The 56,073-nt window shown below is 66.8% G+C and carries 53 protein-coding genes, 2 pseudogenes and 1 riboswitch; of the genes and pseudogenes, 10 read left to right on the plus strand and 45 right to left on the minus strand.

The window, feature by feature from the left end:
* Positions 1–97: pseudogene (locus QZM15_RS31205) on the plus strand (thiazole synthase); the annotation flags it as partial.
* Here QZM15_RS31205 and QZM15_RS31210 read toward each other — a convergent pair.
* The 8 genes and pseudogenes from QZM15_RS31210 to QZM15_RS31245 form a co-directional block, all read right to left on the minus strand.
* A pseudogene (locus QZM15_RS31210) lies at positions 95–871 on the minus strand (VacJ family lipoprotein); the annotation flags it as partial. The pseudogenes QZM15_RS31205 and QZM15_RS31210 sit on opposite strands and share 3 nt — an antisense overlap.
* 32 nt (positions 872–903) lie before the next feature.
* A complete protein-coding gene (gene mlaD, locus QZM15_RS31215) occupies positions 904–1,464 on the minus strand; it encodes an outer membrane lipid asymmetry maintenance protein MlaD (RefSeq protein ID WP_059577270.1) in 561 nt (186 codons plus the stop codon).
* 24 nt (positions 1,465–1,488) lie between these two features.
* Positions 1,489–2,256, minus strand: coding sequence for a lipid asymmetry maintenance ABC transporter permease subunit MlaE (gene mlaE, locus QZM15_RS31220; protein WP_050013133.1), 768 nt, complete (start codon positions 2,254–2,256; stop codon positions 1,489–1,491).
* Positions 2,253–3,074, minus strand: a complete 822-nt coding sequence (locus tag QZM15_RS31225; RefSeq protein WP_006477138.1) for an ABC transporter ATP-binding protein — start codon at positions 3,072–3,074, stop codon at positions 2,253–2,255. Before QZM15_RS31225 ends, mlaE begins: the two co-directional genes overlap by 4 nt.
* An 84-nt stretch (positions 3,075–3,158) precedes the next feature.
* Entirely contained in the window at positions 3,159–4,286 is a 1,128-nt protein-coding gene (gene thiE, locus QZM15_RS31230; RefSeq protein ID WP_302107867.1) for a thiamine phosphate synthase, read from the minus strand.
* Entirely contained in the window at positions 4,283–5,098 is an 816-nt protein-coding gene (locus QZM15_RS31235; RefSeq protein ID WP_059577272.1) for a thiazole synthase, read from the minus strand. Before QZM15_RS31235 ends, thiE begins: the two co-directional genes overlap by 4 nt.
* A 38-nt stretch (positions 5,099–5,136) precedes the next feature.
* Positions 5,137–5,334, minus strand: a complete 198-nt coding sequence (thiS, locus tag QZM15_RS31240; RefSeq protein WP_099316006.1) for a sulfur carrier protein ThiS — start codon at positions 5,332–5,334, stop codon at positions 5,137–5,139.
* A gap of 32 nt (positions 5,335–5,366) precedes the next feature.
* Positions 5,367–6,503 carry an FAD-dependent oxidoreductase gene (locus tag QZM15_RS31245; protein WP_302107868.1) on the minus strand — a complete coding sequence of 379 codons (1,137 nt, stop codon included), beginning with the start codon at positions 6,501–6,503 and terminating at the stop codon, positions 5,367–5,369.
* Between the two features lie 225 nt (positions 6,504–6,728).
* Positions 6,729–6,852: riboswitch (TPP riboswitch) on the minus strand.
* A gap of 270 nt (positions 6,853–7,122) precedes the next feature.
* Here QZM15_RS31245 and QZM15_RS31250 point away from each other — a divergent pair.
* The 4 genes from QZM15_RS31250 to QZM15_RS31265 all read left to right on the plus strand — a co-directional run bounded on the left by QZM15_RS31250 (position 7,123) and on the right by QZM15_RS31265 (position 12,363).
* Positions 7,123–8,892 (plus strand): ABC transporter ATP-binding protein/permease, encoded by a 1,770-nt coding sequence (locus QZM15_RS31250; protein ID WP_302107877.1) that lies wholly within the window; start codon positions 7,123–7,125, stop codon positions 8,890–8,892.
* On the plus strand, positions 8,889–9,665 hold the full coding sequence (locus tag QZM15_RS31255; RefSeq protein WP_302107869.1) for an SDR family NAD(P)-dependent oxidoreductase: 777 nt from the start codon (positions 8,889–8,891) through the stop codon (positions 9,663–9,665). The genes QZM15_RS31250 and QZM15_RS31255 overlap by 4 nt, the downstream gene beginning before the upstream one ends.
* A gap of 126 nt (positions 9,666–9,791) precedes the next feature.
* Positions 9,792–11,054 carry an MFS transporter gene (locus QZM15_RS31260; protein ID WP_054928291.1) on the plus strand — a complete coding sequence of 421 codons (1,263 nt, stop codon included), beginning with the start codon at positions 9,792–9,794 and terminating at the stop codon, positions 11,052–11,054.
* A gap of 25 nt (positions 11,055–11,079) precedes the next feature.
* Positions 11,080–12,363, plus strand: coding sequence for a D-amino acid dehydrogenase (locus tag QZM15_RS31265; protein ID WP_302107870.1), 1,284 nt, complete (start codon positions 11,080–11,082; stop codon positions 12,361–12,363).
* 78 nt (positions 12,364–12,441) lie between these two features.
* Here the strand turns inward: QZM15_RS31265 and thpR are convergent, their stop codons facing one another.
* From thpR to QZM15_RS31290, 5 genes are all read right to left on the minus strand, one after another.
* Positions 12,442–13,011, minus strand: coding sequence for an RNA 2',3'-cyclic phosphodiesterase (gene thpR, locus QZM15_RS31270; protein ID WP_302107871.1), 570 nt, complete (start codon positions 13,009–13,011; stop codon positions 12,442–12,444).
* Positions 13,008–14,498, minus strand: a complete 1,491-nt coding sequence (locus tag QZM15_RS31275; RefSeq protein WP_302107872.1) for a sodium:alanine symporter family protein — start codon at positions 14,496–14,498, stop codon at positions 13,008–13,010. The genes thpR and QZM15_RS31275 overlap by 4 nt, the downstream gene beginning before the upstream one ends.
* Before the next feature lie 307 nt (positions 14,499–14,805).
* Positions 14,806–16,272 carry a glutamate synthase subunit beta gene (locus QZM15_RS31280; protein WP_059640198.1) on the minus strand — a complete coding sequence of 489 codons (1,467 nt, stop codon included), beginning with the start codon at positions 16,270–16,272 and terminating at the stop codon, positions 14,806–14,808.
* A gap of 85 nt (positions 16,273–16,357) precedes the next feature.
* Positions 16,358–21,061: a glutamate synthase-related protein gene (locus QZM15_RS31285; RefSeq protein ID WP_060315519.1), complete on the minus strand. Its 4,704-nt coding sequence runs from the start codon at positions 21,059–21,061 to the stop codon at positions 16,358–16,360.
* 288 nt (positions 21,062–21,349) lie between these two features.
* Entirely contained in the window at positions 21,350–22,063 is a 714-nt protein-coding gene (locus QZM15_RS31290; RefSeq protein WP_027783329.1) for a transposase, read from the minus strand.
* A gap of 193 nt (positions 22,064–22,256) precedes the next feature.
* On the opposite strand from QZM15_RS31290, the gene QZM15_RS31295 reads away from it, so the two are divergent.
* Positions 22,257–22,988 carry an OmpW family protein gene (locus QZM15_RS31295; RefSeq protein WP_059577302.1) on the plus strand — a complete coding sequence of 244 codons (732 nt, stop codon included), beginning with the start codon at positions 22,257–22,259 and terminating at the stop codon, positions 22,986–22,988.
* A 176-nt stretch (positions 22,989–23,164) separates the two neighbouring features.
* On the opposite strand, the gene ugpQ is transcribed toward QZM15_RS31295, so the two are convergent.
* The 12 genes from ugpQ to QZM15_RS31355 form a co-directional block, all read right to left on the minus strand.
* Positions 23,165–23,935 (minus strand): glycerophosphodiester phosphodiesterase, encoded by a 771-nt coding sequence (gene ugpQ / locus QZM15_RS31300; protein WP_060315522.1) that lies wholly within the window; start codon positions 23,933–23,935, stop codon positions 23,165–23,167.
* A gap of 26 nt (positions 23,936–23,961) precedes the next feature.
* Positions 23,962–25,047, minus strand: a complete 1,086-nt coding sequence (locus QZM15_RS31305; protein ID WP_302107873.1) for a sn-glycerol-3-phosphate import ATP-binding protein UgpC — start codon at positions 25,045–25,047, stop codon at positions 23,962–23,964.
* Positions 25,048–25,079: 32 nt separating this feature from the next.
* Positions 25,080–25,925, minus strand: coding sequence for a sn-glycerol-3-phosphate ABC transporter permease UgpE (gene ugpE, locus QZM15_RS31310; RefSeq protein WP_059577311.1), 846 nt, complete (start codon positions 25,923–25,925; stop codon positions 25,080–25,082).
* Positions 25,922–26,806 (minus strand): sn-glycerol-3-phosphate ABC transporter permease UgpA, encoded by an 885-nt coding sequence (gene ugpA, locus QZM15_RS31315; RefSeq protein WP_302107874.1) that lies wholly within the window; start codon positions 26,804–26,806, stop codon positions 25,922–25,924. Before ugpA ends, ugpE begins: the two co-directional genes overlap by 4 nt.
* Before the next feature lie 96 nt (positions 26,807–26,902).
* Complete coding sequence (ugpB, locus tag QZM15_RS31320) at positions 26,903–28,237, minus strand: sn-glycerol-3-phosphate ABC transporter substrate-binding protein UgpB (protein ID WP_302107875.1); 1,335 nt, start codon at positions 28,235–28,237, stop codon at positions 26,903–26,905.
* 88 nt (positions 28,238–28,325) lie between these two features.
* The gene (locus tag QZM15_RS31325; RefSeq protein ID WP_226289916.1) at positions 28,326–29,510 is read right to left on the minus strand and encodes a deoxyguanosinetriphosphate triphosphohydrolase; all 1,185 of its coding nucleotides are present in this window, start codon (positions 29,508–29,510) and stop codon (positions 28,326–28,328) included.
* Positions 29,511–29,574: 64 nt separating this feature from the next.
* Positions 29,575–30,654 (minus strand): 3-dehydroquinate synthase, encoded by a 1,080-nt coding sequence (gene aroB / locus QZM15_RS31330; RefSeq protein ID WP_226225554.1) that lies wholly within the window; start codon positions 30,652–30,654, stop codon positions 29,575–29,577.
* Positions 30,651–31,205: a shikimate kinase AroK gene (gene aroK / locus QZM15_RS31335; RefSeq protein ID WP_059577324.1), complete on the minus strand. Its 555-nt coding sequence runs from the start codon at positions 31,203–31,205 to the stop codon at positions 30,651–30,653. The genes aroB and aroK overlap by 4 nt, the downstream gene beginning before the upstream one ends.
* Positions 31,206–31,245: 40 nt before the next feature.
* Positions 31,246–32,871 (minus strand): type IV pilus secretin PilQ, encoded by a 1,626-nt coding sequence (gene pilQ / locus QZM15_RS31340; protein ID WP_124658853.1) that lies wholly within the window; start codon positions 32,869–32,871, stop codon positions 31,246–31,248.
* Positions 32,868–33,734, minus strand: coding sequence for a pilus assembly protein (locus QZM15_RS31345; RefSeq protein ID WP_226225552.1), 867 nt, complete (start codon positions 33,732–33,734; stop codon positions 32,868–32,870). Before QZM15_RS31345 ends, pilQ begins: the two co-directional genes overlap by 4 nt.
* Entirely contained in the window at positions 33,731–34,384 is a 654-nt protein-coding gene (locus tag QZM15_RS31350) for a fimbrial protein (RefSeq protein ID WP_302107878.1), read from the minus strand. The genes QZM15_RS31345 and QZM15_RS31350 overlap by 4 nt, the downstream gene beginning before the upstream one ends.
* Entirely contained in the window at positions 34,384–35,307 is a 924-nt protein-coding gene (locus QZM15_RS31355; RefSeq protein WP_226225574.1) for a competence protein ComA, read from the minus strand. Before QZM15_RS31355 ends, QZM15_RS31350 begins: the two co-directional genes overlap by 1 nt.
* Positions 35,308–35,527: 220 nt before the next feature.
* Between QZM15_RS31355 and QZM15_RS31360 the strand changes: the two genes are divergently transcribed.
* Positions 35,528–37,921: a penicillin-binding protein 1A gene (locus QZM15_RS31360; RefSeq protein WP_060315544.1), complete on the plus strand. Its 2,394-nt coding sequence runs from the start codon at positions 35,528–35,530 to the stop codon at positions 37,919–37,921.
* An 80-nt stretch (positions 37,922–38,001) separates the two neighbouring features.
* Here the strand turns inward: QZM15_RS31360 and cyaY are convergent, their stop codons facing one another.
* A complete protein-coding gene (gene cyaY / locus QZM15_RS31365; RefSeq protein WP_059577339.1) occupies positions 38,002–38,328 on the minus strand; it encodes an iron donor protein CyaY in 327 nt (108 codons plus the stop codon).
* A 36-nt stretch (positions 38,329–38,364) separates the two neighbouring features.
* Between cyaY and QZM15_RS31370 the strand changes: the two genes are divergently transcribed.
* Positions 38,365–38,643 carry a lipoprotein gene (locus QZM15_RS31370; protein ID WP_081066463.1) on the plus strand — a complete coding sequence of 93 codons (279 nt, stop codon included), beginning with the start codon at positions 38,365–38,367 and terminating at the stop codon, positions 38,641–38,643.
* An 81-nt stretch (positions 38,644–38,724) separates the two neighbouring features.
* Here the strand turns inward: QZM15_RS31370 and msrQ are convergent, their stop codons facing one another.
* From msrQ to QZM15_RS31395, 5 genes are all read right to left on the minus strand, one after another.
* A complete protein-coding gene (gene msrQ / locus QZM15_RS31375; RefSeq protein WP_226289909.1) occupies positions 38,725–39,411 on the minus strand; it encodes a protein-methionine-sulfoxide reductase heme-binding subunit MsrQ in 687 nt (228 codons plus the stop codon).
* 20 nt (positions 39,412–39,431) lie between these two features.
* Positions 39,432–40,427 (minus strand): protein-methionine-sulfoxide reductase catalytic subunit MsrP, encoded by a 996-nt coding sequence (gene msrP / locus QZM15_RS31380; RefSeq protein WP_059577410.1) that lies wholly within the window; start codon positions 40,425–40,427, stop codon positions 39,432–39,434.
* 159 nt (positions 40,428–40,586) lie between these two features.
* Positions 40,587–41,777 carry a c-type cytochrome biogenesis protein CcsB gene (ccsB, locus tag QZM15_RS31385; protein ID WP_060315550.1) on the minus strand — a complete coding sequence of 397 codons (1,191 nt, stop codon included), beginning with the start codon at positions 41,775–41,777 and terminating at the stop codon, positions 40,587–40,589.
* Positions 41,778–41,781: 4 nt separating this feature from the next.
* Positions 41,782–43,995 carry a cytochrome c biogenesis protein ResB gene (locus QZM15_RS31390; RefSeq protein ID WP_226289911.1) on the minus strand — a complete coding sequence of 738 codons (2,214 nt, stop codon included), beginning with the start codon at positions 43,993–43,995 and terminating at the stop codon, positions 41,782–41,784.
* A gap of 218 nt (positions 43,996–44,213) precedes the next feature.
* Positions 44,214–44,867 carry a cytochrome c gene (locus QZM15_RS31395; protein ID WP_059640224.1) on the minus strand — a complete coding sequence of 218 codons (654 nt, stop codon included), beginning with the start codon at positions 44,865–44,867 and terminating at the stop codon, positions 44,214–44,216.
* A 214-nt stretch (positions 44,868–45,081) separates the two neighbouring features.
* Between QZM15_RS31395 and yihA the strand changes: the two genes are divergently transcribed.
* Positions 45,082–45,741: a ribosome biogenesis GTP-binding protein YihA/YsxC gene (gene yihA / locus QZM15_RS31400; RefSeq protein ID WP_059640226.1), complete on the plus strand. Its 660-nt coding sequence runs from the start codon at positions 45,082–45,084 to the stop codon at positions 45,739–45,741.
* A gap of 253 nt (positions 45,742–45,994) precedes the next feature.
* Positions 45,995–46,993 carry a porphobilinogen synthase gene (hemB, locus tag QZM15_RS31405; protein WP_059640228.1) on the plus strand — a complete coding sequence of 333 codons (999 nt, stop codon included), beginning with the start codon at positions 45,995–45,997 and terminating at the stop codon, positions 46,991–46,993.
* Positions 46,994–47,125: 132 nt separating this feature from the next.
* Here hemB and dsbD read toward each other — a convergent pair whose 3' ends face one another.
* The 14 genes from dsbD to rplR all read right to left on the minus strand — a co-directional run bounded on the left by dsbD (position 47,126) and on the right by rplR (position 56,065).
* Positions 47,126–48,973, minus strand: a complete 1,848-nt coding sequence (dsbD, locus tag QZM15_RS31410; RefSeq protein ID WP_302107876.1) for a protein-disulfide reductase DsbD — start codon at positions 48,971–48,973, stop codon at positions 47,126–47,128.
* Positions 48,966–49,292: a divalent-cation tolerance protein CutA gene (gene cutA, locus QZM15_RS31415; RefSeq protein ID WP_059640232.1), complete on the minus strand. Its 327-nt coding sequence runs from the start codon at positions 49,290–49,292 to the stop codon at positions 48,966–48,968. Before cutA ends, dsbD begins: the two co-directional genes overlap by 8 nt.
* Positions 49,293–49,493: 201 nt before the next feature.
* Positions 49,494–49,889 carry a 50S ribosomal protein L17 gene (gene rplQ, locus QZM15_RS31420; protein ID WP_006477175.1) on the minus strand — a complete coding sequence of 132 codons (396 nt, stop codon included), beginning with the start codon at positions 49,887–49,889 and terminating at the stop codon, positions 49,494–49,496.
* A 149-nt stretch (positions 49,890–50,038) separates the two neighbouring features.
* The gene (gene rpoA, locus QZM15_RS31425; RefSeq protein ID WP_006477176.1) at positions 50,039–51,016 is read right to left on the minus strand and encodes a DNA-directed RNA polymerase subunit alpha; all 978 of its coding nucleotides are present in this window, start codon (positions 51,014–51,016) and stop codon (positions 50,039–50,041) included.
* A 124-nt stretch (positions 51,017–51,140) separates the two neighbouring features.
* Positions 51,141–51,764, minus strand: a complete 624-nt coding sequence (gene rpsD / locus QZM15_RS31430) for a 30S ribosomal protein S4 (protein WP_059577365.1) — start codon at positions 51,762–51,764, stop codon at positions 51,141–51,143.
* Positions 51,765–51,918: 154 nt separating this feature from the next.
* Positions 51,919–52,320 carry a 30S ribosomal protein S11 gene (gene rpsK, locus QZM15_RS31435; RefSeq protein WP_004197937.1) on the minus strand — a complete coding sequence of 134 codons (402 nt, stop codon included), beginning with the start codon at positions 52,318–52,320 and terminating at the stop codon, positions 51,919–51,921.
* Between the two features lie 28 nt (positions 52,321–52,348).
* Complete coding sequence (rpsM, locus tag QZM15_RS31440) at positions 52,349–52,714, minus strand: 30S ribosomal protein S13 (protein WP_006400641.1); 366 nt, start codon at positions 52,712–52,714, stop codon at positions 52,349–52,351.
* A 38-nt stretch (positions 52,715–52,752) separates the two neighbouring features.
* Positions 52,753–52,869: a 50S ribosomal protein L36 gene (gene rpmJ / locus QZM15_RS31445; protein ID WP_004199844.1), complete on the minus strand. Its 117-nt coding sequence runs from the start codon at positions 52,867–52,869 to the stop codon at positions 52,753–52,755.
* Between the two features lie 20 nt (positions 52,870–52,889).
* Positions 52,890–53,108, minus strand: coding sequence for a translation initiation factor IF-1 (infA, locus tag QZM15_RS31450; protein WP_004521905.1), 219 nt, complete (start codon positions 53,106–53,108; stop codon positions 52,890–52,892).
* Between the two features lie 7 nt (positions 53,109–53,115).
* Complete coding sequence (gene secY, locus QZM15_RS31455) at positions 53,116–54,465, minus strand: preprotein translocase subunit SecY (RefSeq protein ID WP_006482915.1); 1,350 nt, start codon at positions 54,463–54,465, stop codon at positions 53,116–53,118.
* 42 nt (positions 54,466–54,507) lie between these two features.
* Positions 54,508–54,942, minus strand: coding sequence for a 50S ribosomal protein L15 (gene rplO, locus QZM15_RS31460; RefSeq protein WP_006482880.1), 435 nt, complete (start codon positions 54,940–54,942; stop codon positions 54,508–54,510).
* 26 nt (positions 54,943–54,968) lie between these two features.
* Complete coding sequence (rpmD, locus tag QZM15_RS31465; protein ID WP_006400644.1) at positions 54,969–55,151, minus strand: 50S ribosomal protein L30; 183 nt, start codon at positions 55,149–55,151, stop codon at positions 54,969–54,971.
* Between the two features lie 15 nt (positions 55,152–55,166).
* Positions 55,167–55,685: a 30S ribosomal protein S5 gene (rpsE, locus tag QZM15_RS31470; RefSeq protein ID WP_006482895.1), complete on the minus strand. Its 519-nt coding sequence runs from the start codon at positions 55,683–55,685 to the stop codon at positions 55,167–55,169.
* Positions 55,686–55,699: 14 nt separating this feature from the next.
* A complete protein-coding gene (gene rplR / locus QZM15_RS31475; protein ID WP_006477183.1) occupies positions 55,700–56,065 on the minus strand; it encodes a 50S ribosomal protein L18 in 366 nt (121 codons plus the stop codon).
* Positions 56,066–56,073: the final 8 nt, after the last annotated feature.

Consider the following 56,073-nt stretch of genomic DNA (forward strand, 5'->3'; position numbering starts at 1 on the left):
GATCGAAGCCGCGGCACAACTGGTCAAGGACGGCTTCAAGGTGCTGCCGTACTGCACCGAGGATCTCGTGATCGGCCGGCGCCTGCTCGACGTCGGCCGCGCCGGCTGCCGCCGGTGCCGCGCCGTCTTCCGGCAAGTCGTACTTCGGCAGCGCGTCGTTGCTCGACGTCGCGGCGGCCTCGCCGCGCGCGTTGCTGATCAGCATCTGGCGGCGCTGCAGATACGCATTGCGCACGAACGAATACTTGTCGAGCGCCGCGGCATCCAGCACGTCGCCCGCGCCGAGCAGGTTCGCGCGCGTGTTGACGAGGTTCACGCCGAACAGGCCCCAGCTCAGGCCGTCCGGCTTCACGTAGGTGAGCGGGTTGCCGACGTAGTCGACGCCGAGGCCGGCCGTGTCGCGCAGCGTGCTCGGGCCGAGCAGCGGCAGCACGAGGTACGGGCCCGACGGCATGCCGTAGCGGCCCATCGTGATCCCGAAGTCGGCCGTGTGCTTCGGCAGCTTCGCGATCGTCGCGACGTCGAACAGGCCGCCGACGCCGAACACCGTGTTGATCACGACGCGCATGATGTCGCCGACGCCGTCGGCGATCCGCAGCTGCACGATGTTGTTCGCCGCGATGTAGACGTCGCCGATGTTCGAGAAGAAGTTCGTCACGCTGTCACGCACCGGCTGCGGCACCACGTACTGGTAACCCTTCGCGACCGGCTTCAGCGCGTACGTGTCGACCGTGTCGTTGAACTTGTACATCGTCCGGTTGAAACCTTCGAGCGGATCGCCCTTGGTCGGCGTCTGCACGGTCGCGCAGCCGCTCAACGCGGCGACTGCCGCAACCGCCAGCGCGGCGTGCCTGATGCGGATCGTGTGCATGGTCATTACCCTCTTGTCTTTCTCTCGTGTGGTTATTGGGCTGCGGCGCCGGACACCGCGGACGCCGGCACCGCCACCGGCGCGGGCGCGGCGGGCGCCGCCGGTGCCCCGGCTGCCGGCTTCGCGCCGCCCGCGTCGGCGGCCTTGCTGTACAGGAACTGGCCGATCAGGTTCTCGAGCACGATCGCCGACTGCGTCATCGTGATGGTATCGCCGGCCTTCAGCATTTCGGTGTCGCCGCCCGGATCGAGGCCGATATATTGCTCGCCGAGCAGGCCGGACGTCAGGATCTTCGCCGACGAATCCTTCGGGAATTGATACTGACCGTCGACGTCGATCGTGACGACCGCCTGGTAGGTGTTGGTATCGAACCCGATCGACTTCACGCGGCCGACCACGACGCCCGCGCTTTTCACGGCCGCGCGCGGCTTCAGGCCGCCGATGTTGTCGAATTTCATTCTCACCGAGTAGGTCGGCTGAAACGACAGCGAGCTCATGTTGCCGACCTTCAGCGCCAGGAACAGCACCGCGAGGAAGCCCACCACCACGAACAGGCCGACCCAGAAGTCGAGAGCAGTCTTTTTCATCGTCATCCCAAAATTTGGCTTGGCTGAGGCTTAGCTGAACATCAGCGCGGTCAGCAGGAAATCGAGGCCGAGTACGGCGAGCGACGCGAACACGACCGTCTTGGTGGTCGCGCGCGACACGCCTTCGGGCGTGGGCTTCGCTTCATACCCTTGAAACAGTGCAATGAAGGTCACGGCGAACCCGAACACGATGCTCTTGATCACGCCGTTGCCGACGTCGGCCCACACCTGGACCCCGCCCTGCATCTGCGACCAGAACGCGCCCGGATCGACGCCGATCAGCACGACGCCGACGAAATAGCCGCCGAGCACGCCGACCGCGTTGAAGATCGCGGCCAGCAGCGGCATCGCGATGATGCCGGCCCACATGCGCGGCGCGATCACGTTCTTGATCGGGTCGACCGCCATCATCTCGAGCGCGGTAAGTTGCTCGCCGGCCTTCATCAGGCCGATCTCGGCCGTGAGCGACGTGCCCGCGCGGCCGGCGAACAGCAGCGCGGTGACGACCGGCCCGAGCTCGCGCACGAGCGACAGCGCGACCAGCAGGCCGAGCGCCTGCTCGGAACCGTAGCGGTTCAGCGTGTAATACCCCTGCAGGCCGAGCACGAAGCCGACGAACAGCCCCGACACGGCGATGATCACGAACGAATAGTTGCCGAGGAAGTGGATCTGCTTGGTGACGAGCCGCGGCCGGCGCAGCAGCGGGAAGAATTCCAGCACGAGGCGCACGAACAGGCGCGTGCCGTAGCCCGCCCGCTCGAGGCCGCCGATGACGTAACGTCCGATCGCGCTGATCATGCGCGCCCTCCGCCGAGCCCGAAATCCGCTGCCAGCGGCGGGCTCGTGTAATGAAATTTGAACGGGCCGTCCGGCGCGCCGTCGATGAACTGCCGCACGCTCGGATCGGTCGACGCGCGCAGCTCGTCGGGCGTGCCCTGCGCGAGCACGCCGCCATTGGCCAGAAAATACACGTAGTCGGCGATCGCGAACGATTCCGGCACGTCGTGCGTGACGAGGATCGACGTCGCGCCGAGCGCCTGGTTCAGCGTGCGGATCAGGTTCGCGGTGATGCCGAGCGAGATCGGATCGAGGCCCGCGAACGGCTCGTCGTACATGATGAGCTGCGGATCGAGCGCGATCGCGCGCGCCAGCGCGATGCGGCGCGCCATCCCGCCCGACACCTCGGACGGCATCAGGTCGCGCGCGCCGCGCAGCCCGACCGCGTTCAGCTTCATCAGCACGAGGTCGCGGATCAGGTCTTCGGGCAAATCGGTGTGCTCGCGCAGCGCGAACGCGACGTTCTCGAACACCGACATGTCGGTAAACAGCGCGCCGAACTGGAACAGCATGCCCATCTTGCGGCGCAGCGCGTACAGGCCGTCGCGCGTTTGCGCGCCGACGTCGGCGCCGTCGAACAGCACCTGGCCGCGGCGCGCACGCACGAGGCCGCCGATCAGGCGCAGCACGGTGGTCTTGCCGCAACCCGAGCCGCCCATGACCGCGACGACCTGCCCGCGCCCGAAGCGCAGGTTCAGGTTGGACAGGACGAGGCGGTCGCCGTAGCCGAAGTCGACGTCGCGAAGTTCCAGCAGGGTCTCGGTAGGAGTGGGGCTCACGGAGCTGACAGTCCTTTTACGCAGAACGCCGAATTATAGGGCCTGCATTGGAATGATGTCGTGACGCCGTTCCGGGCCCTGCGGTCAATGATTGTCAAATTGTCCGGCAAAGCACTGCTGCAGTGCAATAAGCGCCGTCCGATAATCGGCCGCGCCCGTGACCGCGCTGACCACCGCGACGCTGCCGACGCCCGTGCCCAGCACGGCCGGCAGCGTGTCGAGCCCCACCCCGCCGATCGCGACGAGCGGTGCCCGGGCGCGGGCGAAGCGCGCGTAGCGGGCAATCCGCGCGAGGCCCTGCGGCGGCGCGGCGACGGCCTTCGTCGCGGTCGCGTACACGGGGCCGAGCGCGAGATAACTCGGCCGCGCGTGCAGCGCGCGCAACATCTCGTAATAACCGTGGCTCGAAAGTCCGAGCCGCAAGCCCGCGCGCGCGATCGCGGCCAGGTCGGCCGTGTCGAGGTCCTCCTGGCCGAGATGGACGCCGTACGCGCCTTCTTCTACCGCGATCTGCCAGTGATCGTTGATGAACACGCGCGCATCGGGATAGCGGCGCCCCGCCGCGACCGCGCGCGCGATTTCCCGGCGCAGCGCGTCCGGCGCCGCATCCTTCACGCGCAATTGCACGGTTCGCGCGCCGCCGTCGAGCACGCGCTCGACCCATGCGGCGCTCGGCACGACCGGATAGAGGCCGAGCCGCGCGGGGCACGGCGCGAACGCCGGCTCCGGCGCAGGCGGCAGCCCGCCGACACGCGGGAATCGCGCGGCATCGACCGGCCATGCGTCGGCGGCGCGCGTCTCGTCGCCGTCACGCCACGCCAGCGCGAGCACCAGCGCGTCGACCGGCGCGAAGCCGCAATCGAGGAACGCGGCGAGCGCCGCGATCCAGTCGTCCGCGAGCGGATGCGCGGCGTCGAGCGCGTAGCGCACGCCGGCCGCATGCAGCACGGCGCCGCCCTCGTCGAATTCGATCGCCACCGCGTCCGGCGACGCAGGCCGCGACACGGCCGATGCACGGGCCTGCGCGGCACGGTCGCCCACCGACACGATCAGCACGTCGCCGTCGGCCGGCACGTCGGGCGCCGCCACGCAGAGCCGCCGCGGCGCCGCGCCACCCTCCGGCCAGTCGCCGAGCCGCGCGCGAATCCGCTCGGCCGCTTCGGCCAGTTCGTCGGCCGGCGGCCAGAACGCATCGGCGAAGCGCGCGCTCATGCGCCGCCCCCGTCCTGGTGCCAGAACGGCATCCCGACGACCGGCGTGCTCGCGTGCGCGGTCTCGCGCGCATCCATCGGGCCGGCCAGGTACGCGGCGCGGCCGGCCTCGACGCCCTGCGCGAACGCGCGCGCCATGATCTCCGGGTGCGTGGCCTGCGACACGGCCGTATTCAGCAGCACGCCGTCGAAGCCCCACTCCATCACCTGACACGCGTGCGACGGCACGCCGAGCCCCGCGTCGACGATCAGCGGCACGTCCGGCAGCCGTTCGCGCAGCACGCGCAGACCGTACGGATTCACGACGCCCTTGCCGGTGCCGATCGGCGCGCCCCACGGCATCAGCGCCTCGCAGCCGACGTCGAGCAGGCGCCGGCCGATCACGAGATCCTCGGTGCAGTACGGCAGCACCTTGAAGCCGTCCTTGACCAGTTGTGCCGCGGCTTCGATCAGCCCGACCGGGTCGGGCTGCAGCGTGTAGTCGTCGCCGATCAGTTCGAGCTTGATCCAGTCGGTGTCGAATACCTCGCGCGCCATGTGCGCGGTGGTCACCGCTTCGGCGACGGTCTGGCAGCCGGCCGTGTTCGGCAGCAGCGGCACCGCGTGGCGCTTGAGCAGGTCGAAGAAGCCGGCTTCGGCCGTGCCGCCCGTCATCTGGCGGCGCAGCGCGACCGTCACCATTCCGGGGCGCGACGCGGCGATCGAATCGGACAGCGACTGCAGCGACGGATAGCGCGACGTGCCGAGCAGCACGCGGCTTGCGAAGGTTACGCCGTACAGCGTGAGCGCGTCGGCGGAGGTGGGGGACGTCATGTCGTTTTCCTGGAAGAGCGGGGACGAACCGGCGGCGCTCAGCCGCCCGCGACGGGGTGCACGACGTCGAGCTTGTCGCCCGCCGCGAGCGGGCGCGCCGCATGCTGCGTGCGCGCGACGAAGTTGCCGTTCAGCGCGACCGCGTACGGCGGACGCGCGCCGTACGCGGCCAATGCGTCGGCCACCGTCGCGCCGTCGGGCAGCGTCAGGGTCTGTTGATTGATCTGGATATCCATGAGGCTCGGTCGGATTCGGTCGGCGGCGCGCGTCAGGCCGGCTGGCGCGCGTCGTTACGGTGATGAAGCAGGGTCGGCCAGCGGGCGGCGGCGCGCCACGCGGCGAACGCGTCGGGATCGCCGAGCGCGCCGCCGAGCGCGGCCTGCGCGAACGCGACGGCCGCCTGCGCGACTTCCGGCGCGATCATGAAGCCATGCCGGTACAGGCCGTTGACGGCGAGCGTCGACGCGCCGTCCCAGATCACGGCCGGGCGATGATCGGGCAGCGTCGGCCGGCATTGCGCGTTGAGTTCGAGGATGCGTGCCTCGCCGAACGCCGGATGCACGGAAAACGCCGCGCTCAGCAGTTCGAGCGCGGAACGCACGCTGACGGGCGACATGTCCTCGCCCTCCACCTCGGTCGCGCCGATCACATAGAGATCGTCCTGCTTCGGCGCGACGTACAGCGGATAGCGCGGATGCAGCAGCCGCACGGGCCGCGTGAGCCCGATGCCGGGCGCATGCACGCGCGCGACCTCGCCGCGGATGCCGCGCAGCGCCGGCAGCGCGGGTTTCGCGCCGAGCCCGCGGCAATCGATCGTGAAATGCGCGGCGGGCGGGTTCGTGTCGTCGACCGACGCGTGCCAGTGCGTTTCGACGCCGCGCTGCGCGAGGCCCGCCGCCAGCGCGCGCAGCGCCTGACGGTTGTCGAGCTGGCCTTCGCGCGGCAGCAGCAGCCCGCGTGCGAAGCGGCCCGCGAGCGCGGGTTCGGCCGCGTCGACCTGCGCACCGGCCAGCGTCACGAAGCCGCCGTCGAACAGCTCGGCCGGCGCGTTCGCACGCACGCGCCGCTCGAACAGCGGCGCCTCCGCGCGGTCGGCCTGATGCCAGACGACGAGCGTGCCGTGATGCTGGAAGAAGACGGGTTCGGGCAGTTCCGCTAGCCACCGCGGCCAGCGCGCGAGCGACGCGGCGCCGAGCTCGGTGATCAGCAGCTCCGCGCTCGCGGCTTCCGCGAGCGGCGCGAGCATCGCGGCCGCGACCCACGCGGCCGACTGCTCGCCGTCCGGCCCGCCGCGCTCGTAGAGCGCGACGCGATGGCCGTCGCCGGCGAGCCGCCATGCGATCAGGCGGCCGACGAGGCCGCCGCCCAGCACCGCGAAATCGGGCCGTGCGTCCCGGACGTTCATCGCCCGCCCTCCGCGCGCTCACGCGCGACGAACGTCGACGCGTGCGCGCCGCCGCATGCGAACGCACGCGACATCGGGCCGGGAACCGGGCAAAAGACTGAAGATTGTGCGGTCATCATTCCTTCCGTAACGCGCAATGCGCGTACCCAAAAGGACGAAACCGGCAGCAAAGGCCGGCCGGGCGGGACTCGGGCGCTGACCATGTGGGATGGCGGCCAGCGCGGCCCGGCGGGATCAGAAACTTCCCTCGCCGGTATTACCCGGATCGGGTGCGAAGGGTCTTTCTCAGCCTCGCCGCGCTGCCCGGAACATCCGCCGGCCGCGTCACGAAGCACCCCTGTTTCGTCGTCGGCCATTAGACCATAAAAGCGGAAAGCGCCGCAAACTGTCCCCGTTGCGGCAAATTCGCCGGCGTGTTGCGCCGCTCTGGCACAATGCCCGCAGGCCGGCCGCGCGAGCGGCCGGTTGCCGCGTCACCGCCGGTTTTTAAGTGCCGTTTAAGACGCACGGGCGACCATCCGGACGCCCACCGTCAGTCGGCGCCGCGCCCGGCATGCCGTATCGCGGCGCGCGCCCCGGTTTCGCCCGGCCCGCGCGCCGGCTCATCATCAGGAAGCACATGACCCAATCGATCGATCCCGTCCGCTCCGCCTCCAACGCGCCGCAGGACGAGCGCCCGGTATCCGCGTGGAGCCTCATCAAGCCCTACTGGGTGTCGTCCGAATGGAAAATCGCGTGGGGGCTGCTGGTCACGATCATCACAATGAACTTCGCGAGCGTATGGCTAAGCGTGCGCTTCAACGGATGGTACGGACGATTCACGAACACATTGCAGGCAAAGGATGCACAGCACTTTCCACATCTGATGCTGGAATTCTGTGCCATCGCGTTTGGCGCCATTATTCTGTTCGTGTTCCGCCGCTATCTGACCCAGATGCTTTCGTTCCGCTGGCGGCAATGGCTCACTAACCGATTCCTCGATGAATGGTTGAATGACCGTGCGTTCTATCGGATCGAGCGGGACCGATTGACCGACAACCCCGACCAGCGCATCACCGATGACCTTCAAGCGTTCGCAACCACTTCGCTCTCGCTGTCGCTTGATCTGTTGTCGACTGTTGCATCGCTTGCGTCATTCACCGTGATCCTGTGGACCCTGGCCGGTCCGCTGACCGTTCCGATCGGTGGTACGTCTATCGTCATTCCGGGCTACATGGTGTGGGTCGCTGCAATATATGCGCTAGTTGGCTCTTACCTGATGCATCGGGCCGGCCATCCGCTTGTGTCGATCAACTACCAGCAACAGCGTGTCGAAGCCGACTTTCGCTTCGGTATGATTCGCGTACGAGAAAACGCCGAACAGATCGCGTTCTATGACGGCGCCGATTTCGAAGGCAATAATGCGCGACAACTTTTCGGTCGAATCCGTGACAACTGGTGGCGACTGATGAAGTACACAATGCGGCTGAACTTCGTGTTGAATTTCTACAGCCAAGTCGCGAATATCTTTCCGTTGATCGCAGCGGCCCCCGCATACTTCGCAGGTGCCTTCTCGTTCGGAACACTGATGCAGATTTCGCAGGCCTTCGGTAGTGTCAGCGACTCGTTTTCGTGGTTCATCAATAGTTACGGCTCGCTCGTCGAATGGCGCGCCACCGTCAACCGTCTGCGCGAATTCAAGCGCGTGATGGGCACGTCGCACCTGAAGGAAAGCCTGTCGCCCGCGACCGAGCACGGCGGCATCAACCTGCACTACATCGACGCCGCGAAGCTGTCCACGTCGTCGCTCAAGCTCGCGCTGCCGAACGGCAACGCGCTCGCCAACATCGGCGACGTCACGATCGAGCCCGGCTCGCGCTGGCTCGTGGTCGGCAAGTCCGGTTCCGGCAAGAGCACGTTCATGCGCGCGCTCGCGGGCCTGTGGCCGTTCGGCGACGGCGCGATCGACGCGCCGGTCGGCGCACGGATGATGTTCGTGCCGCAAACGAGCTATTTGCCGATCGGCACGCTGAAAGCCGCGCTCACCTACCCGGCGACGCCCGACACGTTCAGCGACGAAGCGTGCCGCGACGCGCTGCGCGCGTGCCGCCTCGAGGATTACGTCGAGCGCCTCGACGAAACCGCGCACTGGACCCGCGTGCTGTCGCCGGGCGAGCAGCAGCGTCTGGCCGGCGCGCGCGTGCTGCTGCACAAGCCCGACTTCCTGTTCCTCGACGAAGCGACCAGCGCGCTCGACGCCGACAACGAGGCGCGCCTCTATCACCTGTTCGCCGAACGGCTGCCGAAGGCAGCGATCGTCAGCATCGCGCACCGCGAGTCGCTCGCCGCGTTCCACGTCGGCACGATCAACGTCGAGCGCGTGAACGACGACGACAAGGTCGCCGCGTGAGCGCACGCGCCGCGCACGTCGCACGGATCGCGCTGATCACCGGCGCAGGTTCGGGGATCGGCGCGGCGCTCGCGCGGCGGCTCGCGGCGCCCGGCGTCGCGCTGGCGCTGCATGCGCGCGGCGCGAACGATGCGGCACGCGCGCGGCTCGCCGACGTCGCCCATGCGTGCACGGCGGCCGGCGCGGAGTGCCTGACGCTGACCGGCGATCTCGGCGAGCCGGGTGTTGCCGCCGCGCTCGTCGACGCAGCCGCCCCCCGCTTCGGCGGGCTCGATCAACTCGTCGCGAACGCCGGTTTCGCCGCACGGCAATCCTTTTCCGATCTTTCCGCGGACGCGCTCGCGTCCGCCTTCGCGGCGATGCCCGGCGCGTTCTCCGCGCTCGCGGGCCGCGCGCGGCCGCTGCTCGAGGCGTCGGCCGCACCGCGGATCGTCGCGGTCAGCTCGTTCGTCGCGCACCGCTACCGCGCCGACGCACCGTTCGCGGCAACCGCCGCCGCGAAGGCCGCGCTCGAATCGCTGGTGCGGAGCGCGGCCGCCGAATTCGCCGCGCACGGCATCACCGTCAACGCGGTCGCGCCGGGCTTCACGCGCAAGGATCACGGGCCGAGCGCCGGCAACGCCGCCGCGTGGGCGCAGGCCGAACAGGCGACACCGCTCGGCCGGATCGCCGAGCCCGACGACGTCGCCGCGCTGATCGCGTTCCTGCTGTCGGACGCGGCGCGGCAGATCACCGGCCAGGTCATCCACGTCGACGGCGGCCTGACGCTCTGACGCGTCTTCGTCCTCCTGCTTTTCCGCACGCCCCTGCATCCGCCTTTTTGGCGCGCAAGAACGCGCCCGTAAAATAGCCGCGACGCGGCAGCGCGGGACCAGACGAGGCGACAGGGGGCGGCAAGCATGCAGGCATTCCAGTGGTTCAACGAACTATCGACGCGCGAACGCCGGACGCTGTATGCCGGCTTCGGCGGCTATGCGGTCGATGCGTTCGACTTCATGATCTATTCGTTCCTCATTCCGACGCTGATCGCCACCTGGGGCATGACGAAGAGCGAGGCCGGGATGATCGCGACGAGCTCGCTGATCTCGTCGGCGATCGGCGGCTGGGTCGCCGGCATCCTCGCCGACCGCTACGGCCGCGTGCGCGTGCTGCAGTGGACGATCGCGACGTTCGCGCTGTTCACGTGCCTGTCCGGCTTCACGCATTCGTTCTGGCAGCTCCTTGCGACGCGCACGCTGCAGGGTTTCGGTTTCGGCGGCGAATGGTCGGTCGTGACGATCATGATGGCCGAGACGATCCGCTCGCCCGAGCATCGCGCGAAGGCCGTCGGCACCGTGCAGAGCAGCTGGTCGTTCGGCTGGGGCGCGGCCGCGATCCTCTACTGGGCGTTCTTCGCGCTGCTGCCCGAGCAGGTCGCGTGGCGCGCGTGCTTCTGGATCGGCATCGTGCCCGCGCTGTGGATTCTCTACATCCGCCGCAACGTCAGCGATCCCGACATCTACACGGCCACGCGCCGCGCGCGCGACGAAGGCCGCGTGTCGGGCCATTTCCTCGAGATCTTCTCGCCGCCGCACCTGCGTGCGACGCTGTTCGGCAGCGCGCTGTGCACCGGCATGCTCGGCGGCTACTACGCGATCACGACGTGGCTGCCCACCTATCTCAAAACCGTGCGCCACCTGTCGGTATTCAACACGAGCGGCTATCTGGTCGTGCTGATCGTCGGTTCGTTCGTCGGCTACGTGGTCGGCGCGATCCTGTCCGACCGGCTCGGCCGCCGCGCGTCGTTCATCCTGTTCGCGGTCGGCTCGTTCTCGCTCGGCATGGCGTACACGATGCTGCCGATCACCGATACCGCGATGCTGCTGCTCGGCTTCCCGCTCGGCATCGTCGTGCAGGGCATCTTCGCGGGCGTCGGCGCGTATCTGTCGGAGCTGTATCCGGGCGCGATCCGCGGCTCGGGCCAGGGCTTCTGCTACAACCTCGGCCGCGGGCTGGGCTCGTTCTTCCCGATCCTCGTCGGCGCGCTGTCGCAGTCGATGTCGCTCGTGAAGGCGATCGGCCTCGTCGCGGGCGGCGGCTACCTGCTTGTGATCGTCGCGGCGCTCGTGCTGCCCGAAACGCGCGGCAAGTCGCTCGCCGACGATCCGGCCGTCGCGTCGTGAGCCCCCGTTTCGTTCCGGACACCGCATGCACGTGATCGTTCTCGGCGCCGGCGTGATCGGCGTCACCACCGCCTGGCACCTGCGCGAAGCAGGCTGCGACGTCACCGTGATCGAACGCGAGGCCGACGTCGCGCAAGCGACGAGCCTCGGCAACGCAGGCGTGATCGCGCCCGGCTACGTGACGCCGTGGGCCGCGCCCGGGATGCCCGGCAAGATCCTCAAATATCTGTTCAAGCCCGCGTCGCCGCTGATCTTCCGGCCCACGCTCGACGCCGCGCAGTGGCGCTGGATCGCGCGCTGGCTGCGCGAATGCGAATTCGAGCGGTTTCGCGTGAACAAGCAGCGAATGCAGCGCATCGCGTATTACAGCCGCGCGTGCCTGCATGCGTTTCGCGAACGTCATCCATTCGACTACGGCGCGAGCCGCGGCTACCTGCAACTGCTGCGCGGCGCGTTCGACGTCGAGATGGCGCAGCCCGCGCTGAAGGTGCTGCGCGATGCCGGCATCGCGTTTCGCGAACTGGATGCCGCCGGCTGCACCGCGATCGAACCGGGCCTGCGCTGGGCGCGGCACGCGCCCGTCGGCGGTATCTACCTGCCCGACGACGAAGCAGGCGACTGCGCGCGCTTCACGCGCGAATTGCGGGCGCTGTGCGAAGCGAACGGCGTGGCGTTCCGGTTTCGCACCGCGATTCGCGCGCTCGATGTCGCGAGCGGCAAGGTGCGCGGCGTGCGGGTCGACTCGCTCGGCCCAGGCGCCGCCGCCCGGCGCGATGCGCTGCTCGCCGCCGACGCGATCGTCGTCGCGCTCGGCGTCGACAGCGCGGGCCTGCTGCGGCCGCACGGCATCGACGTGCCGCTGTATCCGGTGAAGGGCTACTCGGCCACGCTCGCGGTCGTCGACGATGAAAAGGCGCCGTGCGCCGCGCTGATGGACGAATCGCTGAAGACCGCGATCACGCGCTTCGGCCCGACGCTGCGCGTCGCCGGCACCGCGGAGCTCGGCAACCGCCGGGCGGCATTGCGGCAGCAGGCGCTCGACACGCTGATGAAGGTGCTCGACGACTGGTTCCCGCACGCGGCCGATCGCGCGTCGGCGCGTTTCTGGGTCGGCCGCCGGCCGATGACGCCCGACGGCCCGCCGCTGCTCGGCGCGAGCGGGATCGACGGCCTCTGGCTCAACGTCGGCCACGGCTCGACGGGCTGGGCGATGTCGATGGGGTCGGGAAAGGTGGTGGCGGATCTCGTCACCGGACGGACGCCGGAGATCGATCTGGCCGGGCTGACGCTCGCGCGCTACGACGGGTAGTGCAGCCGGCCGGTCGTACCGTCGAAGCGATGCACGGTCGCGACCAGCGGCATGGCGCGCGGCCGTCGGCGCGGGTCGCTACCGCGGCGGCGTCCGGCCTTCGGCCGCGGCGATCGGCGCCGACACGATCGGCCGATGCGACACGCCCTCTTGCGACAGCCGGCTTTCGAACAGCGTCAGCGCTTCGACGCGCACCTCGACCGGCCGCCCCGGCGCGCCGCCGTGCGCGGGCTGGCCGACCGCATCGTGCGGCAGCCGCGCAAGCGTCACGTGCGGCCGGAACGGCCGCCGGTCGGCCGGCACGCCGAGTTCGCGCAGCAGCGCCGCCAGTCCCGCATTCAGCGCGACGCAGGCGGCATCGGCCGCGAGTTCGGCGACGATCAGCCGCGCGCGCGGCAGGCTCGGCCACCACGCGATCCGCTCGACCGACAACGGCGGCAACGCATGCGCGGCGGCGAGCGCGGGCAGGTGCGCGGCCAGCGCGTCGCACCGCTCCCGCTCGATTGCGCCGAGGAACGCGAGCGTCATGTGCAGTTGCGCGGGCAGCGTGCGCCGCGCGCCACGCGTGACCGGCAACGCGTGCAGCGCGTCGCGCGACGCCGCATCGGGCATCAGCGCGACGAACGCACGGAGCCGGTCGCCGTTCATGACTCGCGCACCGTCACGCGCACTTCGGCCGCCACATCGGCCGCCGCCGGACGCTGCGGCAACGGGCCGTGCTCGCCCCACACGTCGGCCGGCAGCACGCCCGCGAGTTCGGGGATCGTATTGCGCGTGAACACCGGATCGGCGACGCCGGCCGCACGCTGGCGGCGATAGTCGGCCCACGCGGCGTGCGCGTACTTGCCAAGCGCGAGGATTGCGATCAGGTTGATGATGGCCATCAGCCCCATGCTCGTATCGGCCATCGCCCATACGAGCGGCAGTTGCCCGACGCTGCCGAACATCACCATGCCGAGCACGGCGATGCGGAACAGCGGCAGCACGCCGCGCCGCTTCGTGATGAATTCGACGTTGCCTTCCGCATACGCGTAGTTGCCGATCACCGACGAGTACGCGAAGAAGAAGATCGCGAACGCCATGTAGATGCCGCCCCAGTCGCCGACGTGGCCCGCGATCGCGCGCTGCGTGAGCGCCGCGCCTTCCATGCCGGTGCCCAGCTCGTACTGGCCGGACAGCAGGATCACGAACGCGGTCGCGCTGCAGATCACGATCGTGTCGACGAACACGCCGAGCATCTGGATCAGCCCCTGCACGACCGGATGCCGCGTGCTGGCGGTCGCCGCCGCGTTCGGCGCGCTGCCCATGCCGGCTTCGTTCGAAAACAGCCCGCGCTTCACGCCCATCGCGACCGCCTGGCTGACCGCATAGCCCGTCAGGCCGCCCGCCGCCTGCTCGAGGCCGAACGCGCTCTTCACGATCAGCGCGATCACGCCGGGCACCAGCGCGATGTGCGTCGCGACCGCGTAGACCGCGAGCGCGAGGTAGCCGATCGCCATCAGCGGCACGATCACCTGCGCGACCGTCGCGATGCGGCGGATGCCGCCGAAGATGATCGGTGCGGACAGCAGCACGAGGCCGAGGCCGACCGTCTCGCGGCTCCAGCCGAACGACGTATGGAACGCATCGGCGATCGCATTGGCCTGCACCGCGTTGAACACGAAGCCGAACGCGAGGATCAGCGACAGCGAGAACAGCACGCCGAAGCCGCGCGAGCGCAGGCCCGTCTGGATGTAGTACGCGGGGCCGCCGCGATAGCTGCCGTCCGGGTGCGACACCTTGAAGATCTGCGCGAGCGTCGCCTCGACGAACGCGGACGACATCCCGACGAGCGCGGTCATCCACATCCAGAAGATCGCGCCCGGCCCGCCGACCGTCAGCGCGACCGCGACGCCGGCGATGTTGCCGGTGCCGACGCGGCTCGCGAGCCCGGTCGCGAACGCCTGGAACGACGAGATGCTGCCCGGCTCGCCCTTGCTGCCGACCAGCTTCACGCTCAGGAGCAGCGCCTTCAGCTGGATCATCCGGAACCGCAGCGTGAACCACGCGCCCACGCCGAGCAGCAGCGCGATCAGCACGTAGTTCCACAACACGCCGTTGACGGCGTCGATCAGCCCTTGCACGAATGCTTCCATCCAGAATCCTTGTAAATACGGTCAGTCATGTGCGGCGACCGCGCGAATGCGGCCGGAGGGGCGACATGATATGACAGTTTTCAAGGATTATTACAAAATGAAAGAAATTGAGATGACGAAAAATCGACGCCGGATGTCATCAGATTAGGCGACGCTATGGGCAAATGACGAGGAGGGCCGGCATCGCGGACAAGCGCGCGGCCGGCCTCGGAAGCTGGAGAACATCGGCCCCGCCATGCGCAGATCATAAAAAAACCGGGCGCCCTCTCGGACGCCCGGCTTTCACGAAACCCGCTCGCGCTTCGATTCAGCGCGGCAGTTCCGAATGCCCCATCAGGTACGCATCGACCGAGCGCGCGCACTGGCGGCCTTCGCGGATCGCCCACACCACGAGCGACTGGCCGCGACGCATGTCGCCTGCCGCGAACACCTTGTCGACCGACGTGTAGTACGAACGATCGCCTTCGGTCGCCGCGCGCGCATTGCCGCGCGCATCCTTCGCGACGCCGAACGCGTCGAGCACCGGCGCCGCCGGCTGCGTGAAGCCCATCGCGAGCAGCACGAGGTCGGCCTTCATCTCGAACTCGGAACCCGGCACTTCCTGCATCTTGCCGTCCTTCCACTCGACGCGCACCGCGATCAGCTTCTCGACCTTGCCGTTCTTGCCTTCGAGACGCTTCGTCGCGACCGCCCAGTCGCGCTCGCAGCCTTCCTCGTGCGACGACGACGTGCGGAGCTTGATCGGCCAGTACGGCCACACGAGCGGCTTGTTTTCCTCTTCCGGCGGCTGCGGCAGCAGCTCGAACTGCGTGACCTGCTTCGCGCCGTGACGGTTCGACGTGCCGACGCAGTCCGAACCCGTATCGCCGCCGCCGATCACGATCACGTGCTTGCCCTTCGCCAGCAGCTGGTCGGGGAGCTTGTCGCCCGCGTTCACGCGGTTCTGCTGCGGCAGGAAGTCCATCGCGAAATGCACGCCCGCGAGCTCGCGGCCCGGCACCGGCAGGTCGCGCGGCGTTTCCGAACCGCCGGCGATCACGACCGCGTCGAATTCTTCCTTCAGCGTGTCCGGCGAAATGGTTTCCTTAGCGAGGCTGCCGATCGACTCGGGCAGCGGATCCTTGCCGATGAACACGCTGGTGCGGAACGTCACGCCTTCCGCCTCCATCTGACGCATGCGGCGGTCGATCAGCCACTTCTCGAGCTTGAAGTCGGGAATCCCGTAACGCAGCAGGCCGCCGATGCGATCGTTCTTCTCGAACACCGTCACGTCGTGACCGGCACGCGCGAGCTGCTGCGCGGCGGCGAGGCCCGCGGGGCCCGAACCGACGACCGCCACCTTCTTGCCCGTCTTGTGCGCGGCCGGCTGCGGCTTCACCCAGCCTTCCGCCCAGGCCTTGTCGATGATCGCGTGCTCGATCGACTTGATGCCGACCGGGTCGTCGTTGATCCCGAGCGTGCACGCGGCTTCGCACGGCGCCGGGCAGATGCGGCCCGTGAACTCCGGGAAGTTGTTGGTCGAGTGCAGGACTTCGATCGCCTGCTGCCAGTCCTGGCGGTAAACGAGATCGTTGAAGTCCGGGATGATGTTGTTGACCGGGCAGCCGTTGTTGCAGAACGGGATGCCGCAATCCATGCAGCGCGCGCCCTGGACCTTCGCGTCCGCGTCGGTCAGTGCCGCGACGAATTCCTTGTAGTGCTTCACGCGCGTGAGCGGTGCTTCGTACGCCTCGTGGCGGCGTTCGAACTCCAGAAAACCGGTTGCCTTGCCCATAAGGTGCTCTTCTGTTCGGTGTATCGGGTGGGGGAGCCGCGCGCGGCCGTCAGGCGCGCGCGGCATTCGCTATGTCGTTCGTCGCTCAGGCGGCCAGCACTTCCTTCGCCGCCTTCTTCGCACCGATCTCGCCCAGCGCGCGCTTGTATTCGTGCGGGAACACCTTCACGAACTGGCGGCGCGCCGCGTCCCAGTTTTCCAGCAGCGACTTCGCGCGCGGCGAACCCGTGAACTGGAAATGACGCTCGACGAGCCCCTTGAGCAGCGCTTCGTCCGTCGTGCCTGCGTGCCAGAGCGCGCGGTCGACCGTGCGCTCCTGCTCGGCCTGCTGCAGCACCGGCTCGAGCGCGACCATCGACTTGTTGCACTTCGCGGCGAACGTGCCTTCCGGATCGTAGATGTACGCGAGGCCGCCCGACATGCCGGCCGCGAAGTTGCGCCCCGTCTCGCCGAGCACGACGACCGTGCCGCCCGTCATGTATTCGCAGCCGTGGTCGCCCGTGCCCTCGACGACCGCCGTCGCGCCCGAGTTGCGCACGCAGAAGCGCTCGCCGGCCACGCCGCGGAAGAAGGCCTCGCCTTCGATCGCGCCGTACATCACCGTGTTGCCGCAGATGATGTTTTCCTCGGACTTGCCGCGGAAGTCGTTGGTCGGACGGATGATGATCCGGCCGCCCGACAGGCCCTTGCCGACGTAGTCGTTGCCGTCGCCGACGAGGTCGAGCGTCACGCCCTTCGCGAGGAATGCGCCGAAGCTCTGGCCGGCCGTGCCCTTCAGCTGGATGTGCACCGCGTCGTCGGCCAGGCCGTCGTGGCCGTGCTGCTTCGCGATCACGCCCGACAGCATCGCGCCGACCGTCCGGTTCACGTTGCGCACCGGCTGGATGAACGACACGTGCTCGCCGTTCTCGATCGCCGCCTTCGCCTTCTCGATCAGCACGTGGTCGAGCGCGCGTTCGAGGCCGTGATCCTGCACGTCGACGTGGCGGCGCGCGACGTCCTCGCACTCTTCCGGCTGGTAGAACACGCGCGAGAAGTCGAGGCCCTTCGCCTTCCAGTGCTCGATGCCCTTGCGCGTATCGAGCAGGTCGGCGCGGCCGATCAGGTCGTCGAACTTCGCGATGCCGAGCTGCGCCATGATCTCGCGCACTTCCTCGGCGACGAAGAAGAAGTAGTTCACGACGTGCTCGGGCTGGCCCTTGAACTTCGCACGCAGCACCGGGTCCTGCGTCGCGACGCCGACCGGGCACGTGTTCAGGTGGCACTTGCGCATCATGATGCAGCCCTCGACGACGAGCGGCGCCGTCGCGAAGCCGAATTCGTCCGCGCCGAGCAGCGCGCCGATCACGACGTCGCGGCCCGTCTTCATCTGGCCGTCGGCCTGCACGCGGATGCGGCCGCGCAGGCGGTTGAGCACCAGCGTCTGCTGCGTTTCGGCGAGGCCGAGTTCCCACGGCGTGCCCGCGTGCTTGACCGACGACAGCGGCGATGCGCCCGTGCCGCCGTCATGGCCGGCGATCACGACGTGATCGGCCTTCGCCTTAGCGACGCCGGCCGCGACCGTGCCCACGCCCACTTCCGACACGAGCTTCACGGAGATGCTCGCGCTCGGGTTCACGTTCTTCAGGTCGTGGATCAGTTGCGCCAGATCCTCGATCGAGTAGATGTCGTGGTGCGGCGGCGGCGAGATCAGGCCGACGCCCGGCACCGAGTAACGCAGCTTGCCGATGTATTCGGACACCTTGTGGCCCGGCAGCTGGCCGCCTTCGCCCGGCTTCGCGCCCTGCGCCATCTTGATCTGGATCTGGTCGGCCGATGCGAGGTACTCGGCGGTGACGCCGAAGCGGCCCGACGCGACCTGCTTGATCTTCGAGCGCAGCGAATCGCCGTCCTTCAGCGGAATGTCGCTGACGATCTCGTCGCCGATCACCGACTTCAGCGTCTCGCCCGCCTTGATCGGAATGCCGCGCAGTTCGTTGCGATAGCGCTTTTCGTCCTCGCCGCCTTCGCCGGTGTTCGACTTGCCGCCGATCCGGTTCATCGCGACCGCGAGCGTCGCGTGCGCTTCGGTGCTGATCGAACCGAGCGACATCGCGCCCGTCGCGAAGCGCTTGACGATCTCCTTCGCCGGCTCGACGTTTTCGATCGGGATCGCCCTGGTCGGCTCGACCTTGAACTCGAACAGGCCGCGGAACGTCATGTGACGCTTGGTCTGGTCGTTGATCAGGTGCGCGTATTCCTTGTACGTCTGGTACGAGTTGCTGCGCGTCGCGTGCTGCAGCTTCGCGATCGAATCCGGCGTCCACATGTGGTCTTCGCCGCGCACGCGGTACGCGTACTCGCCGCCCGCGTCGAGCATGTCGCGCAGCACCGGGTTGTCGCCGAATGCGTCGCGGTGCAGGCGGATCGCCTCTTCCGCGACTTCGAACAGGCCGATGCCACCGACCTTCGACGCCGTGCCCTTGAAGTACTTCTCGACGAGGTCGCTCGACAGGCCGAGTGCTTCGAAGATCTGCGCGCCCGTGTACGACATGTACGTCGAGATACCCATCTTCGACATCACCTTCTGCAGGCCCTTGCCGACCGCCTTCGTGAAGTTGTAGACGGCCTTCTCCGGCGACAGGTCGCCCGGCAGCCCCTCGGCCATCTTCGCGAGCGTTTCCATCGCGAGGTACGGATGCACGGCTTCCGCGCCGTAGCCCGCGAGCAGCGCGAAGTGGTGCGTTTCACGCGCGGAGCCCGTCTCGACGACGAGGCCCGTGCTCGTGCGCAGCCCTTGCTGGACGAGGTGCGTGTGGATCGCCGACGTGGCGAGCAGCGCCGGAATCGCGACGTGCTCGGCATCCGTCTTGCGGTCCGACACGATCAGGATGTTGTAGCCCGACTTCACCGCGTCGACGGCTTCCGCACACAGCGACGCGAGGCGCGCCTCGATGCCTTCCTTGCCCCACGCGACCGGGTAGCAGATGTTCAGCTCGTATGCGCTGAACTTGCCGCCCGTGTACTGGTCGATCGCGCGGATCTTCGCGATGTCCTTGAAATCGAGCACCGGCTGCGACACTTCGAGCCGCATCGGCGGGTTGATGTTGTTCGTGTCGAGCAGGTTCGGCTTCGGGCCGATGAACGACACGAGCGACATCACCATGTTCTCGCGGATCGGGTCGATCGGCGGGTTCGTCACCTGCGCGAACAGTTGCTTGAAGTAGTGATAGAGCGTCTTGTTCTTGTTCGACATCACCGCGAGCGGCGAGTCGTTGCCCATCGAACCGACGGCTTCCTCGCCCTGCTGCGCCATCGGCGCCATCAGGAACTTCAGGTCTTCCTGCGTGTAGCCGAACGCCTGCTGGCGGTCGAGCAGCGCGGCGCCCTGCGTGCGGCCGGCCGCGACTTCCTCTGCCTTCGGCTCGATCTCGTCGAGCTTGATGCGCACGGCGTCGATCCAGCTCTTGTACGGCTTCGCGTTCGCGAGGTTGTCCTTCAGTTCCTTGTCGTCGATGATGCGGCCGTGTTCCATGTCGATCAGGAACATCTTGCCCGGCTGCAGGCGCCACTTCTTGACGATCTTCGATTCGGGGATCGGCAGCGTGCCGGCTTCCGACGCCATGATGACGAGGTCGTCGTCGGTCACGATGTAGCGCGCCGGGCGCAGGCCGTTACGGTCGAGCGTCGCGCCGATCTGGCGGCCGTCGGTGAACGCGATCGCGGCCGGGCCGTCCCACGGCTCCATCATCGCGGCGTGATATTCGTAGAACGCGCGGCGGTTCTCGTCCATCAGCGTGTGCTGTTCCCACGCTTCCGGGATCATCATCATCACCGCGTGCACGAGCGGGTAGCCGGCCATCACCAGCAGCTCGAGACAGTTGTCGAACGAGGCGGTGTCCGACTGGCCCGGGTAGATCAGCGGCCACAGCTTCGGCAGATCGTCGGCCAGCACGTGCGACGCGATCGCGCCGGTACGCGCGTTCAGCCAGTTCACGTTGCCCTTCACGGTGTTGATCTCGCCGTTGTGCGCGATCATCCGGTACGGGTGAGCGAGTTCCCACGCCGGGAACGTGTTGGTCGAGAAGCGCTGGTGCACGAGCGCGAGCGCCGACACGACGCGCTCGTCCTGCAGGTCGCGGTAGTACACGCCGACCTGGCCGGCCAGCAGCAGGCCCTTGTAGACGACCGTGCGCGCCGACATCGACGGCACGAAGTATTCCTTGCCGTGCTTGAGCTTCAGCGCCTGGATGCGGTGGCTCGCCGTCTTGCGGATCACGTAAAGCTTCCGCTCGAGCGCATCCGTCACCATGATGTCCTTGCCGCGCCCGATGAAGATCTGGCGGATCAGCGGCTCGCTCGCCTTGACCGTCGGCGAGATCGGCATCGCATGGTCGACCGGCACGTCGCGCCAGCCGAGCACGACCTGGCCTTCGGCCTTCACCGTGCGCTCGAGCTCCTGCTCGCACGCGAGACGCGACGCGTTTTCCTTCGGCAGGAAGATCATCCCGACCCCGTATTCGCCGGCCGGCGGCAGGTCGACGCCCTGCTTCGCCATTTCCTCGCGATAGAACGCGTCCGGAATCTGGATCAGGATACCCGCGCCGTCGCCCATCAGCGGATCGGCGCCGACCGCGCCGCGGTGATCGAGGTTCTCGAGGATCTTCAGGCCCTGCTGGATGATCTCGTGGCTCTTCTTGCCTTTGATGTGAGCGACGAAGCCGACGCCGCAGGCGTCGTGTTCGTTTTGCGGGTCGTACAGACCTTGTGCGGCGGGCACCGCGGCGAGCGGCTGCTGGTGGTCGTTCATGGGGACACCGTCGTAAAGGGGGCCTGGAGGCCGTTGAACCGTTTTCTTGTTGCCGTCGATCCCGCTTCCCGAGGGAGACGGCGCGGCCGACAGTGGTTGGGCAAGCTTCGCCCGGGCCACCGGAATTCGGAATATACGCGACGAATCAAGGGAATAGCAACAAAAACCGCTTGATAGAACCCCAATTAAACGAATGCCTCGATCCGGTGCCGTTTTATTGGGGGCGTATCGTTTTGGTGCAAAAAGAAGCGGCGCCCGCAGCGCCGCTCCTGGCCCGCCTTTCCGGCATTACTGCTGGATCGGCGGCGTGTTCTCGCGCACCTTTCTGGGGCGTCCGCGCGGCAACGGCGAGACGCGCCGGTTGGCGGTGCGCGCCGCCCACTCGCGGTAATTCTCGCCGCCGAGCACCCAGCCCTTCAGCGTCGCCTGCTGCAACTGGTCGGCCTGCCGCTCGTCGAGCGGCTGCTCGCACAGCTCCTTGTACGCGCGCTGGCGGTCGAACGGCGTGTTGCCGAGCGCCCAGTAGAGCGGATGGTCGGTGATCAGGCTGTCGACGGTGAGCCCGACGTGATGCCGGTAGCTCGACCAGCGATAGGCCTCGGGCGTCGCGACGAGCTGCGAACGCACCGGGCTCATCTCGACCACGCGGCTCGCGAGCAGGAAATAGCGCTCGCCTTCGATCACCGTCGCGCGATAGCGGCCTTCCCACAGGGTGCCGCGCCGCGAATAGCGCCGGTTGAAATGCGCGACGTAGCGACGGCCGACGGCCTGCATCGCCTTCGGCAGGCTGGCCTCGTCGCTGGGGGTCACGAGCAGTTGCACCTGGCGCGGCAGCAGCACGTAGGCATGCACCGACAGGTGATGATCGCGTGCGGCGGCCTTCAGGCAATCGATGAAGAGTTCGTAGTCCTGGTCGTCGACGAACGCGGGTTGCTGATCCAGGCCGCGCAGTATCACGTGCTGCGGCTGGTCGGGAACGTAGAGTCGTGCTAACCGTGCCATGCTGAATGTCCGTTTGAACGCGTTAGGAAATACCCGGAGGTCCGAAAATGCGCACCTGCGTAGAATGCCTGTCCTGTCAGGGCGCGGAAGCGTACGGTCGTGCGAATCCTAGGGTGAAAACTCTAACTTACGAGCTTGTTTGGTTTTAAACGCAGTCGTCATAATGAGCACGCCTTTGATCGGAGGAGACACAATGAAACGAAAACTGGCCATTACGGGGGCCGCAGCGCTCGCATTCACGTTAGCGGGCGGTCCGGCACACGCACAATCCGCAGGCGATTTCTACGTCAGCACCGGCTGGCTGCACCTTTCGCCGCAGGACAGCAGCGACCCGCTGTTCGTCTATGGCGTAGGCGGCACGCCCATCAACCAGTCGATTCCCAATACCGGCGCCGGCATCAACGACGCCGATACGCTCGGGCTCGCAGCTGGCTACTTCGTCACCGACCATATCTCCACCGAGCTCGTCATGGGGATACCGCCGAAGTTCGACATCACCGGCAAGGGTCAGTTCGAAAGATTCGGCGTGCTCGGCCGTGCGTACCAGTGGAGCCCCGCCGTACTGCTTCGCTACCACTTCAACGACGCCAACGCGAAGTTCCGTCCGTATGTCGGCATCGGCGCGACGTACGTCTGGTTCACCGGCGCGAAGATCACGAACGGCAGCTTCGAGAACGGCGTGCTCGGCGGCCCGACCAGCGCGACGACCAGCAACCAGTGGGCGCCCGTCTTCAACGCCGGCTTCACGTACAACTTCACGAAACACTGGTTCGCCGGCCTGTCGCTCTCGTACATCCCGGTCAGCGTGACCGCGACCTTCACGACGGCCCGCCGCACGCCGGTCGGCACGCTGACGGAAACGTCGAAGGCCCACATCTCGCTGAACCCGATCGTCACGTACCTGAACGTCGGCTATCGCTTCTAAGCGTAGTCGAATATTTGGGGAATGGTTAATCCTGCTGCAATTTGTAGCGGAATTTTCCTGGCGTAACGTCTCCACGATGCAAAACGCCCCGGCGGGCATCCCGCCAGGGCGTCGTTTTTTCGCGTCGGGCACGTTTCGGGCAAGGGTTTCACCGGGCACCGCCGCCGCCCCGGCCGTCAGACGACGTCGATGTCGTCCAGCGCATCGGGCGCGATCAGGTCGATACGGTCCGTGCAGACGGCATCGACGCCCCAGCGCGCAAGCTCGCGCGCCCGTTCGAGGTCGTTCACCGTGTAAACCAGGATGCGCAATCCGGCGCGCTTGATCGCGCGCACGAGCGGTTCGTCGAGCCGGGTGTGGTCTGCGTGCAACGATACGCAGTCGAGCGCGTCGATCACCTGCGCGCGCCAGTCGTCCGGCACGACTTCGTAGAGCATCCCGCGCGGCAGCGTGGGCGCGCTCGCGCGTGCCTGTCGCAGCGCGTCGAACGAGAACGACGACAGCAGCGGCGCCACGGCGGCGCCGCGCCAGTATGCGGCCGCGTCGGCCGCCACGCGTTGCCCGGTTTCGCGCTCGCGCCCCGGGCACGGCTTGATCTCGACGTTCGCGGCCAGCCCGTGCGCGATGCAGCGCGCCGCCGCCGCCTCGAGCGTCGGCATCCGCTCGCCCGCGAAGCGCGCATCGCGCCACGCGCCCGCGTCGAGCGCGGCCAGCGCCGCATAACGCATGCCTGCCGCCGCGCCATGGCCGTTCGACGTCCGGTCGACCGTGTCGTCGTGCAGCAGGAAGGTCACGTCGTCGGCCGACAGCTTCGCGTCGAACTCGACCATCCGGTGACCGCGCCGCGCGCCCTCGTCGAGCGCGGCCAGCGTGTTCTCCGGCGCGAGCGTGCCACCGCCGCGATGGGCGACGACGCGCGGATAGGGCCAGTCGGTACGGATCGTCATCGTCGGTCTCCGTCGGTCCAACGGTTTCAGCCGGCACGCCTGCCGGTCTCGGGATCGAAGAAATGCAGCCGGTGCGCGGGCAGCGCGGCCGCCAGCGCCGTGCCGCGCGCGGGGCGGTCCGCGTGCGGCAGGCGCACCGCGACGTCGTGATCGCCCCAGCGGCCGTGTGCGAGATTGTCCGCGCCGAGCAGTTCGCACGAATCGACCGGCAGCGTCGCGTGCGCCGCGCCCGGCTGCGGCGTCATGTGCTCGGGACGCACACCGAGCACCCAGTCGCGCCCGGTGGCGATCTCGCTGCCGATGCCGGGCGCGCCGGCGACCGGCAAAGCCGGACCGCCGCCCGCGACGGTGAAGGTCGCGCCGTCTTCCGACAGCCGGCCGTGCAGCAGGTTCATCGCGGGCGAGCCGATGAAGCCCGCGACGAATACCGTCGCCGGCTTCTCGTACACGTCGACCGGCGCGCCGATCTGCTCCGCGTAGCCGCGGTTCATCACGATCACGCGCTGCGCGAGCGTCATCGCCTCGATCTGGTCGTGCGTCACGTACACGCTCGTCGTCGCGAGCCGCGCATGCAGCCGCTGGATCTCGAGCCGCATCTGCACGCGCAGCTTCGCGTCGAGGTTCGACAACGGCTCGTCGAACAGGAATACCGACGGCTCGCGCACGATCGCGCGCCCCATCGCGACGCGCTGCCGCTGGCCGCCCGACAGTTCGCGCGGCCGCCGCGCGAGCAGCGGCTCGAGCTCGAGGATCTTCGCGGCCGCGGCCACCCGCGAATCGATCGTCGCGCGCTCGATCCCGCGAATCTTCAGCCCGTAGCCCATGTTCTGCGCGACCGTCATGTGCGGGTACAGCGCATAGTTCTGGAACACCATCGCGATGTCGCGGTCCTTCGGCTCCAGCGCGTTGACGACCCGGTCGCCGATCGCGATCTCGCCGTCGGTCACGCTCTCGAGCCCCGCGATCATCCGCAGCAACGTCGACTTGCCGCAGCCCGACGGGCCGACCAGCACGATGAATTCGCCGTCGGCGATCTCCACGTCGATGCCGTGCAGCACGTGCTGCTTGCCGTCGTAGGATTTCTTGACGCCCTTCAAGCTCAGCGCAGCCATACCTGGTCCTTCTCCCGGTTACCGTCGGTCGTTCATTTCTCGGAATCGACGAGGCCGCGCACGAACCAGCGCTGCATCGCCAGCACGACGACGAGCGGCGGAACCATCGCCAGCAGCGTCGCCGCCATCACGTATTGCCATTCGGTCGCGGCGTCGCCGCTCGCGATCATCGTCTTGATGCCCACCACCGCCGTCGACAGCGACGCTTCCGTCGTGATCAGGATCGGCCACAGATACTGGTTCCAGCCGTAGATGAACGTGATCACGAACAGCGCCGCGATACTCGTCTTCGACAGCGGCAGCACGACGTCCCAGAAAAAGCGCAGCGGCCCCGCGCCGTCGATGCGCGCGGCATCCATCAGCTCGTCGGGCAGCGTCATGAAGAACTGGCGGAACAGGAACGTCGCGGTCGCCGATGCGATCAGCGGCAGCGTGAGCCCCGCGTAGGTGTTCGTCAGATGCAGCGTCGACACGACCTGCACGGTCGGGAAGATCCGCACTTCCACCGGCAGCATCAGCGTGACGAAGATCAGCCAGAACGCCGTGTTGCGAAACGGAAAGCGGAAATAGACGATCGCGTACGCGGACAGGATCGACACCGCGATCTTGCCGACCGCGATCCCGAGCGCCATCGCGAAGCTGTTCACGAGCAGGCGGCCGAACGGCGCCGTCGTGCCGCCGCTGCCGTGCCCCCAGATGTACGCGACGTTCTCGAACAGGTGCGTGCTCGGCACGAGCGACAGCGGCACCGTAAACACTTCCTGCGCGTTCATCGTCGCCGCGCAGAACGCGACGTAGACAGGGAACACGATCAGCACGACGCCGGCGATCAGCACCGCGTGGCAGAACAGGTCGAAGCCCTTGCGATTTTCGATCATGCGTATTGCACCCTGCGTTCGACGAAGCGGAACTGGATCACCGTGAGCGCGACGACGATGATCATCAGCACGACCGACTGCGCGCCCGAGCTGCCGATGTCGAGCCCCTGGAAGCCCTCCGCGAAGATCTTGTAGATCAGCGTCTTGGTGCTCTGCGCCGGACCGCCGCCGGTGGCCGCGTCGATCACAGGGAACGTGTCGAAGAACGCGTAGACGAGGTTCACGACCAGCAGGAAGAAGCTCGTCGGCGACAGCAGCGGCAGCACGATGTTGAAGAAGCGCCGCACCGGCCCCGCGCCGTCGATCGCCGCCGCCTCGATCAGCGAGCGCGGGATCGCCTGCAGCCCCGCGTAGAAGAACAGGAAGTTGTAGCTCACCTGCTTCCACACCGACGCCAGCACGACGAGGAACATCGCCTGCTCGCCGTTCAGCGCGTGGTTCCAGACGATGCCGCGCTTCGCGAGCGCATAGGTGATCAGGCCGATGCTCGGGTTGAACAGGAACGCCCACAGCACGGCCGCGATCGTCGGCGCGACCGCGTACGGCCAGATCAGCAGCGTGCGGTACGCGCGCGCGCCGCGGATCACGCGGTCGGCGCAGGCGGCCAGCAGCAGCGACACGACGAGGCCGCTCACCGTGACGAGCGAACTGAACACGAGCGTCGTGCGGAACGAATCGAGATACAGCGGATCGGCGAACAGGTGCGTGAAGTTCGCGAGGCCGACGAATTCGCTCGACGTGCCGAACGCGTCCTGCGTCTGCGTGGACTGCCACAGCGCGACGCCGGCGGGCCACAGGAAAAATACGGCGGTGATCGCGAGCTGCGGCGCGATCAGCAGGTACGGCACGGCGCTCGTACCGAAACGGGAACGGGATTGCATCGCGGATATCCGGTCAGGCGAAACGGAAGGGAAACCGCGCCGCCGGACGGCACGCGCTCACGCGCGGCGCCGCCGGCGGCACGACGCGATGCGTGCTCAGCCGCCCGACTTCTCGAAGCGGCGCAGCAGCTCGTCGCCGCGCGACGCGGCCGAATCGAGCGCGTCCTTCGGCGTCTTCTTCTGCGCCCAGACCTGTTCGAACTCCTCGTCGACGATCGTGCGGATCTGCGGCATGTTGCCCAGCCGCAGTCCCTTCGTGTACGGCAGCGGCGGCTTGTTCAGCATCTGCTTGATCGCGGTTTCGGCGCTCGGGTTCTTCGCGTAGAAGCCCTGCTGGCGCGTCAGGTCGTATGCGGCGGTCGTGACCGGCAGGTAGCCCGTGTCCTGGTGCCACTTCGCGGCGACGGGCGGCGAAGCCAGGTACGCGAGGAATTTGGCCACGCCCTTGTAGGTCGCCGGATCCTTGCCGGCCAGCACCCACAGGCTTGCGCCGCCGATGATCGCGTTCTGCGGTGCGCCCTTCACGTTCGCGTCGTACGGCATCATCCCCGTGCCGTAGCTGAACTTCGCGAACTTCTGCACGTTCGCGAGCGCGCCCGACGACGTCGTCAGGATCCCGCAGTCGCCGCTGTAGAACTTCGCCGACGCTTCGTCCTTGCGGCCCGCGTACGTGAACGTGCCGTCCTTCGCCATTTGCTGGAGGAACGAAAGATGCGCGACCTGCTGCGGCTTGTTGAACTCGAGCACGGCATCGGTGCCGTCGAAGCCGTTGTTGCGGCTCGCGAACGGCAGCCCGTGCCACGCGCTGTAGTTTTCGAGCTGGATCCAGCCCTGCCACCCGGTCGTGAAGCCGCACGCCATGCCCGACTTGCGCAGTTTCTCGGCGTCGGCCTTCACGTCGGCCCACGTCTTCGGCGGCTGGTTCGGGTCCAGCCCGGCCTTCTTGAACGCGTCCTTGTTGTAGTACAGCACCGGCGTCGAGCTGTTGAACGGCATCGAGACGAGGTGGCCCGTCTTCGCGTCGCTGTAGTAGCTCGCGATGGTCGGCACGAACGCCTTTTCGTCGAGCGTCACGCCGACCTGCTTGAACACGTCGTACACCGGCACGACCGCCTTCTTCGCCTGCATCATCGTCGCCGTACCGACTTCGTAGACCTGGAGGATCGCCGGCGCGTTGCCGCTGCGATAGGCCGCGATGCCGGCCGCGAGCGCCTGGTCGTAAGTGCCCTTGAAGACCGGCACGATCTTGTAATCGCTTTGCGACGCGTTGAACTGGTCGGCGATCGCGTTGACCCGCTCGCCGAGCGCGGCCTCCATCGCATGCCAGAACTGGATTTCCGTCGCGGCGAGCGCGACGTGCTGCGCGCCGAACAGCAGCGCGCCGCCGAGCGCGATCGAACGAACCAGTGTCCCCGCAGGCTTCTTCTTCATCGACCTCTCCTATGAAAACGTTACCAACAGCGTGTGCAACATTCCCGTCGCCATTGAACCGGCGAAGTCTAGTGATCGTTTATGACAGTCAGTTGTCGTTGATGACGAACAGCCGCTGATATTCCTTCAGCGCGAAGCGGTCGGTCATGCCGGCGATGTAGTGCGCGACGAGACGCGGCTGCTGCGCCGCGTCGTCGGACTGATACGGCGGCGGCAGCAGGCGCGGATCGTCGATGAACGCGTCGAACAGCCCCGTGACGACGCGTTGCGCCTTGCTCGCCATGCGCATCACCTTGTAGTGGCGATACAGGTTCTTGAACAGGAAGCGCTTGAGGGCCGCCGCCTGCGCGGCGACCTCGGGGCTATGCGACACGAGCGGCGGCGCGGCGCGCACGTCGTCGAGCGACGCGGGCGCGACGCGGGCGAGATTGCGCGTGGTCTCGTCGATCAGGTCGACGATCAGCGTGTTGATGATGCGGCGCACCGTCTCGTGCACGAGACGGCGGCCTTCGAGGTGCGGGAATTCGGCGAGCGCCGCTTCGTAGTGGCGCTGCCACAGCTCGACTTCCGCGAGCTGCTCGATCGTGATCAGCCCCGAGCGCAGGCCGTCGTCGACGTCGTGGTTGTTGTAGGCGATCTCGTCGGCGATGTTCGCGAGCTGCGCCTCGAGCGATGGCTGGCGGCCCTGCAGGAAGCGCTCGCCGAGCGCGCCGAGCTTGCGCGCATTCTCGCGCGAGCAGTGCTTCAGGATGCCTTCGCGCGTCTCGAAGCACAGGTTCAGCCCGTTGAACGCGCCGTAGTGCTCCTCGAGCTCGTCGACCACGGCGAGGCTCTGCAGGTTGTGCTCGAAGCCGCCGTGCTCGCGCATGCACGCATTCAGCGCGTCCTGCCCGGCATGGCCGAACGGCGTATGGCCGAGATCGTGCGCGAGCGAGATCGCTTCGACGAGATCCTCGTTCAGTCGCAGGTTGCGTGCGACCGAGCGCGCGATCTGCGCGACTTCGAGGCTGTGCGTGAGGCGGGTGCGGAACAGGTCGCCTTCGTGATTGACGAAGACCTGGGTCTTGTATTCGAGCCGGCGAAACGCGGTCGAATGGACGATGCGGTCGCGATCGCGCTGGAACTCGGTGCGCGCCGCCGGCGGCGGTTCAGGATGGCGGCGGCCGCGCGACTGCGACGCGTGCGCGGCATACGGAGCGAGATGGGCTTCCAGCGCCGCGAGCGTCGGCGGCTCGGCCACCGGCGCGGCGGATGCGCGGCTGGCTTCGGGCAGTGTGCTGCTGGATGTCTCGCTCACGTCTCCTCCATGTCGGCGGCGCCGGCGAATCCGGGCGCCGTTAGCCGGTCGTCTGCGCCAGTGTAGCGAATACCGCTTCGTCCGGCGCCTGCGTGATCAACGTATCGCCGAATCGCTTCAGCAGGATGAACTTGATCGCGCCGGCCTCGGCCTTCTTGTCGACGCGCATCAGATCCATGTAGCGCGCGTCGCCGAGCGCGGGCCCGCGGGTCGGCAGGTGCGCGGCCGCGATCACCGCATCGAGACGTTGCCGCGACGCTTCGTCGAGGAGGCCGAGCCGCACCGACAGGTCGCCCGCCATCACCATCCCGCAGCCGACCGCCTCGCCGTGCAGCCATTCGCCGTAGCCGAGCCCGGCCTCGATCGCATGGCCGAACGTGTGGCCGAAGTTCAGGATCGCGCGCAGGCCGCCTTCGCGCTCGTCGGCCGCGACGACGCTCGCCTTGATCTCGCATGAACGCTTCACCGCATGCGCGAGCGCCGCGGGTTCGCGACGGTTCAGCGCATCGACGTTCGCCTCGATCCAGTCGAAGAACTCGGCATCGGCGATCGCGCCCGTCTTGATGACTTCGGCGACGCCGGCCGCCAGTTCGCGATCGGGCAGCGTCGTCAGCGCGCCGATGTCCGCGATCACGGCCTGCGGCTGGTAGAACGCGCCGATCATGTTCTTGCCGAGCGGATGGTTGATGCCCGTCTTGCCGCCGACCGACGAATCGACCTGCGACAGCAGCGTCGTCGGCACCTGGATGAACGGCACGCCGCGCATGTAGCACGCGGCGGCAAAGCCGGTCATGTCGCCGACCACGCCGCCGCCGAGCGCGACGAGCGTCGTCCTGCGATCGGCGTGATCCGTCAGCAGGCCGTCGAAGATCAGGTTCAGCGTTTCCCAGTTCTTGTACGCCTCGCCGTCCGGCAGCACGACCGTCGACACGCGCTTGCCGAGCGGCGCGAGCGCCGCGCGCAGCGCGTCGCCGTAGAGCGGATCGACCGTCGTGTTCGTGACGATCGTGACGGACGAACCCTTGATGTGAGGCGAGAACAGCTCGGTGCGGCCGATCAGGCCGGCGCCAATATGAATCGGATAGGCGCGGTCGCCCAGATCGACGTTGACAGTAATCATGCTTGTAGCGGCTTGGCGATGACGCCGGCCAGTTCGAGTTGCATCAGCACCATGTTGACGAGGCCGTTGACCGACGGGCGGCCGGTCTCGATGACGAAATCCGCGCATTCGCGGTACAGCGGGTCGCGCACTTCATACAGCGCTTCGAGACGCCCCTTCGGATCTTCCGTCTGCAACAGCGGGCGGTTCTTGTCCTTGCGCGTGCGCAGCCACAGATCGTGCGGATTGGCGCGCAGGTAGACGACGATGCCGTGGCTTTTCAGGCTGTCGCGATTTTCCGGGCGCAGCACCGCGCCGCCGCCCGTGGCGAGCACGATGTTCTCGCGCTGCGTGAGATCGGCGATCACCTGCGTTTCACGATCGCGAAACCCGGCCTCGCCCTCCAGCTCGAAGATCACCGGAATGCGCGCGCCCGTACGGGCCTCGATTTCGTGGTCGGAGTCGAAGAACGTCCTGTCGAGACGACGCGCGACCGCACGGCCCACGGTGGTCTTACCCGCTCCCATAAGGCCGACGAAAAATACGTTTGCATGTGGGTCCCGCGCTTGCAACGGCTTCCTCTGCTTCAATCTTGCTGGTGTGTGGCGCAGCTTACTGGCAAAGCGGCTGCCTTGTCGAGCCTGCGCCGGCGGCTTCCGGCCCCGTTTTTTCGGCATCCGCGCCGCCCGCGCCGGGTGCGCCGCAACGCGCGTCGACGACGGTCGGCGTGATGAAGACGACCAGTTCGTGGCGCTGGTCGCGCTGCGCGCGGTGCCGGAAAAGCGCGCCCAGAAGCGGTATTTTGCCCAAGAGCGGCACCCGCGTCACATCGTTCCGGTTCAGTTGCTCGTAGATGCCGCCGATCGCGACCGTCCCGCCATTCTCGACTTCGACGCGCGTCTGCACGTGCTTCGTATGGATCGCGGGGCCCGCCGCGGTCGGCTCCCCGACGCTGTCCTTCGTCACGTCGAGATCGAGCACCACGCGCCCATCCGGCGTGATCTGCGGCTCGACCTCCAGCTTGAGCGTCGCGCGGCGGAACTGCACGCCGCTCATGCCATTACCGACCTTCGCCTGGTACGGGAGCTCGGAACCCTGCTCGACGATGGCCTTGACGCGGTCGGCCGTCACCACCCGCGGACGCGAAACGATCTGGCCCCGGCCCTGCGCCTCCAGCGCGCTCAGCTCGATGTCGAGTACGCGGCTGAGCGGCGCGGCGAACAGCGTGAAGCCGGCGGTGGCCGCGTCGAAGCCGCCGAGCGGCCGCGCGGCGAGATCGAGCGCGTTGCGCGTGTCCGCCGTGAAAGGCATGCCGTCGGCCGGCGACGGCCGCCCCTGCGCACGCAGCGCGACACGCGCGCCGAGGCTGCGCGAGAAACCGTGCTCGCCTTCGACGATGCGGGCCTCGATCCGGACCTGCCGCGACGGTCGGTCGATCGCATCGATCAGGCCGGCGATCTGCGCGATGCGCGGCGCGAGATCGGTCACGAACAGCAGGTTCGTGCGCGGATCGGCCGCCGCGGCGCCGCGCTTCGACAGCAGGCGTTGGCCGGTCGCGCCGGCCAGCAGCCGTTGCACGTCCTGCGCGCGCGGATAGTGCAGCACGAACGTACGGCTCGCGAGCGGCTCCAGATCGGCGGCCCGCGCGTGCATATCGAAGCGCTCGCGTTCGCGCGCAGCCAGCTCGGCTGCCGGGGTGACCCAGATCACGTTGCCGCGCCGGGACATCGCGAGCCCGTGCGTGTCGAGCAGCGTATCGAACGCGTCGCGCCAGCCGACATTGTTCAGACGTAACGTCACGGTGCCCCGCACCTGCTCGCCGACGACGATGTTGAGCCCCGTGAACCGCGCGATCGCGTCGAACGCAGCCGCGAGCCCGACGCCCTGCAGATTCAGCGAGATCCGCCGTGCGTCGTCCGCATCGCCCGGTTGCCGGGCCGCGGCGTCGCTCATCCGGGCTGGCGGCGCCAGCGGGATCGGCGGTCCCTCCAGCGCGGGGCCCGGTGCAGCGGTTTCCGTCTGCAGCGCCGCACGCGCCGCCTGTTCCAACGGCGGCGGGCCGGCGTCCTGCGCGACCGCGCCGTCCATGCCGTCAGCCACCTGCGGCGGCAAGCCCGGCACCGGCACATCCGTCGATCCGGCAGGCCACACCGCCGGCAGCGGCGGCAACGACGCGCTTGCGCCGGCCGCCATCATTCCGGCCCAGATGGCAAGCGCCCCACAACGGTACTTCGTCACGGCCGGCCTCCGTCGTCCAGGACGAGCCGCTGCGATCCGTCCGCCGTCGCGAGCATCACGGCCGCGCGCTCGACGCGCACCACGCGCGCGGCCCCCAACACCTCGCCCGGCGCAACGGTCGTGAACGTGCCGTCGCCGTCGTCGAACAAAGCGAGACCGGCACGCGCATCGCGAATCGTGCCGGCAAGGCGCGCGGCGTGCCCCGCCGCCTCGGCCAGGCCAGCCTCGCCGAACGGATCGGCGCCGGGCGCAACGGCGCGAACCGGCGTGTTGCCGTCCGCGGCCGATGTCGCCGGCAGCGCCGGAAACACGTCGATGGACATGTCCACCCGCTCCGCCGACACGCCACGCTCGATACGCAGCGCCGACGGAACGGCCAGCACCGGAAAGCGCGCCAGCCCGCCAACCAGATGCAGCAGCGCACTGAAACCGCCATCCGCGGCGATATGCACGGTGCGCCTGCCGTCCGGTGCCGCGCCATCGGCGCGCTGCGGTTCGATCGACACGCCGTGCAGCCCGCTGGACGCGGCCAGATCGGCCAGTTCCAGCATCAGCGCGGCCCACTCCGGCGCCGGCGGCAAACGATCGTCGCGCGTCGACGCATGATGCCCGTCGCGCCGTTGTGCGGCGGATGCAAGCATGCGTTGCGCGTCGGCCGCACGCGCCTGCGCCGCGGCAAGCAACGCGCGACTACGGGCAACCCCGCTCCAGTCGGCCGCATTTACCAGATGAATGCCGCCCGCCAGCACGGCCGCGAATACCAGCACGCAACCGGCGGCATGCACGGCCGCCGGCGACATGCGCGACACGCGGCCCGGCGCGGCGCCTTCGAGCGGTACCGGCCGATGCACGAGCGCCGTCATGCGTCGCCTCCCGATACCTTTCGCGACGACGTCGCGTCGTGCCAGCGCAACTGCACGGAGAACCGAAAAGACATCCCGGCCGCCGAAGCCGGCCCATCCGACGCCGGCTTCAACGTGTCTATATCGATGCGCCAGTCGCGCTGCTCGCGCGCCATCGCAGCGAGCCACCGCGCAGCCGCCCGGTAACTCGCGGCGCGCGCATCGAGCACGGCGCCGGTGGACGTCATGCGCAGCGCGTCGAGCCGGACATGATCGGCACGCACCTGCTTCAGGGTCGTCAGCAACCCCGCCACGCGCCGGTAGGGCGCGGCCAGCGCCGCCGCCTGCGCGTCGCGCCGCGCGACGGCGGCGGCGGCATGGGCGGCGCGCGTCGCGGCAGCCACCTGTGGCTGCAACTGCCGCAGCCGCGCCTCCACGCCGGCGCGCTCGGCGTCCACGCGCCACCGCGACAGCACGGCAGCGCCCGTCCACAGCCCGGCGCCGAGCACGCCGAGCAGCATCGCCACACTGAACTGCGCGGCCCGGCGGCGCCGCAACGCCTGCGCCAACCGCTCGCGGTACGGCAGCAGATTGAAGTCGCCGAGTACCGCCTGTACCGCCTGCCCGGCCGCACTCGCCGCGCCCTCGTTTGCCGCCACGTGACCGGCCATCATTCCCACACCCCGCGCAACGCCAGCCCGAACGCGACGGCAAACGCCGGGCCGCCCCGCACGCCGGCGCGCACGCACGGCTGCCCGTCCCAACCCGTGCAGTCGAACGGAACCACAGCCGTGCCGAGCACATCGCCAATCTCTGCGACGGACGTATCGAAGCGGGCGATACATCGCTCGTCCCCGGCGACGAGTACGCAATGGACGGCCCCGAACGAGCGCCGGCGCAACGCGTCGGGAAGCGCTTCCGGCAACGTGCCGGACAGCGTCAGCACCGGGATGGCCGACGGGCCCTCGATCCGCCAGCCGCGCACGCCTGCGTCGCAGAACCACAGCACGGCATAGGCGCGCTGCGCATCGGGTTCGAACTGCGCGGCATAGCGCAACGCACGCAGCACGGCGGCCGACTCGCCGTCGATCACCGTCAGGTCGATACCGGCCTGCGCGGCCACGTCGATCCGCCGCTCGAGCAGCGCCAGCGGCGCCACCGCCACCGCGATCTCGCCGGACCGCACGCCGCCGTAGTGCCGCCAGTCGAACGCGAGACTGTCCGGCGCCAGCCCCGAGAGGCGTTCGGCGGCCTGCCGCGCGGCGTCCGCGATGTCGCCGCGCCCGGCCAGATCGAGCGTCGCGGTGCGCATCTCGTTATCGTGCAGCGCCATCACGCCGCGCGCGTCGCACCGCACATCGGACGCCGACAGCCGCGACACGGCCGCCGCCAGCGATCGCGCGACCGCTGCCCAGCGCGCGTCTTCCGGCCCATCCGCCAGCCCGACCGGTTCCCGCTCGAGCCCCTCGACGCACACCTCCGTGCCCCTGCCGCGCCCGCTGACCACGGCGACCCTCACCTCATGCGCGCCGACGTCGATTCCCGTCGACCGGTGCCTGCCCTGTACAAACCGCGCCCCCCATCGTCCTGCCATCCCAGCCTCCCGAGATCGTCGCGGCCCACGCCGCGTTTCCGAGACCTGATTCTGCAAAGCGGCGCGCGCCGCCGACAGTCGGCCAAACGGCCAGAATGGGTTCGCGGCGGCCGTGCACGGACTATGCTGACGGCACGCCGATCCGCGGCTTTTCGACGGGCGGCCCCCGCGTCAGGGCCGGTCTTACCGGGCAGCTATAATCGCGGGACTGTTTTCCGGTATGCCTATGCAATCCACGACTCCTACGTCCCCGCCTCCCGCTCCGGAGCCGAAGAAGCGGCCCTGGTGGCTCAAAGTCCTGCTCGGCTTCGCCGCGATGTGCGTGGCCCTCGTCGTGGCCGGCGGCCTCGTGCTCGGCTACGCGCTCGTCGTGGCCTGGCCGAACATGCCGTCGCTCGACGCGCTGACCGACTACCGCCCGAAGGTGCCGCTGCGCATCTATACGTCCGATCACGTGCTGATCGGCGAATTCGGCGAGGAGCGCCGCGACGTCGTCCATTTCAAGGACGTGCCCGACTCGCTGAAGAAGGCGATCCTCGCGATCGAGGACGCGCGCTTCTACGATCACGGCGGCGTCGACCTCACCGGCATCATCCGCGCCGGCTTCGTCGCGCTGACGAACGGCCACGCGTCGCAGGGCGCGAGCACGATCACGATGCAGGTCGCGCGCAACTTCTTCCTGTCGAGCGAGAAGACCTACACGCGCAAGATCTACGAGATGCTGCTCGCGTACCGGATCGAGCGCGCGCTGACGAAGGATCAGATTCTCGAGGTCTACATGAATCAGATCTATCTCGGCCAGCGCGCGTACGGCTTCGCGAGCGCGGCGCGGGTCTATTTCGGCAAGGACCTGAAGGACATCACGCTCGCGGAAGCCGCGATGCTCGCGGGGCTGCCGAAGGCGCCGTCCGCGTACAACCCGGTCGTCAACCCGAAACGCGCGAAGGTGCGCCAGGAATACATCCTCCAGCGGATGCTCGAGCTGAACTTCATCACGCGAGAGCAGTACGACGAAGCGTCCGCGCAGCCGCTCGTCGTCAAGGGGCCGGGCCGCGATTTCAGCGTGCACGCCGAGTACGTCGCCGAAATGGTCAGACAGATGATGTACGCGCAGTATCGCGAGGAAACCTACACGCGCGGCTTCAACGTCGTCACGACGATCGATTCCGCGGACCAGCAGGTCGCGTACACCGCGCTGCGCAAGGGCATCATGGATTACGAGCGCCGCCACGGCTATCGCGGGCCGGAGGGCTTCATCGAGCTGCCGGCCGGTGCCGACGATCGCGAACAGGCGATCGACGACGCGCTGCTCGAGCACCCCGACAACGGCGAGCTGATCGCCGCGGTCGTGACGGCCGCGAGCCCGCGCCAGATCACGGTCGCGTTCATCGACGGCAGCAATGCGACGATCGACGGCGACAACCTGCGCTTCGCGTCGAGCGCGCTGTCCGCCAACGCGCAGCCGAACCGCCGCATCCGCCCCGGCGCGATCGTCCGCGTGGTGAAGAGCGATGCCGGCAAGTGGTCGATCACGCAGTTGCCGCAGGTCGAAGGCGCGTTCCTGTCGATCGTCCCGCAGGACGGGGCGATCCGCTCGCTCGTCGGCGGCTTCGACTACAACAAGAACAAGTTCAACCACGTCACGCAGGCGTGGCGGCAGCCCGGTTCGTCGTTCAAGCCGTTCATCTACTCGGCGTCGCTCGACAAGGGCCTCGGGCCGGCCACCGTGATCAACGACGGCCCGCTGTATTTCAGCGCCGCGGAAACGGGCGGCCAGCCGTGGGAGCCGAAGAACTACGGCGGTGGCTTCGAGGGCCCGATGTCGATGCGCACCGCGCTGCAGCGCTCGCGCAACCTCGTGTCGATCCGGATCCTGAACCACATCGGAACGAAATACGCACAGCAATACATCACGCGCTTCGGCTTCGACGCCGAGCGCCATCCGGCCTACCTGCCGATGGCGCTTGGCGCCGGCCAGGTCACGCCGCTGCAGATGGCCGGCGCGTACTCGGTCTTCGCGAACGGCGGCTACCGCGTCAATCCGTACCTGATCGCCGAAGTCACCGATCCGAACGGCGCGATCGTCGCGCGTGCGCAGCCGCTCGTCGCCGAGCAAAATGCGCCGCGCGCGATCGATGCGCGCAACGCCTACGTGATGAACAGCCTGCTGCAGAGCGTCGCGCAGCGCGGCACGGGCGCGCGGACCAACGTGCTGAAGCGCACCGATCTCGCGGGCAAGACCGGCACGACGAACGACTCGCACGACGCGTGGTTCGCCGGCTACCAGCACACGCTCGCCGCAATCGCATGGATCGGCTACGACAATCCGCGCAGCCTCGGCGATCGCGAAACCGGCGGCGGCCTGTCGCTGCCGGTCTGGATCGACTACATGGGTGCGGCGCTGAAGGGCGTGCCGGAGTTCAAGCCGACGGTGCCTGAAGGCGTGGAGTCGCTCGGCGGCGAACTGTACTTCACCGAGTTCACGCCCGGTCACGGCTTCGTGTCGACGGTCGGCGTGCCGCAGGCGCCGGCCGCGCAGGACGTCGACGAAGCGGTGCCGCACGTCGACGAACAGGAAAAGCAGGACATCATGAACCTGTTCCGCGGCCACTGACGCGCGGCCACGGCCATGAAAAAAGCGCCCGCGGGCGCTTTTTCTTTTGGTACGACGTTCGGAGCGCAGCGCCCCGGCCGTCACGCGCTGAACGTGATCGGCAGGCCGGCCTGCTGGGTCGCGTATTCGGTGAGCGCCGAGAAGAACTCGGTGCCCGTGCGCGTATCGCGCCACGCGCCGTCGACGAAACGGTAGTGGAATCCGCCCGCCTTCGCCGCGATCCACACTTCCTTCATCGGCGGCTGCAGGTTGACGATGATCTTCGAGCCGTTCTCGAACGTCAGCGTCAGCACGCTGCCGTTGCGCTCCAGATCGATGTCGTGATCGCCGTCGTTCGCGACGTCCACGGTACGCTCGACGGCCGCCAGCACGGCCTCGGCACGGGCCAGGTATTCAGTATCGGACATGCTAAACTCTATCGGTTAAATTGTTCAGGGACGATCATGCGAGTCGTTTTCCGGATGAGCGCGATTGTAGCGGCTTTGGCGATTCTTGCCGGCTGCGGTCAAAGCGGCGCGCTCTATCTGCCCACCGTGCCTCCGATGCCCAAGCCGATCCAGCAGCAGAACACGCCGCCGTCGGATGTGAAACCGACCGACGAAAACGCGTCGTCCGACGAGACGCCCGATACGTCCGGCTCGCCGCTCACGCTGTCGCCCGAGTTGTCGAGCAGCGCATCGACCATGCCAGCCCCGGCATCGGGCCCGGCCGCCACGAAGTAACGACGCGATGCCGTCCGCGCGGCGCTCGCAACAAGGCGATGACTTCCCGGTCATCGCCTTTTGTTTTTCCGGGCCGCACCATCACGCACGCACGCGCCGCCATCCCCACGCAACCAGCCGCCAGCCGAGCAGCACGGCGACGATCGCCGCGTAGAGCTTCGGCTGCGCGAGATCGTGCTTGCCGGCACGCATCCACCAGAAATGCAGCACGCCGAACAGCGCGATCGCGTAGATCGCTTTGTGCAGCGTCGCCCAATGGCGACCGAGCCGGCGCACCATCGCGCGCGGCGACGTCGCGGCGAGCGGAATCAGCAGCACGAACGCCGCGAAGCCGACCGTGATGAACGGGCGCTTGCCGACGTCCTTGAGGATTTCGACGACGTCGAACCACTTGTCGAACCACAGGTAGGTCGTGAAATGCAGCGTCGCGTAAAAGAACGCGAACAGCCCGATCATCCGGCGAAAGCGCAGCAGCGGTGCGAAGCCCGTCATGCGCCTCAGCGGCGTGACGGCAAGCGTGATGCACAACAGGACGAGCGTCCACAAGCCCGTCGAGCGCGTGATGAACTCGAGCGGGTTCGCGCCGAGCCGGTCGGTCAGCCCGAGCAGCACGAGGCGCGCGAGCGGATAGAGGCCGGCCGCGAACACCAGCACCTTGGCCGGTGCGAGCCAGCGCGGCGCGGCGGGACGGACCGCGCCGGCCCGCGCCGTGCGTGCATCGGGCCCGGCGCTTGCCGCGCGCGCGGGCGTGAGCGTCGAAGGAGGCATGTCGTTTCTCACCGTCGCACTCAGAAGTTCTTCTTCAGGTCCATGCCCTGATACATCGATGCGACCAGGTCGCCGTAGCCGTTGAACATCAGCGTCTTGCGCTTCGGCGTGAAGAAACCGTCCTCGCCGATGCGCCGCTCGGTCGCCTGGCTCCAGCGCGGATGATCGACGTTCGGGTTCACGTTCGAATAAAAGCCGTACTCGTTCGCGGCGTATGTGTTCCAGCTCGTCTTCGGCTGCTTGTCGACGAAGCGGATCTTCACGAGCGATTTCGCGCTCTTGAACCCGTATTTCCACGGCACGACGATTCGCACCGGCGCACCGTTCTGGTTCGGCAGCACCTGCCCGTAGACGCCCATCGTCAGCAGCGTCAGCGGATTCATCGCCTCGTCCATGCGCAGCCCTTCCGAGTACGGCCAGTCGAGCACGGGCGTCGACAGGCCCGGCATCTGCGACGGATCGGCCAGCGTGACGAACTGCACGTATTTCGCGTTGCCGGTCGGCTGCACGCGCCGGATCAGCTCGGACAGCGGCACGCCGATCCACGGGATCACCATCGACCAGCCCTCGACGCAGCGCAGCCGGTACACGCGCTCCTCGAGCGGCGCGAGCTTCAACAGCTCGTCGAGATCGAATACCTTCGGATGCTGCACCTCGCCCTCGACACTCACACGCCACGGACGCGGCCGCAGCGTGCCCGCGTTCTGCGCCGGGTCGCTCTTGTCGGTGCCGAATTCGTAGAAGTTGTTGTAGGACGTGATGTCCTTGAACGGCGTGACCTTGTCGATCGCGACGAATTTCGGGTTCGTTTTTGCCGCGAGCTTCGCCGCCCGCGCGTCGGGGGACGCATACGCGGCAAGCGCCGCGCCGCTCGCGCCGAACAGGCCGCCGGCGGCCGCGAATCCGGCCGCCTGCAATACGCGCCGCCGGTTCTCGAATACCGCGCGCGGCGTGATCTCGCTCGGCGCGATGTCCGCGCCGGTCAGTACGTTACGCAAAGGGCGTTTGATCCACATCGTCCAGTTCCTCCCGCATGCGCGGCGCGCATGCTTCATCAGCGTTCGACCCGGCCCGTCGCGCGCCGTTCGACGCCTCGATCGCCCGCTCGTTACAAAAGAAAACCGCCGGGCACGCAGTGCACCGGCGGTTTGATAGTCGGACGAACGGCGAAAATCTTACAGCTTGCCGTAGCTGTGCAGGCCAGACAGGAACATGTTGACGCCGAGGAACGCGAACGTCGTGACCAGCAGGCCGGTGAGCGCCCACCACGCGGCCACCGCGCCGCGCAGGCCTTTCATCAGCCGCATGTGCAGCCACGCCGCGTAGTTCAGCCACACGATCAGCGCCCAGGTTTCCTTCGGGTCCCAGCTCCAGTAGCCGCCCCACGCTTCGGCCGCCCACAGCGCGCCGAGAATCGTCGCGATCGTGAAAAACGCGAAACCGACCGCGATCGACTTGTACATCACGTCGTCGAGCACTTCCAGCGTCGGCAGGCGATCGGCGAGGACCCCGCGCTCTTTCATCAGGTACGCGACCGACACCATCGCCGACAGCGCGAAGCTGCCGTAGCCGATGAAGTTCGCCGGCACGTGGATCTTCATCCACCAGCTTTGCAGTGCCGGCACGAGCGGCTGGATCTGCTGCGCATCGCGCGCGACCGAGTACCACATCAGGAAGCCGACCGCCGCGCTGATGACCAGCAGCACGAACGCGCCGAGCGAACGCGTGCCGTAGTGGCCTTCGTAATACAGATAAAGCAGCGCGGTGATCAGGCTGAACAGGACGAACACTTCATAGAGGTTCGACACGGGGATATGCCCGACGTCCGCCCCGATCAGGTAGGACTCGTACCAGCGCACCATCAGCCCCGTGAAGCCCATCAGCACGGCGACCCACGTGAGCTTCTGGCCGATCGCGGCGCCCGTTTCCGAGCGCGCGAGCAGGCCGATCCAGTAGAAGATCGTCGCGAGCACGAACAGCGCGCTCATCCACAGGATCGCCGACTGGCTCGACAGGAAGTACTTGAGGAAGAACGCCGAATCGGCGCGCGCGAGATCGCCCTGGTAGATCTGGATCGACAGCAGCGACAGCACGGCGATCGACGCCATCATCAGCCGCGCGGGCTTCCAGCGCCAGCCGAGCGCGACGAGCGCCGGCACGGTGCCGATCATCACCGCCTTGTCGTAGTAATCCATGTGCGCGTTGTAGTGCACGAGCGCATAGCCCGCGCCCGCCACCAGCGCCAGGGCGAACAGCCAGTCGAACAGCGACAGGCGCGCGAGGAACGGACGGTCGTCGAACAGCGGCGACGATGCCGACGCCGGAGCCGACGCCGTACGGGAAGAGGAAACTTGCGTGAGATCCATGATCTTACCGGGTGGAATTCTCGGAATCGGAACCGCCGCCGGCAGGCGGGCGGGCCGTCGAAGCCGCACCGGCGGGCGCGGCGTCGCGAGGTGCGGCGCGCAAGGCGGCGCCGGCCGCGTCGCGCGTCTGCACGAATTCTTTCTCGAAATCGAAGGTCTTGCGGGCCGTGGACATTGCCATCACCACATCGACGCCCGAACCGGCGTCCTTCAGCCAGAACCAGAGTCGCCGCTCGCGTACGTAGAACATCGAGAAGATGCCGGCGACCAGCAGCAGGCTGCCAAGATACACCAGATTCTTGCCGGGCGCGCGCGTCAACTGAAATACCGAAGCTTGCACCTGCTTGAACGAGTCGAGCTGCAAATAGACCGGCGATCCATACAGGAAGCTGTCGGATAGCGCGTTGATCGCGTTCTGCACGAAGCGGATCGTGTCGGTGCCCTGCTGCGCGGCCGGCTCGCCGGCGCGCTCGCGCGCGATCTGCCACACCTCCCACATCGAGCCCTCGAGCATCCGCAGCAGCAGGCTCGCGGCCTTCTCCTGCTCGCCCTTCGGCACCGAGCGGTCGATGAACGTCGCCACCGCCTGGAAGCCGCCGACCGGCTGGCCGTCCGCCCCGCGGCCGACGCTGTCGTCGCTCGCCGCAAAAAGGGTCAGCACCTTCGATGCGCTGTCCTGCAGACGGCCGCGCAGCGACGCATCGCCCGGCAGCGAACGCTGCGCGAAGCGCGCGGCGGCTTCGGTGCGCACGGCCGGATCCTCGAGCGCGGCGCGCAGGCGCATCCATTCGCCGATCGAGTCCTGGCTGTCGGCCGGGATCCGCATGTAGCGGAACGGATCGTTCGGGCTCGCGCGCACGCCGGCGAGGAACACGCGCTCGCCGTTCATGTCGACGGGCAGCATGTAGTTGTTGAATTCGCGCGCCTGGCCGTCCTTGCCGCGGATCTTGTACTGCACCGACGGGCCGATGTTGTGAAGCTGCGTCGGCTTCGACGTCTTCGCGCCCGAGCCGAGCCGCTCGTCGAACACTTCCTTCAGCGAGCTGGTCGTCGCGACGCCGCGTACGTCCGGCTTGCCGTTCGCGTCGGCCATGTTCTCGACGTTGATCGCGCGGAAGTCGGAGAACTCGATCGTCTCGCCGTCGGCGCCCGGGACCTGCAGCGGCGCCGAACTGCCGATCGTGCCCTTCACGGGGACGGTCGCCGCACGGCTGCCCGTCATCGGATAGGCCGTCATCTGCATCTGCGAGCCGCCATCCTGGAAGCTCGACTGGTAGATCGACACGCCCTTGTACGTAAACGGCTTGTTGACCTCGACCCGCGCCGGGATCTTCCGGCCCGTCTCGCGATCGATCACGACGATGTCGCTCGCGAACAGCTTCGGCATGCCCGTCGTGTAGTAATCGACGATGAACTTGTCGAGCTGGATCGAGAACGGCAGGTCCTGGATCAGCGAGCCGCTCGGCTGGTTCAGGATCGCGGTCGACACGAACTGGCCCTCCGGCACCCACGCATAGCCGCGGAAGGTCGGGTTCGACGCGGACAGCCGATGGTCGGGCGAGATCTCGCTGATCGTCGCGCTCGTGTTGACCGGGCTCTTGCCGAACATCAGCATCTGGAATTTGATCGGCAGGTTGCTGTCGAGCAGGCCGCCGATACAGATCACGACGATCGCGAGGTGCGCGGAGATGTAGCCCCACTTGGTCATCGCGCCGCGCTTCGCGGAGATCAGCGTCGCGCCGTCGGTTTCACGCACGACGTGTTTGTAGCCGGCCTTCGCGACGAACGTGGCGAGCGTCGCCGCGACGCTCGCGCGCGTGCCGGGCGCCGTGTACTCGGCCTTGTGGTGGAATGCGCGCAGGCTGCCTTCGCGGACCTTGTCCTTCCAGCTCTTCGCGTCGGCGAGCATCTTCGGCGCGTTGCGGATCACGCACAGCGAGATCGACACGACGAGGAAGATCAGGATCAGCATGAACCACCACGCGCTGTACACGTTGTACAGGCCGAGCGAGCGGAAGATGTCCGCCCAGAACGGCCCGAACTGGTTCACGTAGTTCGGATACGGATCGTCCTGGGTCAGGACCGTGCCGATGATGCTCGCAATCGACAACACCACCAGCAGCGCGATCGCGAAGCGCATCGAGCTCAGCAGCTCGACCGCGCGTTTCGACGCACCGTGACTCGACTTCGACTGCAACCCCGACGTGGTAACGCTCATTCAAACTCCGACTAAGGGGACACGGCCCCCACGCTTACTATGTTCGCTTCGGGGGCGCAGCCCCGATCGCCTGCCAGCCCTTCCATTCCGGCTCGGCCCGGCGAGTGCCGACAAAAAAGAAGGGCGAGGCCACCGCAACGACGCGGCGCCCCACCCTTTTCTTGTTCTGACTCCGGCCGCCCTTCGGGCGCCCGGTCATTCCATTCGCGGCGGACCGCTCAACGCAGGCCCGCGATGTAATCCGCGACGGCCTTGATCTCGGTATCCGACAGCCGCGACGCGATCTGATGCATCGCCTCGTTGTTGTTGCGCGCGCCGGCACCCTGCTGGAACGCGGTCAACTGCGCGACCGTGTAATCGGCCCATTGCCCCGACAGACGCGGGTACTGGACCGGGATCCCCTGCCCCGTCGGCCCGTGGCAGCTCGCGCAGGCGGGGACACCCTTTTCCGCGATGCCGCCGCGATAGATCTTCTGGCCGATCGGCACGGTCGCCGCATCGCGCGCGGTACCGAGCTTCGTCGTCTGCGACCCGTAGTACGCGGCGACATTGCGCATGTCGTCCGCGCTCAACGCACTCGCGAATCCGACCATCACCGCGTTGTTACGCGCCGGCCCCTTCGCGCCCGGCTGCGTCTTGAAGTCGTTCAACTGCTTGACCAGATATTCGGGATGCTGGCCGGCAAGCTTCGGGAAACTGCCCGACGCGCTGTTGCCGTCGGCGCCGTGACACGACGCGCAAACCTGCCCGGCAATCGCCTTGCCGCGGTCCAGATCCGGTTTGGCCGCATCTGCCGCGTTTGCCTCCGCTACGAAACCTACGAACCCTGCTGCAACCTGAAGCACCATCAGAGACTTGCACAGTCGATTCATTCGCACACCCTGTTTCGTCTTGTGGGAATTTGAGGTTCTGCAAAAAACGACGGCGTTCAGTCTACCGCAGAAGCCACATAAAAGCGCGAGGCAGGCGCCCGGTGGCCTTCGGTAAAACCGCCGTATTGTACAATATCGTGCTGAAAGCTCCCGCGCCTATCGGGGCTACCCCGCCTCCACCAAGCGGCTCGCGCCGCCCGTCCTTCCGGTTCCCATGGCCTTTCTGCTCCATCAAGCCCGCTTCTACACGACCGTCAACCATCTGCGCGACCTGCCGCCGACGGTCCAGCCGGAAATCGCGTTCGCGGGCCGCTCGAATGCCGGCAAGTCGACGGCGATCAACGTGCTGTGCAACCAGAAGCGGCTGGCCTTCGCGTCGAAGACGCCCGGCCGCACGCAGCATATCAACTACTTCTCCGTCGGCCCGGCCGCCGAGCCCGTCGCGAATCTCGTCGACCTGCCCGGCTACGGCTATGCGGAAGTGCCCGGCGCCGCGAAGGCGCACTGGGAGATGCTGCTGTCGTCCTATCTCGCGACGCGCTCGCAGCTCTGCGGTCTGATCCTGATGATGGATTCGCGCCGCCCGCTCACCGAGCTCGATCGCCGGATGATCGAGTGGTTCGCACCGACCGGCAAGCCGATCCACACGCTGCTGACGAAGTGCGACAAATTGACGCGCCAGGAAAGCATCAACGCGCTGCGCAACACGCAAAAGGGGCTCGACGCGTATCGCGACCAGGGTGTGAAGGGCAAGCTGACGGTCCAGCTGTTCTCGGCGCTGAAGCGCACGGGGCTCGACGAGGCTCATGAACTGATCGAGAGCTGGCTGCGGCCGTCCGTCGCCGACGAAAAAGGCGAGCCTGTAGCACAATGAGCGGGCAACGCGCGGCTGGGATCGGCTGCGCGCACCTGACGGCACCTGCGGATTCGGCCGGCTCATAAAAAAACCCGCCGTTGAACGGCGGGTCAAACAGCCTAATCGAAAAACGACAGGCACCCGCTCAGGGAGGAGAAGCGGGGAGCTGCACGCAACGCGCGCCGCTCGATCGCTATCATATACCAACGATCTCGAAAATGACCTAAGGGTTCCGTAAGGTTCTTCTTGCCCTGATTTCTGCCAAATCGCCATGAGCTTCCATCCGCTTCATCGTCCGCGCCGGATGCGCCGCGACGACTTCTCCCGCCGCCTGATGCGCGAAAACCGCCTGACCACCGACGACCTGATCTACCCGGTGTTCGTCGTCGAAGGCACCAACGAACGCCAGCCCGTCCCGTCGATGCCCGGCGTCGAACGCGTGTCGGTCGATCTGCTGATGCACGTCGCCGAGCAATGCGTCGAACTCGGCGTGCCCGTGCTGTCGCTGTTCCCGGCCATCGAGCCGTCGCTGAAGACGCCGGACGGCCGCGAGGCGGCCAATCCGGAAGGCCTGATCCCGCGCGCGGTGCGCGAGCTGAAGAAGCACTTCCCCGAACTCGGCGTGCTGACCGACGTCGCGCTCGATCCGTACACGAGCCACGGCCAGGACGGCGTGCTCGACGAGAACGCCTACGTGATCAACGACGACACGATCGAGATCCTGGTCGACCAGGCTCGCGCGCAGGCTGAAGCCGGCGTCGACATCGTCGCGCCGTCGGACATGATGGACGGCCGCATCGGCGCGATCCGCGAGATGCTGGAAAGCGACGGCCATATCCATACGCGGATCATGGCCTACTCGGCGAAGTTCGCGTCGGCGTTCTACGGCCCGTTCCGCGACGCGGTCGGTTCGGCGTCCAATCTGGGCAAGGGCAACAAGATGACCTACCAGATGGACCCGGCGAACAGCGACGAAGCGCTGCGCGAAGTGCGCCTCGACATCGACGAAGGCGCCGACATGGTGATGGTCAAGCCCGGCATGCCGTATCTCGACATCGTGCGCCGCGTGAAGGACGAGTTCCGCTTCCCGACCTACGTGTACCAGGTGAGCGGCGAGTACGCGATGCTGAAGGCGGCCGCGATGAACGGGTGGCTCGACCACGACAAGGTCGTGCTCGAATCGCTGCTCGCGTTCAAGCGCGCGGGCGCCGACGGCGTGCTCACGTACTTCGCGCTCGATGCCGCGCGTCTGCTGAAAGCGCAACGCTGATCGCGCACCGGCACGCACCTGCAAAAAACGGCGGAACACCTTGGTGTTCCGCCGTTTTTTTGTTTACCGTCGATCGCGGTTGTCAGCCGGCCCGAATCGTCTCTTCCGCGGTTCGCCTCCGGCGGGTCATCGTCATACCGTCGGAACGGCTGCCCGGTCGAGGCTGCGCAAGAAGGTGTCGGCCGCCTGATAGCCGACCACGCGGCCGATCTCGTTGCCGTTGCGATCGAAGAAGATGATGCCCGGCGGCCCGAACAGGTTGAAGCGCTTGAGGAGCGCCTGATCGTCCGCGTTGTTCGCGGTGACGTCCGCGCGCACGAGGTGAAGCCGCGCGAGCCGCGCCTGCACGCGCGCGTCGGTGAACGTCAGATGTTCCATCTCCTTGCAGCTCACGCACCAGTCGGCGTAGAAGTCGAGCATCACGGGCTGGCCCGATGTCTTGAGCAGCGCATCGAGTTCGCCAATGGAGCGCACCGGCGCGAACGCAGGGCCATCCTGCGCGGCAGCCACGCCGGCCGTCGCCGCGCCGCCGGACGCCACCGTACGCGCCGCCAGCACGGCCAGCGGCTTGACGGGATCGGTCGAGCCCGCGGCCAGGCCGACGAGCAGCGTCGCGGCCCAGATCGCGAGCGCGGCCCCCAAGCCGCGGCCCAGGCGGCGCCAGATCGACGCAGCGCCGGCATTCGGCGTGAACAGTCCGAGCGCCGCGGCCGCGATCAGCAGCCACAACGCCGCGAGCACCATCTTCAGCCCGCCCGCCAACACCGGCCATACGATCCACAGCGCGGCCGCGAGCAGCACGATGCCGAAGAACACCTTCACGCCGTCCATCCACGCGCCCGCGCGCGGCAGCACAGTGCCGGCCCCGACGCCGACGACCAGCAGCGGCACGCCGAGCCCCAGCCCCATCGCGAACAGCGCGGCACCGCCGAGCAACGCATTGCCCGTGTGCGCGATGAACGCGAGCACGGCGAACAGCGGCGCCGTCATGCACGCGCCGACGACCAGCGCCGACAACGCACCCATCGCCGCGACCGCGACGAAGTGGCCGCCCTGCCGCGCGCTCGATGCGTCGGCCGCGCCGTTCTGCCAGCGCGCCGGCAGTGCGATGTCCCTGCCCGAGATCAGCGACACCGCGAACGCGGTCAGCAGCACGCCGAATGCGCCGAGCACCCACGGGTTCTGCAACCACGCGCCGAGGCTCTGGCCGATCAGCGCGGCGGCGATGCCGAGTACCGTGTAGACCAGCGCCATGCCGATCACGTAGGTCAGCGACAGCGCGAAGCCGCGTGCGTGCGTCGCGCGCGTGCCCTGGCCGATGATGATCGCGGACACGATCGGAATCATCGGGTACGAACACGGCAGCAGGCTCAGCACGACACCCGCGACGAAGTAGAGCGCGACGATCGTGAAGAAGCCGTGGCCTTCGAGCAGCGACTGCGCGAAATCGGCGCTCGTGACCTTGTCGAACCAGCTACCCGCGGCAGCCGTGTCACCGGACGACGATGCGGCGCCGAGCGCGGCGCCGTCGACCTTCACCACGTGCTCGGCCGGCGGATAGCAGATCCCTTCGTCCGCGCACCCTTGCGACGTCACCGCGAGTTCGAACGGCCCGGCCGCCTGCTTCACCGGCACGTGAACGACCACTTCGTCACGATAGGTCTCGACGTCCTTCTGGAACGTCTGGTCGAACTTCACGTGGCCGGCCGGGTACTGCGGCTCGCCGAGCGTCGCCTGGCCGCTCTTCACCGCGAACGCGAAGCGCTCGCGGTACATGTAGTAGCCGTTGGCGATCTTGAAGCGGACGTCGACCTGTCCCGGCGATTCGCTCGCGCTGAACTTGAACGCAACCGACGGATCGAGGAAATCGTCGGCCGCGCGCGCGGCGGACAGGCCGCCCAGCACGAGCACGAACGACAACAGGACCGCAAGAAACCGCAGCGCGCGCACGCGCACCGAAAGCGCCATACCGTTAAACATGAAATTGACGTTGAGTTTCGCTGGTCACCCATTGGCCATACGCGGCCGATGCCGTCGTCTGCCACGAGACGATTTCGGGCGTCTCGTACGGGTGATGCGCGAGAATAAATCGCTCCAGTTCGAGCGCCCGGATGGGGCTCGTCTTGAACAGCAACTGGATCTCGTCGGCCGTTTCGACCTTGCCCTGCCAGTGATAGCGCGACTTGATCGTGCCGAGCTCCGACACGCACGCCGCAAGCCGCGCGTCGAGCGCGCCGTCGGCGAGCGCCGCGGCCGTCGCCGCATCGGGGACCGTCGTCAGCATCAGCACCACTATCATCCGCGCTCTCCTCGCTGGTCTGCCGGCTCCTGCCGGCGCCGGTTACCCGTTCAGGAACCGCGCCGGTTGCCCGTATCGTAGCGCAGCCCGCGCGACGCTGCCGGCACCGGCCTGCGACAATCGATCGCAGCCGGCATCTCGAAAACAAAAAGGGCCAAGCAATTGCTCGGCCCCTTTCAGATACTGCTGCGTACCGGAAGCTTACTCAGCTTCTTGCACGTTTTCCGTTTCGTCGACTTCCGGACGGTCGAGCAGTTCGACCAGTGCCATCGGTGCGTTGTCGCCCACGCGGAAGCCGAACTTCAGCACGCGCAGGTAGCCGCCCGGGCGGTTCGCGAAACGCGGGCCGAGGACGTCGAACAGCTTCGCGACCGAGTCACGATCGCGCAGGCGGTTGAACGCCAGGCGACGGTTTGCCAGCGACGGCTTCTTGCCGAGCGTGATCAGCGGCTCGACGACTTTACGGAGTTCCTTCGCCTTCGGCAGCGTCGTCTTGATGACTTCGTGCTCGATCAGCGAGTTGGACATGTTACGGAGCATAGCCAGACGGTGGCTGCTCGTGCGGTTCAGTTTCCGCAGACCATGACGATGGCGCATTTCAGTTTCCTTGATTCAAAGTTTTGATCCAGCTCTTCTATCGCACCTCGGAGGGTGCACGGGCCGGTAACGAAAAAAAGCAAGATGCGGATTTTAAAGGAAAATCCGCATCTTTGCCAACTACAGCTATAGCAGGGCTACAACCGGGCTTACTTGTCGAGACCAGCCGGCGGCCAGTTCTCGAGCTTCATGCCCAGCGTGAGACCGCGCGAAGCGAGCACTTCCTTGATCTCGTTGAGCGACTTGCGACCGAGGTTCGGCGTCTTCAGCAGCTCGTTTTCCGTGCGCTGGATCAGATCGCCGATGTAGTAGATGTTCTCGGCCTTCAGGCAGTTCGCCGAACGAACCGTCAGCTCGAGATCGTCCACCGGACGCAGCAGGATCGGATCGATCTGCGGTGCACGCGACGGCGCTTCGGCTGCCGTTTCCGTGCCTTCCAGCGCCGCGAACACGGACAACTGGTCGACCAGGATGCGGGCCGACTGGCGGATCGCTTCTTCCGGCGTGATCACGCCGCTCGTCTCGATGTTCATCACGAGCTTGTCGAGGTCGGTACGCTGCTCGACACGTGCGCTCTCGACAGCGTAGCTCACGCGGCGAACCGGCGAGAACGATGCGTCGAGGACGATGCGGCCGATGATCTTGGCCGTGTCTTCGCCGTAGCGACGGACGTTGCCGGGCACATAGCCGCGACCCTTTTCGATCTTGATCTGAACGTCGAGCTTGCCACCCTTCGACAGGTGCGCAATCACGTGATTCGGATTGATGACTTCGCAATCGTGAGCCAGCTCGATATCGCCGGCCGTCACGACGCCTTCGCCTTCCTTGCGCAGCGTAACCGTCACTTCGTCACGGTTATGCAGCTTGAACACCACGCCCTTCAGGTTCAGCAGCAGGTTGACGACGTCTTCCTGCACGCCATCCAGCGTCGAGTACTCGTGCACCACGCCCGCGATCGTGACTTCGGTCGGCGCGTAGCCCACCATCGACGACAGCAGCACGCGGCGAAGCGCATTGCCCAAGGTGTGGCCGTAACCGCGTTCAAACGGTTCCATGACCACCCTCGCGTGGTTCTCGCCCAGCGATTCCACGGCGATGATCTTGGGTTTCAGCAAACTGGTTTGCATGGGCTTTCCTTTTCAATACCCTCGGCTCGTTACACCGATAAGGCTGACCGGTAACAACCAGAAAATAAACAGCCGAGGCCCCTCCTTGCGCAACGCAATCGGGGTACCTCGGCCGTCAATCGGATTAACGCGAATACAATTCGACGATCAGGCTTTCGTTGATGTCGCCTGCGATTTCAGCGCGTTCCGGCATTTGCTTGAACGTGCCTTCGAACTTCTTCGCATCGACTGCAACCCAGCTCGGCATGCCGCCTTGCTCGGCCAGCGACAGCGCTTCGACGATACGCGCCTGCTTCTTCGCCTTTTCGCGGATCGCGATGACGTCACCCGCCTTCACTTGCTGCGACGGGACGTTTGCGACGACGCCGTTCACGGTGATCGACTTGTGGCTCACCAGCTGACGCGCTTCAGCGCGGGTCGAGCCGAAACCCATGCGATACACGACGTTGTCGAGGCGCGATTCGAGCAGTTGCAGCAGGTTTTCACCCGTGTTGCCCTTGCGGCGATCGGCTTCAGCGAAGTAACGACGGAACTGACGTTCCAGCACGCCGTAGATACGCTTGACCTTCTGCTTTTCGCGCAGCTGCGTACCGTAGTCGGACGTACGTGCGCCCGAGGTACGGCCGTGCTGACCCGGCTTGCTGTCGAGCTTGCACTTGTCGGCGAGCGAGCGGCGCGCGCTCTTCAGGAACAGGTCGGTGCCTTCACGGCGGGACAGCTTGGCTTTGGGGCCGATATAACGTGCCACTTTGCATTCCTTTATCAATCAGTCACGCGGATCGGAATCCGCGCTAGTCCGCTCCCTTTGGGGCGAACGGTGGGCTTAGTCAATCAAAAAAGCAACGCCCGTCGACGCTGAGCGGCGACAGGCAATGCGCTAGCACGAGCGTGCCAGCACATCCTTAGATACGACGACGCTTCGGCGGGCGGCAGCCGTTGTGCGGAATCGGGGTGACGTCCGAAATCGCGGTGATCTTGATGCCGAGGCCGTGCAGTGCGCGCACTGCCGACTCGCGACCCGGGCCCGGGCCCTTGATCCGCACTTCCAGATTCTTCACGCCGTATTCCATCGCGACGCGGCCAGCCGACTCGGCTGCGACCTGAGCAGCGAACGGCGTCGATTTGCGCGAGCCCTTGAAGCCCTGACCGCCCGACGTCGCCCATGCCAGAGCGTTGCCTTGGCGATCGGTGATCGTGATGATCGTGTTGTTGAACGACGCGTGAACGTGAACCACGCCTTCAGCGACGTTCTTCTTAACCTTCTTGCGAACGCGTTGCGCCGCGGTGTTCGAAGCCTTAGCCATTACGTTTTCCTGTAACTGTCAGTTCCGCTTACTTCTTCAGCGCTTGCGCTGCACGACGCGGACCCTTGCGGGTACGTGCGTTCGTACGCGTACGCTGACCGCGCATCGGCAGGCCCTTGCGATGACGGACGCCGCGGTAGCAACCGAGGTCCATCAGGCGCTTGATGTTCATCGTCACTTCACGGCGCAGATCGCCTTCGACGACAAACTTGCCTACTTCTTCACGCAGCTTTTCCAGGTCTGCGTCGGTCAGATCCTTGACCTTCTTCGAAAAATCGACGCCAGCTGCCACGCAGATGCTGCGCGAACGGGTGCGGCCGATACCGAAGATAGCCGTCAGGCCGATCTCGGTATGCTGGTGATTCGGGATGTTAACCCCTGCGATACGAGCCATTGTTTTTCCTCAAACAAAAAGCGCAAACAAACGCGCGGTCAGCCTTGGCGCTGCTTGTGGCGCGGATCCGAGCTGCAGATCACGCGAACGACGCCTTTGCGCTTGATGATCTTGCAATTGCGGCAAATGCGCTTAACCGATGCCATCACTTTCATGATAATACCCTTTTTTCAAATCACTTCGCCCGGAACACGATCCGCGCACGAGACAGATCGTAAGGCGTCAATTCAACCGTCACCTTGTCGCCCGGCAGGATGCGGATGTAGTGCATCCGCATCTTCCCGGAAATATGCCCCAACACGACATGGCCGTTTTCCAGCTTCACGCGGAAGGTCGCATTCGGGAGGTTTTCAATCACCTCACCCTGCATCTGGATTACATCGTCTTTGGCCATAGTCCTTTCAACGCATCGGGATGTTGCCGCCCTTGAAGTTTGCCTTCTTGAGCAGCGACTCATACTGTTGCGACATAACGTACGACTGCACCTGCGCCATAAAGTCCATCGTGACGACGACAATGATCAGCAGCGACGTTCCACCAAAATAAAACGGCACATTCCAGCGCAGCACCAGGAATTCCGGCAGCAGACACACGAAGACGATGTAGATCGCACCGGCCAGCGTCAGACGCGTGAGGATGCGGTCGATATATCGCGCGGTCTGATCGCCCGGACGGATGCCCGGAACAAACGCGCCGCTCTTCTTCAGGTTATCCGCGGTCTCCCTGCTGTTGAACACCAGTGCGGTGTAGAAGAAGCAGAAAAACACGATCGCCAGCGTGTACAGCAGCACATAGACCGGCTGGCCCGGCTTCAGCGCTTCCGCAACGTTATGCAACGTATTGGAAATCCAGCTTCCCGTCGGCTGACCGGTACTGAACCAGCCGAGAATCGTTGCCGGGAACAGAATGATCGACGATGCGAAGATCGGCGGAATCACGCCCGACATGTTCAGCTTCAGCGGCAGATGCGACGACTGCCCACCGTAGATCTTGTTGCCGACCTGGCGCTTCGCGTAGTTCACGAGGATCTTGCGCTGACCGCGTTCGATGAACACGACCAGGTAAGTCACCGCGGCGATCAGAACGACGATGATGATCGCCGAAATGATGCTCATCGAACCCGTACGCACCAGTTCGAACAACCCACCCACGGCATTCGGGAACCCTGCTGCGATCCCGCCGAAGATGATGATCGAGATACCGTTGCCCAGACCACGCTCGGTAATCTGCTCGCCGAGCCACATCAGGAACATCGTGCCCGTTACCAGCGTCACGACCGTCGTCAGACGGAACAGCATGCCGGGATCGGTGACGAGGCCCGGCTGATTTTCCAGCGCAGCCGCGATACCGAACGCCTGGAAGGTCGCGAGCACCACGGTGAAATACCGCGTGTACTGCGTGATCTTCCGTTGCCCTGCCTGCCCTTCCTTCTTCAGCGCCTCGAGCTGCGGCGAAACGATCGCCAGCAACTGCATGATGATCGACGCCGAGATGTACGGCATGATCCCCAGCGCAAAGATCGTGAAGCGGGAAAGTGCGCCACCCGAGAACATGTTGAACATGCCCAGGATGCCGCCCGCCTGGCTCTGGAACAGCTTGGCCAGTTGATCCGGATCGATTCCCGGTACGGGAATGTGCGCGCCGATGCGATAGACGATCAGCGCCAGGAGCAGGAACATCGCTCGCCGGCGCAGATCGCCGAATTTCGCCGTGCTTCGACCGGGTTTTGCAAGACTCGGGCTGTTAGCCAAGTACCTTCTCCGATGAATGCAAGTGACGACGCGCTACGCGTGTCACTCGGCGAACGAACCGCCAGCCGCTTCGATCGCAGCGCGCGCACCCTTGGTGGCACCGAGACCCTTCACGACGATCTTGCGCTTCAGTTCGCCCGTCGCGATGATCTTTGCGCTCTTCGTCAGCTCGCCGACCAGGCCGGCTTGCTTCAGTGCGAGCAGATCGATCTCGTCGACCGGCAGCTTCTCGAGGTCGCCCAGGCGCACTTCACCGACGAATTCCTTCGTCAGCGACGTGAAGCCGCGCTTCGGGAGACGACGTTGCAGCGGCATCTGACCGCCTTCGAAACCGACTTTGTGGAAGCCGCCCGAACGCGATTTCTGACCCTTGTGACCACGGCCAGCCGTCTTGCCGAGGCCCGAACCGATGCCACGACCGACGCGACGCTTGGCGTGCTTGGCGCCAGCGGCCGGCTTCAGGTTATTCAATTCCATATCAACTCCTTGATCCGTAGGGCCGCTTACGCGATGACCTTAACGAGGTACGAGACCTTGTTGATCATGCCGCGGACCGCCGGCGTGTCCTGCAGCTCGCTAACCGAGTTGAGTCGGCGCAGGCCCAGGCCACGCACGGTCGCGCGGTGCGATTCGCGGGTCCCGATCAGGCTCTTGACGAGCTGAACCTTGACAGTTTTTTCAGACATGGTGACCACCCGGGCTTAGCCCAAAATTTCTTCGACGGACTTGCCGCGCTTCGCCGCGATGTCTGCCGGGGTCGACTGCTTGCGCAGGCCGTCCAGCGTGGCGCGAACGAGGTTGTACGGGTTCGTCGAACCGTGGCTCTTCGCCACGACGTTCTGAACGCCCATCACGTCGAACACTGCGCGCATCGGGCCGCCGGCGATCACGCCCGTACCTGCCTTCGCCGGAGCGAGGAGGACGGCCGATGCGCCGTGCTTGCCGTGCACTTCGTGTTGCAGCGTGCCGTTCTTGAGCGGCACCTTGAACATGTTGCGGCGAGCTTGTTCCATTGCCTTCTGGACAGCGACCGGCACTTCCTTCGCCTTGCCCTTGCCCATACCGATGCGGCCATCGCCGTCGCCGACCACGGTCAGTGCGGCGAAGCCGAGAATACGGCCACCCTTCACGACCTTGGTCACGCGGTTGACCGAAATCATCTTTTCGCGAAGGCCGTCGTCGCGCTCGTCAGCCTGAACTTTCGCTTGCATCTTTGCCATGACGAATTCCTTCCTTAGAACTTGAGCCCAGCTTCGCGAGCTGCCTCAGCCAGCGCCTTGACGCGGCCGTGGTAGCGGAAGCCCGAGCGATCGAAGGCGACGGATTCGATGCCGGCAGCCTTTGCCTTCTCGGCAATACGCTTGCCGATCAGCGTCGCGGCATTCACGTTGCCGCCCTTGCCCGACTTGTCGGCCAGTTCAGCGCGCACTTCAGCTTCGAGCGTCGACGCGCTGGCGAGCACCTTGGTGCCGCAGGGCGAGAACACTTGAGCGTAGATGTGCGTGTTCGTGCGATGCACGGCGAGACGCGCGACCTGCAGCTCAGCGATCTTGATACGCGTCTGGCGAGCGCGGCGCAGGCGAGATTGAGTCTTATCCATGATTGCGC

The sequence above is a fragment of the Burkholderia sp. AU44665 genome (assembly GCF_030504405.1).
Lineage (GTDB): Bacteria > Pseudomonadota > Gammaproteobacteria > Burkholderiales > Burkholderiaceae > Burkholderia > Burkholderia semiarida.

What these genes read in the sequence shown, in the direction of transcription:
- mlaD (WP_059577270.1), bottom strand. Translation starts at nt 1,464, where the DNA reads ATGACGATGAAAAAGACTGCTCTCGACTTCTGGGTCGGCCTGTTCGTG.
- mlaE (WP_050013133.1), bottom strand. Translation starts at nt 2,256, where the DNA reads ATGATCAGCGCGATCGGACGTTACGTCATCGGCGGCCTCGAGCGGGCG.
- thiE (WP_302107867.1), bottom strand. Translation starts at nt 4,286, where the DNA reads ATGAGCGCGCGCTTCGCCGATGCGTTCTGGCCGCCGGCCGACGAACTG.
- QZM15_RS31235 (WP_059577272.1), bottom strand. Translation starts at nt 5,098, where the DNA reads ATGACGTCCCCCACCTCCGCCGACGCGCTCACGCTGTACGGCGTAACC.
- thiS (WP_099316006.1), bottom strand. Translation starts at nt 5,334, where the DNA reads ATGGATATCCAGATCAATCAACAGACCCTGACGCTGCCCGACGGCGCG.
- QZM15_RS31245 (WP_302107868.1), bottom strand. Translation starts at nt 6,503, where the DNA reads ATGAACGTCCGGGACGCACGGCCCGATTTCGCGGTGCTGGGCGGCGGC.
- QZM15_RS31250 (WP_302107877.1), top strand. Translation starts at nt 7,123, where the DNA reads ATGACCCAATCGATCGATCCCGTCCGCTCCGCCTCCAACGCGCCGCAG.
- QZM15_RS31260 (WP_054928291.1), top strand. Translation starts at nt 9,792, where the DNA reads ATGCAGGCATTCCAGTGGTTCAACGAACTATCGACGCGCGAACGCCGG.
- QZM15_RS31265 (WP_302107870.1), top strand. Translation starts at nt 11,080, where the DNA reads ATGCACGTGATCGTTCTCGGCGCCGGCGTGATCGGCGTCACCACCGCC.
- thpR (WP_302107871.1), bottom strand. Translation starts at nt 13,011, where the DNA reads ATGAACGGCGACCGGCTCCGTGCGTTCGTCGCGCTGATGCCCGATGCG.
- QZM15_RS31275 (WP_302107872.1), bottom strand. Translation starts at nt 14,498, where the DNA reads ATGGAAGCATTCGTGCAAGGGCTGATCGACGCCGTCAACGGCGTGTTG.
- QZM15_RS31280 (WP_059640198.1), bottom strand. Translation starts at nt 16,272, where the DNA reads ATGGGCAAGGCAACCGGTTTTCTGGAGTTCGAACGCCGCCACGAGGCG.
- QZM15_RS31285 (WP_060315519.1), bottom strand. Translation starts at nt 21,061, where the DNA reads ATGAACGACCACCAGCAGCCGCTCGCCGCGGTGCCCGCCGCACAAGGT.
- QZM15_RS31290 (WP_027783329.1), bottom strand. Translation starts at nt 22,063, where the DNA reads ATGGCACGGTTAGCACGACTCTACGTTCCCGACCAGCCGCAGCACGTG.
- QZM15_RS31295 (WP_059577302.1), top strand. Translation starts at nt 22,257, where the DNA reads ATGAAACGAAAACTGGCCATTACGGGGGCCGCAGCGCTCGCATTCACG.
- ugpQ (WP_060315522.1), bottom strand. Translation starts at nt 23,935, where the DNA reads ATGACGATCCGTACCGACTGGCCCTATCCGCGCGTCGTCGCCCATCGC.
- QZM15_RS31305 (WP_302107873.1), bottom strand. Translation starts at nt 25,047, where the DNA reads ATGGCTGCGCTGAGCTTGAAGGGCGTCAAGAAATCCTACGACGGCAAG.
- ugpE (WP_059577311.1), bottom strand. Translation starts at nt 25,925, where the DNA reads ATGATCGAAAATCGCAAGGGCTTCGACCTGTTCTGCCACGCGGTGCTG.
- ugpA (WP_302107874.1), bottom strand. Translation starts at nt 26,806, where the DNA reads ATGCAATCCCGTTCCCGTTTCGGTACGAGCGCCGTGCCGTACCTGCTG.
- ugpB (WP_302107875.1), bottom strand. Translation starts at nt 28,237, where the DNA reads ATGAAGAAGAAGCCTGCGGGGACACTGGTTCGTTCGATCGCGCTCGGC.
- aroB (WP_226225554.1), bottom strand. Translation starts at nt 30,654, where the DNA reads ATGATTACTGTCAACGTCGATCTGGGCGACCGCGCCTATCCGATTCAT.
- QZM15_RS31345 (WP_226225552.1), bottom strand. Translation starts at nt 33,734, where the DNA reads ATGACGGCGCTCGTGCATCGGCCGGTACCGCTCGAAGGCGCCGCGCCG.
- QZM15_RS31350 (WP_302107878.1), bottom strand. Translation starts at nt 34,384, where the DNA reads ATGGCCGGTCACGTGGCGGCAAACGAGGGCGCGGCGAGTGCGGCCGGG.
- QZM15_RS31355 (WP_226225574.1), bottom strand. Translation starts at nt 35,307, where the DNA reads ATGGCAGGACGATGGGGGGCGCGGTTTGTACAGGGCAGGCACCGGTCG.
- QZM15_RS31360 (WP_060315544.1), top strand. Translation starts at nt 35,528, where the DNA reads ATGCCTATGCAATCCACGACTCCTACGTCCCCGCCTCCCGCTCCGGAG.
- cyaY (WP_059577339.1), bottom strand. Translation starts at nt 38,328, where the DNA reads ATGTCCGATACTGAATACCTGGCCCGTGCCGAGGCCGTGCTGGCGGCC.
- QZM15_RS31370 (WP_081066463.1), top strand. Translation starts at nt 38,365, where the DNA reads ATGCGAGTCGTTTTCCGGATGAGCGCGATTGTAGCGGCTTTGGCGATT.
- msrQ (WP_226289909.1), bottom strand. Translation starts at nt 39,411, where the DNA reads ATGCCTCCTTCGACGCTCACGCCCGCGCGCGCGGCAAGCGCCGGGCCC.
- msrP (WP_059577410.1), bottom strand. Translation starts at nt 40,427, where the DNA reads ATGTGGATCAAACGCCCTTTGCGTAACGTACTGACCGGCGCGGACATC.
- ccsB (WP_060315550.1), bottom strand. Translation starts at nt 41,777, where the DNA reads ATGGATCTCACGCAAGTTTCCTCTTCCCGTACGGCGTCGGCTCCGGCG.
- QZM15_RS31390 (WP_226289911.1), bottom strand. Translation starts at nt 43,995, where the DNA reads ATGAGCGTTACCACGTCGGGGTTGCAGTCGAAGTCGAGTCACGGTGCG.
- QZM15_RS31395 (WP_059640224.1), bottom strand. Translation starts at nt 44,867, where the DNA reads ATGAATCGACTGTGCAAGTCTCTGATGGTGCTTCAGGTTGCAGCAGGG.
- yihA (WP_059640226.1), top strand. Translation starts at nt 45,082, where the DNA reads ATGGCCTTTCTGCTCCATCAAGCCCGCTTCTACACGACCGTCAACCAT.
- hemB (WP_059640228.1), top strand. Translation starts at nt 45,995, where the DNA reads ATGAGCTTCCATCCGCTTCATCGTCCGCGCCGGATGCGCCGCGACGAC.
- dsbD (WP_302107876.1), bottom strand. Translation starts at nt 48,973, where the DNA reads ATGTTTAACGGTATGGCGCTTTCGGTGCGCGTGCGCGCGCTGCGGTTT.
- cutA (WP_059640232.1), bottom strand. Translation starts at nt 49,292, where the DNA reads ATGATAGTGGTGCTGATGCTGACGACGGTCCCCGATGCGGCGACGGCC.
- rplQ (WP_006477175.1), bottom strand. Translation starts at nt 49,889, where the DNA reads ATGCGCCATCGTCATGGTCTGCGGAAACTGAACCGCACGAGCAGCCAC.
- rpoA (WP_006477176.1), bottom strand. Translation starts at nt 51,016, where the DNA reads ATGCAAACCAGTTTGCTGAAACCCAAGATCATCGCCGTGGAATCGCTG.
- rpsK (WP_004197937.1), bottom strand. Translation starts at nt 52,320, where the DNA reads ATGGCTAAGGCTTCGAACACCGCGGCGCAACGCGTTCGCAAGAAGGTT.
- rpsM (WP_006400641.1), bottom strand. Translation starts at nt 52,714, where the DNA reads ATGGCTCGTATCGCAGGGGTTAACATCCCGAATCACCAGCATACCGAG.
- rpmJ (WP_004199844.1), bottom strand. Translation starts at nt 52,869, where the DNA reads ATGAAAGTGATGGCATCGGTTAAGCGCATTTGCCGCAATTGCAAGATC.
- infA (WP_004521905.1), bottom strand. Translation starts at nt 53,108, where the DNA reads ATGGCCAAAGACGATGTAATCCAGATGCAGGGTGAGGTGATTGAAAAC.
- rplO (WP_006482880.1), bottom strand. Translation starts at nt 54,942, where the DNA reads ATGGAATTGAATAACCTGAAGCCGGCCGCTGGCGCCAAGCACGCCAAG.
- rpmD (WP_006400644.1), bottom strand. Translation starts at nt 55,151, where the DNA reads ATGTCTGAAAAAACTGTCAAGGTTCAGCTCGTCAAGAGCCTGATCGGG.
- rpsE (WP_006482895.1), bottom strand. Translation starts at nt 55,685, where the DNA reads ATGGCAAAGATGCAAGCGAAAGTTCAGGCTGACGAGCGCGACGACGGC.
- rplR (WP_006477183.1), bottom strand. Translation starts at nt 56,065, where the DNA reads ATGGATAAGACTCAATCTCGCCTGCGCCGCGCTCGCCAGACGCGTATC.